General features: G+C 57.0%; 46 protein-coding genes, 1 other RNA gene and 1 pseudogene (2 of these 48 cut by a window edge). 25 read left to right on the forward strand and 23 right to left on the reverse strand.

Translation table 11 applies throughout. The features are described from left to right. From carA to grpE, 5 genes are all read right to left on the reverse strand, one after another. Positions 1-1,030, reverse strand: the 5' portion of a protein-coding gene (gene carA / locus FHL07_RS19370; RefSeq protein ID WP_016783446.1) for a glutamine-hydrolyzing carbamoyl-phosphate synthase small subunit. It extends 107 nt beyond the left edge of the window; 1,030 of the gene's 1,137 nt are visible here — the first part of the coding sequence; it begins with the start codon at positions 1,028-1,030; its stop codon lies beyond the left edge, outside the window. Positions 1,031-1,289: 259 nt separating this feature from the next. Then, positions 1,290-2,096 (reverse strand): 4-hydroxy-tetrahydrodipicolinate reductase, encoded by an 807-nt coding sequence (gene dapB / locus FHL07_RS19375; protein WP_138738794.1) that lies wholly within the window; start codon positions 2,094-2,096, stop codon positions 1,290-1,292. A gap of 10 nt (positions 2,097-2,106) precedes the next feature. Next, the gene (dnaJ, locus tag FHL07_RS19380) at positions 2,107-3,231 is read right to left on the reverse strand and encodes a molecular chaperone DnaJ (protein WP_095002547.1); all 1,125 of its coding nucleotides are present in this window, start codon (positions 3,229-3,231) and stop codon (positions 2,107-2,109) included. A 320-nt stretch (positions 3,232-3,551) separates the two neighbouring features. Next, on the reverse strand, positions 3,552-5,468 hold the full coding sequence (dnaK, locus tag FHL07_RS19385) for a molecular chaperone DnaK (RefSeq protein WP_095002546.1): 1,917 nt from the start codon (positions 5,466-5,468) through the stop codon (positions 3,552-3,554). A gap of 100 nt (positions 5,469-5,568) precedes the next feature. After that, positions 5,569-6,123, reverse strand: coding sequence for a nucleotide exchange factor GrpE (gene grpE / locus FHL07_RS19390; protein WP_095002545.1), 555 nt, complete (start codon positions 6,121-6,123; stop codon positions 5,569-5,571). A gap of 252 nt (positions 6,124-6,375) precedes the next feature. On the opposite strand from grpE, the gene recN reads away from it, so the two are divergent. Then, the gene (gene recN / locus FHL07_RS19395) at positions 6,376-8,058 is read left to right on the forward strand and encodes a DNA repair protein RecN (protein ID WP_095002544.1); all 1,683 of its coding nucleotides are present in this window, start codon (positions 6,376-6,378) and stop codon (positions 8,056-8,058) included. Between the two features lie 98 nt (positions 8,059-8,156). Here recN and fur read toward each other — a convergent pair whose 3' ends face one another. After that, entirely contained in the window at positions 8,157-8,570 is a 414-nt protein-coding gene (gene fur / locus FHL07_RS19400) for a ferric iron uptake transcriptional regulator (RefSeq protein WP_029611724.1), read from the reverse strand. Between the two features lie 98 nt (positions 8,571-8,668). On the opposite strand from fur, the gene FHL07_RS19405 reads away from it, so the two are divergent. Beyond that, complete coding sequence (locus tag FHL07_RS19405) at positions 8,669-9,196, forward strand: outer membrane protein assembly factor BamE (RefSeq protein WP_095020681.1); 528 nt, start codon at positions 8,669-8,671, stop codon at positions 9,194-9,196. A 57-nt stretch (positions 9,197-9,253) separates the two neighbouring features. On the opposite strand, the gene FHL07_RS19410 is transcribed toward FHL07_RS19405, so the two are convergent. Genes FHL07_RS19410 through FHL07_RS19420 form a run of 3 tightly spaced genes read right to left on the reverse strand, consistent with a single transcriptional unit; the run spans position 9,254 to position 11,409 of the window. Continuing rightward, on the reverse strand, positions 9,254-9,571 hold the full coding sequence (locus FHL07_RS19410; protein ID WP_138738795.1) for an RnfH family protein: 318 nt from the start codon (positions 9,569-9,571) through the stop codon (positions 9,254-9,256). Then, complete coding sequence (locus FHL07_RS19415) at positions 9,564-9,998, reverse strand: type II toxin-antitoxin system RatA family toxin (RefSeq protein WP_095002542.1); 435 nt, start codon at positions 9,996-9,998, stop codon at positions 9,564-9,566. Before FHL07_RS19415 ends, FHL07_RS19410 begins: the two co-directional genes overlap by 8 nt. Positions 9,999-10,005: 7 nt before the next feature. Further along, positions 10,006-11,409 carry a sodium-dependent transporter gene (locus FHL07_RS19420; protein WP_095002541.1) on the reverse strand — a complete coding sequence of 468 codons (1,404 nt, stop codon included), beginning with the start codon at positions 11,407-11,409 and terminating at the stop codon, positions 10,006-10,008. A gap of 117 nt (positions 11,410-11,526) precedes the next feature. Here FHL07_RS19420 and smpB point away from each other — a divergent pair, with 117 nt between their 5' ends. Beyond that, complete coding sequence (gene smpB / locus FHL07_RS19425; protein ID WP_048383611.1) at positions 11,527-12,009, forward strand: SsrA-binding protein SmpB; 483 nt, start codon at positions 11,527-11,529, stop codon at positions 12,007-12,009. A 156-nt stretch (positions 12,010-12,165) separates the two neighbouring features. Here the strand turns inward: smpB and FHL07_RS19430 are convergent, their stop codons facing one another. Further along, positions 12,166-12,933 carry a GntR family transcriptional regulator gene (locus FHL07_RS19430; RefSeq protein WP_016783458.1) on the reverse strand — a complete coding sequence of 256 codons (768 nt, stop codon included), beginning with the start codon at positions 12,931-12,933 and terminating at the stop codon, positions 12,166-12,168. 261 nt (positions 12,934-13,194) lie between these two features. Between FHL07_RS19430 and FHL07_RS19435 the strand changes: the two genes are divergently transcribed. From FHL07_RS19435 to FHL07_RS19470, 8 genes are all read left to right on the forward strand, one after another. Beyond that, on the forward strand, positions 13,195-14,889 hold the full coding sequence (locus FHL07_RS19435; RefSeq protein ID WP_095020679.1) for a lactate permease LctP family transporter: 1,695 nt from the start codon (positions 13,195-13,197) through the stop codon (positions 14,887-14,889). Positions 14,890-15,002: 113 nt separating this feature from the next. Next, positions 15,003-15,827 carry a (Fe-S)-binding protein gene (locus FHL07_RS19440; RefSeq protein ID WP_138738796.1) on the forward strand — a complete coding sequence of 275 codons (825 nt, stop codon included), beginning with the start codon at positions 15,003-15,005 and terminating at the stop codon, positions 15,825-15,827. After that, complete coding sequence (locus FHL07_RS19445) at positions 15,824-17,284, forward strand: LutB/LldF family L-lactate oxidation iron-sulfur protein (protein ID WP_095002538.1); 1,461 nt, start codon at positions 15,824-15,826, stop codon at positions 17,282-17,284. Before FHL07_RS19440 ends, FHL07_RS19445 begins: the two co-directional genes overlap by 4 nt. After that, the gene (locus FHL07_RS19450; protein ID WP_095002537.1) at positions 17,281-17,952 is read left to right on the forward strand and encodes a LutC/YkgG family protein; all 672 of its coding nucleotides are present in this window, start codon (positions 17,281-17,283) and stop codon (positions 17,950-17,952) included. Before FHL07_RS19445 ends, FHL07_RS19450 begins: the two co-directional genes overlap by 4 nt. After that, complete coding sequence (locus FHL07_RS19455) at positions 17,949-20,756, forward strand: FAD-binding and (Fe-S)-binding domain-containing protein (RefSeq protein ID WP_138738797.1); 2,808 nt, start codon at positions 17,949-17,951, stop codon at positions 20,754-20,756. Before FHL07_RS19450 ends, FHL07_RS19455 begins: the two co-directional genes overlap by 4 nt. A 262-nt stretch (positions 20,757-21,018) precedes the next feature. Then, a complete protein-coding gene (locus tag FHL07_RS19460; protein WP_095002535.1) occupies positions 21,019-21,300 on the forward strand; it encodes a hypothetical protein in 282 nt (93 codons plus the stop codon). Positions 21,301-21,373: 73 nt separating this feature from the next. After that, positions 21,374-21,765, forward strand: a transfer-messenger RNA (tmRNA) gene (gene ssrA, locus FHL07_RS19465). Positions 21,766-21,949: 184 nt separating this feature from the next. Continuing rightward, positions 21,950-23,206, forward strand: coding sequence for an integrase domain-containing protein (locus FHL07_RS19470; protein WP_138738798.1), 1,257 nt, complete (start codon positions 21,950-21,952; stop codon positions 23,204-23,206). 285 nt (positions 23,207-23,491) lie between these two features. On the opposite strand, the gene FHL07_RS19475 is transcribed toward FHL07_RS19470, so the two are convergent. Both FHL07_RS19475 and FHL07_RS19480 read right to left on the reverse strand, forming a co-directional pair. Then, positions 23,492-24,397 (reverse strand): viperin family antiviral radical SAM protein, encoded by a 906-nt coding sequence (locus tag FHL07_RS19475; RefSeq protein WP_202979104.1) that lies wholly within the window; start codon positions 24,395-24,397, stop codon positions 23,492-23,494. 54 nt (positions 24,398-24,451) lie between these two features. Next, positions 24,452-26,326 (reverse strand): formylglycine-generating enzyme family protein, encoded by a 1,875-nt coding sequence (locus FHL07_RS19480; RefSeq protein WP_138738800.1) that lies wholly within the window; start codon positions 26,324-26,326, stop codon positions 24,452-24,454. Between the two features lie 283 nt (positions 26,327-26,609). Here FHL07_RS19480 and FHL07_RS19485 point away from each other — a divergent pair, with 283 nt between their 5' ends. The 5 genes from FHL07_RS19485 to FHL07_RS19505 all read left to right on the forward strand — a co-directional run bounded on the left by FHL07_RS19485 (position 26,610) and on the right by FHL07_RS19505 (position 29,829). Beyond that, positions 26,610-26,939, forward strand: a complete 330-nt coding sequence (locus FHL07_RS19485; protein WP_075226479.1) for a hypothetical protein — start codon at positions 26,610-26,612, stop codon at positions 26,937-26,939. A gap of 92 nt (positions 26,940-27,031) precedes the next feature. After that, positions 27,032-28,000, forward strand: coding sequence for a DUF932 domain-containing protein (locus FHL07_RS19490; RefSeq protein WP_138738801.1), 969 nt, complete (start codon positions 27,032-27,034; stop codon positions 27,998-28,000). Between the two features lie 78 nt (positions 28,001-28,078). Further along, entirely contained in the window at positions 28,079-28,477 is a 399-nt protein-coding gene (locus FHL07_RS19495) for a lambda-exonuclease family protein (RefSeq protein ID WP_238705567.1), read from the forward strand. Positions 28,478-28,528: 51 nt separating this feature from the next. Further along, a complete protein-coding gene (locus FHL07_RS19500; protein ID WP_138738802.1) occupies positions 28,529-29,317 on the forward strand; it encodes a hypothetical protein in 789 nt (262 codons plus the stop codon). A gap of 209 nt (positions 29,318-29,526) precedes the next feature. Continuing rightward, on the forward strand, positions 29,527-29,829 hold the full coding sequence (locus FHL07_RS19505) for a hypothetical protein (RefSeq protein WP_138738803.1): 303 nt from the start codon (positions 29,527-29,529) through the stop codon (positions 29,827-29,829). A 53-nt stretch (positions 29,830-29,882) separates the two neighbouring features. Here the strand turns inward: FHL07_RS19505 and FHL07_RS19510 are convergent, their stop codons facing one another. From FHL07_RS19510 to FHL07_RS19550, 8 genes and pseudogenes are all read right to left on the reverse strand, one after another. Further along, the gene (locus tag FHL07_RS19510; protein WP_138738804.1) at positions 29,883-32,606 is read right to left on the reverse strand and encodes a DEAD/DEAH box helicase; all 2,724 of its coding nucleotides are present in this window, start codon (positions 32,604-32,606) and stop codon (positions 29,883-29,885) included. An 11-nt stretch (positions 32,607-32,617) separates the two neighbouring features. Further along, positions 32,618-33,124 carry a 5'-nucleotidase gene (locus tag FHL07_RS19515; RefSeq protein WP_138738805.1) on the reverse strand — a complete coding sequence of 169 codons (507 nt, stop codon included), beginning with the start codon at positions 33,122-33,124 and terminating at the stop codon, positions 32,618-32,620. Next, positions 33,121-36,384 carry a DUF1156 domain-containing protein gene (locus tag FHL07_RS19520; protein ID WP_138738806.1) on the reverse strand — a complete coding sequence of 1,088 codons (3,264 nt, stop codon included), beginning with the start codon at positions 36,382-36,384 and terminating at the stop codon, positions 33,121-33,123. The genes FHL07_RS19515 and FHL07_RS19520 overlap by 4 nt, the downstream gene beginning before the upstream one ends. Positions 36,385-36,423: 39 nt before the next feature. Continuing rightward, complete coding sequence (locus FHL07_RS19525; RefSeq protein ID WP_138738807.1) at positions 36,424-37,422, reverse strand: alkaline phosphatase; 999 nt, start codon at positions 37,420-37,422, stop codon at positions 36,424-36,426. A gap of 17 nt (positions 37,423-37,439) precedes the next feature. Continuing rightward, positions 37,440-40,115, reverse strand: a complete 2,676-nt coding sequence (locus FHL07_RS19530; protein ID WP_138738808.1) for a hypothetical protein — start codon at positions 40,113-40,115, stop codon at positions 37,440-37,442. A gap of 334 nt (positions 40,116-40,449) precedes the next feature. Then, positions 40,450-40,653: a methylation-associated defense system helix-turn-helix domain-containing protein MAD1 gene (gene mads1 / locus FHL07_RS19540; protein WP_138738809.1), complete on the reverse strand. Its 204-nt coding sequence runs from the start codon at positions 40,651-40,653 to the stop codon at positions 40,450-40,452. A gap of 130 nt (positions 40,654-40,783) precedes the next feature. Beyond that, positions 40,784-42,745, reverse strand: a complete 1,962-nt coding sequence (locus FHL07_RS19545; RefSeq protein WP_238705568.1) for an NERD domain-containing protein — start codon at positions 42,743-42,745, stop codon at positions 40,784-40,786. Positions 42,746-42,947: 202 nt separating this feature from the next. Beyond that, positions 42,948-43,601: pseudogene (locus FHL07_RS19550) on the reverse strand (NAD(P)/FAD-dependent oxidoreductase); the annotation flags it as partial. A 202-nt stretch (positions 43,602-43,803) separates the two neighbouring features. On the opposite strand from FHL07_RS19550, the gene FHL07_RS19555 reads away from it, so the two are divergent. Then, the gene (locus FHL07_RS19555; protein ID WP_095002523.1) at positions 43,804-44,367 is read left to right on the forward strand and encodes an RrF2 family transcriptional regulator; all 564 of its coding nucleotides are present in this window, start codon (positions 43,804-43,806) and stop codon (positions 44,365-44,367) included. Here the strand turns inward: FHL07_RS19555 and FHL07_RS19560 are convergent. Further along, positions 44,288-45,223, reverse strand: coding sequence for an EamA family transporter (locus FHL07_RS19560; RefSeq protein ID WP_133144003.1), 936 nt, complete (start codon positions 45,221-45,223; stop codon positions 44,288-44,290). The two genes, FHL07_RS19555 and FHL07_RS19560, sit on opposite strands and share 80 nt — an antisense overlap. 116 nt (positions 45,224-45,339) lie before the next feature. Here FHL07_RS19560 and FHL07_RS19565 point away from each other — a divergent pair, with 116 nt between their 5' ends. Then, complete coding sequence (locus FHL07_RS19565) at positions 45,340-46,122, forward strand: AraC family transcriptional regulator (protein ID WP_095027131.1); 783 nt, start codon at positions 45,340-45,342, stop codon at positions 46,120-46,122. 58 nt (positions 46,123-46,180) lie between these two features. On the opposite strand, the gene FHL07_RS19570 is transcribed toward FHL07_RS19565, so the two are convergent. Together FHL07_RS19570 and FHL07_RS19575 are read right to left on the reverse strand one after the other, a co-directional pair. Then, on the reverse strand, positions 46,181-49,090 hold the full coding sequence (locus FHL07_RS19570) for an RHS repeat domain-containing protein (protein ID WP_138738810.1): 2,910 nt from the start codon (positions 49,088-49,090) through the stop codon (positions 46,181-46,183). 177 nt (positions 49,091-49,267) lie between these two features. Next, positions 49,268-50,290, reverse strand: coding sequence for an aldo/keto reductase (locus FHL07_RS19575; protein WP_153328213.1), 1,023 nt, complete (start codon positions 50,288-50,290; stop codon positions 49,268-49,270). A gap of 281 nt (positions 50,291-50,571) precedes the next feature. Here FHL07_RS19575 and FHL07_RS19580 point away from each other — a divergent pair, with 281 nt between their 5' ends. The 7 genes in view from FHL07_RS19580 to FHL07_RS19610 are tightly spaced (at most 36 nt apart) and all read left to right on the forward strand, a layout consistent with a single transcriptional unit that may run on beyond the window. Beyond that, on the forward strand, positions 50,572-51,159 hold the full coding sequence (locus tag FHL07_RS19580) for a helix-turn-helix domain-containing protein (protein WP_095039272.1): 588 nt from the start codon (positions 50,572-50,574) through the stop codon (positions 51,157-51,159). Between the two features lie 36 nt (positions 51,160-51,195). Further along, the gene (locus tag FHL07_RS19585) at positions 51,196-52,335 is read left to right on the forward strand and encodes an LLM class flavin-dependent oxidoreductase (protein ID WP_095002518.1); all 1,140 of its coding nucleotides are present in this window, start codon (positions 51,196-51,198) and stop codon (positions 52,333-52,335) included. Between the two features lie 20 nt (positions 52,336-52,355). Continuing rightward, positions 52,356-53,984, forward strand: a complete 1,629-nt coding sequence (locus FHL07_RS19590; RefSeq protein ID WP_095002517.1) for an ABC transporter substrate-binding protein — start codon at positions 52,356-52,358, stop codon at positions 53,982-53,984. Beyond that, positions 53,977-54,963 (forward strand): ABC transporter permease, encoded by a 987-nt coding sequence (locus tag FHL07_RS19595; protein WP_138738811.1) that lies wholly within the window; start codon positions 53,977-53,979, stop codon positions 54,961-54,963. The genes FHL07_RS19590 and FHL07_RS19595 overlap by 8 nt, the downstream gene beginning before the upstream one ends. 14 nt (positions 54,964-54,977) lie before the next feature. After that, positions 54,978-55,856, forward strand: coding sequence for an ABC transporter permease (locus tag FHL07_RS19600; RefSeq protein ID WP_095018743.1), 879 nt, complete (start codon positions 54,978-54,980; stop codon positions 55,854-55,856). Beyond that, the gene (locus FHL07_RS19605; protein WP_138738812.1) at positions 55,853-57,559 is read left to right on the forward strand and encodes a dipeptide ABC transporter ATP-binding protein; all 1,707 of its coding nucleotides are present in this window, start codon (positions 55,853-55,855) and stop codon (positions 57,557-57,559) included. Before FHL07_RS19600 ends, FHL07_RS19605 begins: the two co-directional genes overlap by 4 nt. Before the next feature lie 25 nt (positions 57,560-57,584). Continuing rightward, on the forward strand, positions 57,585-57,671 hold the beginning of the coding sequence (locus FHL07_RS19610; protein WP_138738813.1) for an acyl-CoA dehydrogenase family protein. It continues 1,140 nt past the right edge of the window; 87 of the gene's 1,227 nt are visible here — the first part of the coding sequence; the start codon lies at positions 57,585-57,587; the stop codon falls past the right edge of the window.

The following is a 57,671-nucleotide window of genomic DNA, read 5'->3' on the forward strand; positions in this document are numbered from 1 at the left end:
CGGTCAGCTCGATACCTTGCAGGGTGCCGTCGAACAGCGACTTGTGGATGGCGCGCACATTGGCTGGCAAGCTCGCTTCGTCTACCGCAAAACCGTGGTTCTGGCTGGTGATCATTACAACACCGGTGTCCAGATCCTGAACCGGGTGGTTTGCACCGTGATGGCCATGACCCATTTTCACGGTCTTGGCGCCGGAGGCCAGGGCCAGCAGCTGGTGACCCAGGCAGATACCGAAAACCGGAATCTCGGTGGTCAGCACTTGCTTGATTGCTGTGATCGCGTAGTCGCAAGGCTCAGGGTCACCCGGGCCGTTGGATAGGAACACGCCATCCGGGTTGAGTGCCAGAACGTCACTGGCCGGAGTCTGTGCCGGAACCACGGTCACGCGGCAGCCGCGCTCAACCAGCATGCGCAGGATGTTCCACTTTACGCCGTAGTCATAAGCGACCACGTGGTAAGGCAGCTCGCTGGCTTCGATGGTCGGGTGACTGTCGGTAGCCAGGTTCCAGACGCTGGAGCGCCACTCGTAGGCTTTTTCGGTGCTGACGACTTTCGCCAGATCCATGCCCTTCAGGCCCGGGAAGCCGCGGGCCGCTGCGATGGCAGCTTCTTCAGAAATGTTGTCGCCCGCCATGATGCAACCGTTCTGCGCGCCTTTCTCACGCAGGATGCGCGTCAGGCGGCGAGTGTCGATACCGGCGATAGCCACAACATTGTTGGTTTTCAGGTAGTCGGCCAGCGACATGGTGTTGCGCCAGTTGCTTGCAACCAGCGGCAGATCACGAATTACCAGACCTGCGGACCAGACACGATCAGACTCGGCGTCTTCCGGGGTAGTACCGGTGTTGCCAACATGCGGGTAAGTCAGGGTCACGATTTGCTGAGCGTAGGAAGGATCCGTCAGGATCTCCTGGTAGCCAGTCATTGCGGTGTTAAACACCACCTCACCAACGGTTTGACCGTCGGCCCCAATGGCTTCGCCGCGAAAAATGCTGCCATCAGCGAGGGCGAGTATGGCTTGCTTAGTCAAGAAGACCTCCCGTAAATAAAGCCTGAAAGGGCGATCGCAGGTTGTAAAAAAGCGGAGTGACGTATGGACACGTCACCCCGCTTCTTCATCGAATTATCTGCGCGCTTTTAGTGGACACACTAAAGCTGTAGCTTACAGAAAAAGGCTTTTTTGGTCTACCGCTAAAGAGTCTAAAAGACAGGGGAATGCGACAGAACATCGCTTAGCGGTTAAAAATCGGGCTACTGGCGCGCCAACAGCCCGATTTTACAGAGGTTACTCAGCGCAGGTCGAGCACATCCTGCATGTCATACAGGCCAGGCTCGCGCCCTTGCAGCCAGAGAGCAGCACGAACAGCGCCCTTGGCAAAGGTCATGCGGCTGGATGCCTTGTGGGTAATTTCCAGGCGCTCGCCTTCAGTGGCGAACAAGACCGTGTGATCACCCACCACATCACCGCCGCGCACCGTGGCAAAACCGATGGTTTCGCGCTCACGGGCACCGGTATGGCCTTCACGACCATAGACCGCAACCTTTTGCAGGTCACGACCCAGCGCATCAGCAATCACCTCGCCCATGCGCATCGCGGTACCCGAAGGCGCGTCGACTTTGTGCCGATGATGAGCTTCGATGATTTCGATATCGGCATCCTCACCCATCACCCGCGCTGCCATATCCAGCAACTTGAACGACAGGTTGACGCCGACACTGAAGTTGGAAGCAAAGACAATCGCAATATCCAGGCCAGCCTCGACCAGCAACTGCTTCTGCTCGGCATTCAGCCCCGTCGTACCAATGACCATGGCCTTGCCCAATTTGCGACACACCGCCAGGTTGGCGAGCATCACTTCAGGCAAGGTGAAGTCGATCAGCACGTCGAAATCAGCCGCGACCGCTTGCAGGCTTTCGGACAACGGCACGCCGATGCGCCCGATAGAAGCCAGCTCACCGGCATCAGCCCCCACCAGGGAGCTGCCAGGACGCACGATGGCCGCCGTCAGCCCGCACAGCGGCGAACGCTGCTGCACCGCATCGATCAAGGTCTTGCCCATGCGCCCGGCAGCGCCCATCACAGCTATACGTCGCATCTACCGCTCCTTACAGGTCGCCGAAAAAACGCTTTACGCCTTCGAACCAGCCAGTGGCGTTCGGCGAGTGACTGCTGTCACCTTCCAGCGTGGTGCGGAACTCTTCCATCAGCTCACGCTGGCGGCGGCTCAGCTTGACCGGGGTTTCGATCACCACACGGCACATCAAGTCGCCAGCACCGCCACCCCGTACAGGGGCCACACCCTTGCCACGCAAACGGAACTGCTTGCCGCTTTGTGTGCCTTCCGGGATTTTCAGCTTGACCCGACCATCCAGTGTCGGCACTTCAATTTCAGCACCCAGCGCAGCGTCGGCAAAGTTGATTGGCACTTCACAGAACAGATGCTTGCCGTCGCGCTGGAAAATCGCGTGCTCGCGCACATCGATCACCACATACAGGTCACCCGTAGGCCCACCCTGCACGCCCGCCTCGCCTTCGCCCGACAGACGAATGCGGTCACCGGTATCAACACCAGCCGGCACTTTCACAGAAAGGGTTTTGTATTCTTCTACGCGGCCTTCACCACGGCAGCTCTCGCACGGATCAGAAATCACCTTGCCTTGACCGTGGCAGCGCGGGCAAGTCTGCTGAACCGCGAAGAAACCCTGCTGCATGCGCACCTGACCAATACCGCCACAGGTGGTACAGGTCACAGGCGAAGAACCTTTCTTGGCGCCCGAACCGTCACATGGTTTGCAATTGACCAGTGTAGGAACGCGGATATTGACCGTAGTACCGCGTACGGCTTCTTCCAGATCCAGCTCCAGCGTGTAGCGCAAATCGCTACCGCGCTGAGCGCCACCCCGGGAGCCGCCACGACCACCGCCAAAGAAGTCGCTGAACACATCACCGAAAATATCGGAGAAGTTCTGACCGCCGAAACCTGCACCGCCGCCGCCCATTTGTGGATCAACACCGGCATGACCGTATTGATCGTAAGCAGCACGTTTGCTGGAGTCCGACAGAACCTCGTAAGCCTCGTTGGCCTCTTTGAACAATTCTTCCGAAGCCTTGTCATCCGGATTACGGTCCGGGTGATGCTTCATCGCCAGGCGACGATAAGCCTTTTTCAGCTCTATCTCGGTCGAGGTGCGTTCAACACCCAAAATTTCGTAATAGTCGCGCTTTGCCATAATTCTTTGCACTCTCAAGGACGTTCGACAAAACCCTCCCGAGCCTCGCCAAACCCGCCAAGCCCGAAAAGGATCAGACCCGACTCACGTCTTTTCAACGATATAGGTTTGTGTTTAACAGCCAATGCATTGGCCGCCAGGAGCGGTTACTTCAGGCCGGAAAACAGAAAAGATCCAGACCAAACCGCCAGCATTCGACTTTGTCGCATGCTGTAAAAATTTCGGTACTCCAGACACGCCAACGCGGGAGCAAGCTCCCGCGCGGCGACATCCTACCAGTCACCGCGCAAGCGCGGTCAACCGGGCGACAAACAAGCTGATTACTTGTTGTCTTTTACTTCTTCGAACTCAGCGTCGACAACGTCGTCCGCTTTTTCAGCCGAATCAGCTGGCTTGGCCGCTGCGTCTGCCGGGTTCGCCTGCTCGGCGTACATTTTCTGTGCAACCGGAGCCGATACCTTGGACAGCTCTTCAACCTTGGCTTCGATAGCCGCCTTGTCGTCGCCTTTAACAGCGGTTTCAAGTGCAACTACAGCAGCTTCGATTGCAGCTTTCTCTTCCTCGGTCACTTTATCGCCAGCATCGACGATCATTTTGCGAGTCGAGTGAACCAGTGCATCGCCCTGGTTACGTGCAGCTGCCAGCTCTTCGAACTTGCGGTCTTCCTCAGCGTTGATCTCGGCATCGCGAACCATCTGAGCGATTTCTTCCTCGGACAGACCCGAGTTAGCCTTGATCACGATCGACTGAGACTTGCCAGTCGCCTTGTCTTTTGCACTTACGTGCAGGATGCCGTTGGCATCGATGTCGAAGGTCACTTCGATCTGAGGCACGCCACGTGGAGCAGGTGGAATGTCAGCCAGGTCGAACTTGCCCAACGACTTGTTCTGTGCAGCTTGCTTACGCTCGCCTTGCAGCACGTGAATGGTCACAGCGCCCTGGTTATCGTCTGCAGTCGAGAACACTTGCGATTTCTTGGTAGGAATCGTGGTGTTTTTCTCGATCAGGGCAGTCATTACGCCACCCATGGTTTCGATACCCAGAGTCAGCGGGCTCACGTCCAGCAACAGAACGTCTTTAACATCACCGGCCAATACCGCGCCCTGGATAGCAGCACCCATTGCAACAGCTTCGTCCGGGTTCACGTCTTTACGTGCTTCCTTGCCGAAGAACTCGGTTACCAGCTTCTGTACCAGCGGCATACGAGTCTGGCCACCGACCAGGATCACGTCGTTGATTGCGCCAACGTCGATACCGGCGTCTTTCAGCGCGATGCGGCAAGGCTCGATGGTGCGTTGAACCAAGTCTTCAACCAGCGATTCCAGCTTGGCGCGCGAAATTTTCACGTTCAAGTGTTTAGGACCGGTGGCATCTGCAGTGATGTAAGGCAGATTCACGTCAGTCGACTGGCTCGAAGACAGTTCGATCTTGGCTTTTTCCGCAGCTTCTTTCAGACGCTGCATCGCCAGCGGGTCACCTTTGAGGTTCATGCCGCTTTCTTTCTTGAACTCGTCAACCAGGTAGTCGATCAGACGGATGTCAAAGTCTTCACCACCCAGGAACGTGTCACCGTTGGTTGCCAGCACTTCAAACTGGTGCTCGCCATCCACTTCGGCAATTTCAATGACCGACACGTCGAAAGTACCGCCACCCAGGTCATAAACGATGACAGTGTGGTCGCCTTTCGCTTTATCCATACCGTAAGCCAGAGCAGCTGCGGTTGGTTCGTTGATGATGCGTTTTACGTCCAGACCCGCGATACGGCCGGCGTCTTTGGTCGCCTGACGCTGGCTGTCGTTGAAGTAGGCCGGAACGGTGATTACCGCTTCAGTCACTGGCTCGCCGAGGTAGTCTTCGGCGGTTTTCTTCATTTTCTTCAGAATTTCAGCCGAGATTTGTGGCGGAGCCATTTTCTGGCCGTTCACTTCAACCCAGGCGTCGCCGTTGTCAGCCTTGGCGATCTTGTACGGAACCATCTGAATGTCTTTCTGTACAACTTCTTCGTCAAAACGACGACCGATCAGACGCTTCACCGCGTACAGTGTGTTATGCGGATTGGTCACTGCCTGACGCTTGGCCGACTGGCCAACCAGAATTTCGCCATCATTGGCGTACGCAACGATCGACGGCGTAGTACGCGCGCCTTCTGCGTTTTCGATAACTTTTGCTTTACCGTTTTCCAGAACCGACACACACGAGTTGGTGGTCCCGAGGTCAATACCGATAATTCTGCCCATGTTTACTCTCCCTAAATTTGAATTTTGTTGCCGCAGCAGTAATGACCAACTGCGGCACTGCTTAACGCTTGACTTCTAAATGGGGGCCTTGTGGCCGATTTCAAGCCTGCTCGTCAATCGATGGCGAAACCGGCGCTGGCGCCTTGCTGACTACGACCATAGCCGGGCGCAGCAAGCGACCATTGAGCTGATAACCTTTTTGAAACACCTTGAGCACACTGTTTGGCTCCAGGTCTGCGCTTTCCTGCATTGCCATCGCCTGATGATGCTCGGCATTGAAGGGTTCGCCGTGCGGGTCGATGGCTTCCAGCTGATAGCGCTTCAGGGTGTCCTGGAACATTTTCAGGGTCAGCTCGATCCCTTCACGCATCGGACGGATGTTTTCATCGTCCGGGCTGGACAGCTCAAGACCGCGCTCCAGGCTGTCGATCACCGGCAACAGGTCGCCAGCGAATTTTTCCAGTGCAAACTTGTGAGCCTTCTCAACGTCCTGCTCGGCGCGGCGGCGAACGTTCTGCAGATCGGCAGCTACGCGCAGAGCCTGATCGTTAGCGGCTGCCAGCTGCTCTTCAAGCACCTGCACGCGGGTTGCCAGATCTTCGCCAGCTACTTCGGCTTCCTGGTTCTGCGTATCCATAGTCTGTTCGTCTGCCATAGATTTCTCCTTTCAAACTTCGTCCGCGAGCTCGACTCGCGCTTGTGCCAAGGTATATGGGGTCGCAATTCTCAGGTTCAAGAGCCAAAAACCCATAAAAGGCATGTTTGGCGAACCACCCTCCCACTGCCGAAAAAACCAAACGAGCTAAGAACCCGAATAAAACAAGCAAATCGAACTAAACACAGCCATTGTCAGCACGAAACAAAACACTGTATAAATAACCAGACATTACGTTTTGGAGCAGCTCCCATGCTGGTGCACCTGTCCGTACACAACTACGCCATCGTTGAACATCTCGATCTGGAACTGGATCGCGGGATGAGTGTAATCACTGGCGAGACCGGTGCCGGCAAATCGATCATGCTCGATGCATTGGGCCTCACCCTGGGCGACCGCGCCGACAGCGGCGTCGTGCGCCCCGGGGCCGACAAGGCCGATATCCTGGCCACGTTCGACCTGCAGGATATCCCCGAAGCCCGTGCCTGGCTGGCCGAGCGCGACCTTGAAGGCGACGGCCCGTGCATCCTGCGCCGGGTCATCACCGCCGAAGGCCGCTCGCGCAGCTATATCAACGGCACGCCCTGCCCCCAGGGCGACCTCAAGGTCCTGGGCGAGCTGCTGATCGATATCCACAGCCAGCACGAACACCAGTCGCTGCTCAAGCCCGATACCCATCGTCGCCTGCTCGACGAGTTCGCCGGTGCCACCGACCTGGCCCGCCAGGTACAACTGGCGGCACAACGCTGGCGCCAGACCAAACAAGAGCTTGAGCACCTGTCCAACTCCGGCGACGAGCAGCGCGCGCGCCATCAGTTGCTCAGCTATCAGCTTGAAGAGCTGGAGACACTCTCGCTGGGAGAAAACGAACTGGAAGAGCTGGAGCAGGAACATAAAAACCTGACCAACGCCGAAACCCTGCTGACCATCTGCCGCCAGGTAGTCGAGCAATGCAGCGAAAGCGATTCCGGCAACGTGCTCAATGCATTGACGGCCAGCCTCAATCGGCTTTCGAGCATCAACAGCAACTCCGGCTCACTGGGCGAAGCCACCGACCTGCTGGCCAGCGCACAGATTCAGGTCGAAGAGGCCGTAGGTGAGCTCAACCGCTTTATTGATCACTTCGATGCCGACCCGGGCCGCCTGCAGTATCTCGAGGAGCGCCTCGACACCATTTATACCCTGGCACGCAAACATCGGGTTCAACCCACCGAAGTGGCCGCCTTGCAGCAAAAATTGCTGGATGAGCTCGAAACACTCAACGCCAATGATGAAAATATCGAGCGTCTGGCCAATGAGCTGACCTCCTATGCCCGCCACTATCAAGAGTGCGCCCGCGAACTCAGCAACCTGCGCAACCTGGCCGCGACACGCCTGAGCAGTGCCGTCGAAGAAGAGATCCAGCGCCTGGGCATGCCTGGCGGCCGCTTTGTGATCGAACTGCGCCCGCAAGCCAGCAGCGACCCGGCGCCCTTCGGCCTCGAACACGTTGAACTGCTGGTGAGCGCCAACCCCGGCCAACCGCTCAAAGCCCTGGCCAAAGTGGCCTCGGGCGGCGAACTGTCGCGTATCAGCCTGGCCATTCAGGTCATTACTGCACAAACGTCCCGCGTACCGACCCTGGTATTCGACGAAGTGGATGTGGGCATTGGCGGCCCCACTGCCGAGATCGTCGGGCAACTGCTGCGCCGCCTGGGCGAACGCGGCCAGGTGCTGACGGTCACTCACTTGCCGCAAGTGGCAGCGCAATGCCATCAACATCTGTTTGTCCATAAGGTTCGCGAGAGCGATACCACCCGCACGGCCGTGGCCAAACTGAGCAAAAAAGAGCGCGTAGAAGAAGTCGCCCGCATGCTTGGCGGTATCGACCTGACCAAGGAATCCCTGGCCCACGCCAAAAAAATGGTGATCACTGCAAAAAATCTTGCAGCTTAACGACGAACGGTCATGAAATAACCGATATCAGAAAGCACGAAGGCGGCCCTTGGGCCGCCTTCGATCGTTTCGCGAACCGTAATTCGCGTGACATGCTCTTACTTGGCCTTCTTGCGCACGTACAGCACCAAGTTGTGATCCACCAACTCAACACCGTGCTTGGCTGCAATGGCGTGCTGCAGTTTTTCGATGTCTTCGTCGAAAAACTCGATCACTTCACCGCTGTCCACGTTGACCATATGGTCGTGGTGGCCGCCGTCAGCATCAGCCAATTCAAAGACAGCATGACCGCCATCAAAATTATGGCGAATCACCAGCCCAGCTGACTCAAACTGGGTCAGAACACGGTAAACCGTGGCCAGACCTACGTCCTCGCCTGCTTGCATAAGTGCCTTGTAAACATCCTCGGCGCTCATGTGACGCTGCTCTGCAGAGTCAAGCATCTGTAGAATTTTGACTCGTGGCAGAGTCACCTTAAGTCCGGCCTTACGTAGTTCGCTATTTTCAACCATGGTTAGCTTTCTCGCGGAAGCCGCTTCGCAGCTTCTCTTAATACGGGTATGATCGGCGTTTACGTTGTCCCAGCCAAGATAGTGGAAGTCGCCCACCGATGCAAAACACCAAGCTCTTGCTAACCAGTTTCACCTTTGTGGGACTGCTCGCACTCGCCGGTTGTTCATTCCCCGGGGTTTACAAAATCGACATCCAACAGGGCAATGTCGTCACGCAGGACATGATAAACCAGTTACGCCCGGGAATGACCCGCCGGCAAGTGCGGTTTATCATGGGTAATGCCCTGCTGACCGATACATTCCACCCTGATCGCTGGGATTATCTGTATAGCCTGCAGCCCGGCGGCGGAGAACGCCAACAGGAACGCATCAGTGTGTTCTTCAACCAGAACGACCAGCTCGTGAGCCTGTCAGGTGACTTCAAGCCTGGCGTCAGCCGCGACGAAGCCATTCTCGGCAAAACCGGCGGCACAGACGTGACCGAACCGGCTGCTCAAGCTCCAGCCGAGAAGAGCGAAGTTCCAGCCAAGCCTGGTTCATTGCTTGATCAGATCCAGAAGGACGTAGACGGTGTTGAAACCGTACCGGTTCCTACGCCAGAACCTCTGGATACCACCGAGCAATAAGCGCCCGGTACAAAAAAGCCCGGCATGCCGGGCTTTTTGTTGCCTGCAAGAAAGCTGTCAGGGCTGACTGAGGCGCTTGGCCTCGGCAGCCTTGGCCGCACGCTGACGGCGAATCTCCTTGGGGTCGGCCAGCAGCGCTCGATACATCTCGATACGATCCCCTGCCTGCAGCACCCGGGTATCAGGATCAGCCACCTGCTTGCCGAAAATCCCCACCGGGCAATTAGCCAGGTCAACCTCGGGAAACTCGCGCCCCATGCCCGACACCAATACCGCTGCCCGCAGCGTCGTGCCTTGCGGCACAACCACGGTCAGCAGGCACTGGCGATCGACCGCGGCATAAACCATCTCAACTTCAATCACCGGCTCAGCCATACAACTGCTTGGCGCGCTGGCAAAAAGCATCCACCAGCGTATTGGCCGCCTGATTGAACAAAGGCCCCAGGGTGGCCTTGACGATGGCCCCGGCGTAATCAAAGGTCATGTCCAGGCTGATTTTGCACGCTTTGTCACCCAAAGGTTTGAACACCCACAGGCCGTGCAGCTTGGTAAAAGGACCTTCTTCCAGGTTCATCTCGATGGACTGCCCGGGCACCAGGGTATTGCGGGTGACAAAGTGCTGGCTCAGGCCACCCTTGGCCACCCCCAGGCTGGCGCGCATCAGCACTTCAGTGCTTTCCAGGATTTCGGCAGACGAGCACCACGGCAAAAACTGCGGGTAGCTCGCAACATCATTCACCAGGTCATACAGCGCCTGGGCTGGATAAGGCAACAAGGCAGAGCGTTGGATATGGGTAGTCATGTCAGCGTTACTTCCACAGCTGGGCGGCAAACACAATCAGAATGCCGAGTGGCGCCACATAGCGCATCAAAAAAAGAGTCAGGGCGAACATCACCGGGCTGCGCATCGACAATTCGTCACGAACCGCGCCGCGCCCCATGATCCAGCCTGCAAAGACCACAAAACACAGGCCGCCCAAGGGCAACATGATACGCGAGGTGAAGAAATCGACGACACCAAAGAAGTCCAGACCGCTGGCCGCGCCCCATTGATAGAGATGAAAACCGGAATCTTCGTTCACGAAAAACTTCGCCTGTTTCCAGATATTGAACGAAAACACCGTGCCCAGGCCAACAAACCAGCAACTGAAAGCCAGCCAGAAAGTGACCCACAAGCGCCGCACCCTGGTGCGCTCCACCAGGTACGCCACCATTGGCTCAAGCAACGAAATGGCCGAACTCCAGGCAGCGACTGCCACCAGCACAAAAAACACCACGCCCATCAACTGACCAAAGGCCACGTTACCGAAGGCAAACGGCAAGGTCACGAACATCAGGCCCGGGCCTTCGCCAGGGTTGAGCCCCGACGCAAATACAATTGGAAACAATGCCAGCCCGGCGAGCAATGAGACAAAAGTGTCTATCAGCGCCACCCCGACTACGGTGCCCGAGATCGATGCATTCTTGGGCATGTATGCGCCATAAATCATGATCGACCCCACACCCACGCTCAGGGAAAAGAACGCATGCCCCATCGCGGCCAGCAACCCGTCGAGTACGCGATCGGGGTTGAAGTCGAACATGAAATGTACGCCCTGCATAAAGTGCCCGGTGGTCATGCTGTAACCCAGCAGTACCAGCAGCAGCACAAACAGCAGCGGCATCATGATCCGCAAACTGCGCTCAAGCCCCGCCACCACCCCCTTGGCGATCACATACGCAGACAGCAACATAAACCCGGTATGCCAAAAAGTGAGGCGCCAGGGATTGGAAATCACATCACCAAAGTACTGGCCGACCTGATCGGCCGTCGCCCCCTGAAAATCGCCCTTGCCCATATTGATGATGTAATCCAGCGACCAGCCGCCCACCACACTATAGAAAGACAAAATCAGCAGCGCAGTGATCATCCCGGCAAAAGCCCCCCACGACCAACGCCCCGAGTGCCCCGCCTCGACCGCCAACACCTTCAAGGCATTCGCCGGACTCAGCCGGGCACGCCGCCCGATCAGGGTTTCAGCCAGCATCACCGGCACACCGATCAGCGCGATACAGGCCAAAAACACCAACACAAACGCGCCGCCGCCATAGACGCCAACCATGTAAGGGAATTTCCAGATACTGCCCAAACCCACGGCAGAACCGGTCGCAGCGAAAATAAAGACCCAACGGCTTGCCCAACTGCCGTGGACAGAAACCTTGTCTGTCGACATCGTTACTACGCCCAACCACTAAAAAAAGAGGGCGCATTGTCCGGGAATCACCCTACGTGCTCAAGCACGCAGGTGCCCGTAGCCGACACGCTCGCAACTGCCTATAATGCTGCCCCTATGGCTAAACAGAAGAAACACCCAACAGGGACCATCGCGCAGAATAAAAAAGCGCGACACGATTACTTCATCGAACATCGGTTCGAGGCTGGTCTGGTCCTGGCCGGCTGGGAAGTAAAAAGTCTGCGTGCAGGCAAGGCACAGCTGGTCGACAGCTACGTGCTACTCAAGGATGGTGAAGCATGGTTGCTCGGCAGCCATATCGCGCCTCTGACGACAGCCAGCACGCACGTTATTGCCGACCCAACGCGCAGCCGCAAACTGCTGCTTAACCAGCGCGAGCTGGAAAAGCTGTTTGCCTCGGTGCAGCAGAAGGGTTACGCCTGCGTCTGCCTCTCGCTTTACTGGAGCAAGCACTTGATCAAGTGCGAAATTGCCCTGGGTAAAGGCAAGAAGGAATACGACAAGCGTCATACCGAGCGTGAGCGCGATTCCGATCGCGAGCTGCAACGTGCGGTGCGCAACAAGGGCAAGGAAGACTAGTTCTTCAGCCCTTGTACTCGTAGGAGCAACTGCCTTGATGCTGCCTCAGCTCTTGTGGGAGCGGGCTTGCTCGCGATGGAATCGACTTGGTATACCTGATATACCGAGTTGCATGAATCGCGAGCAAGCCCGCTCCCACAGGGTTTGCATCAACAATTACAAGCCATTGCGCCGCTCGGCCCGCGCCATGCGCTGAACTTCCTGACGCACTTCTTCCAGCACTTCCTGCACATACACCAGGTGACGGCTCGCCACTTCCCGGGCGTCTTCCGCCCTGCCCTCGATAATCGCCAGATACAACTCGCGATGCTGACTGATCAGCATGTCGCGCGTTTCACTGCGCTGCTTGTACATGCCACCAATATTGGTCACCACGTTGCGCTTGAGCAGGTCGAATAACCCGCGAATCGTATGCAGCAACACCGCGTTATGGCTCGCTTCGGCAATGGCCAGGTGGAAGTTGGCATCGGCCTCCCCCTCTTCTGCGCGACTGACTTCATCCACCCGTGCATAACAGTCCTGCAACCGTTCAAAAGCCAGCCGCAGCCGCTCACGGTCCATCTCGGTGGCACGCGATGCCGCGTAAAAAGCGCACGAAGCCTCAAGCGTGTGACGGAACTCAAGCAGATCGCGCTGCGCTTCAGGGTTGCTTTCCAACAGTTGCAACAAAGGATCACTAAAGGTCGAGCCCAGGGATGTTGCCACATAATTGCCGCCACCCTGGCGACTGACCAGCAGCCCCTTGGCCGACAATTTCTGGATCGCCTCCCGCAACGAAGGGCGCGACACCCCAAACTGCTCCGCCAGCGCACGTTCGGCAGGCAAGCGCTCACCTGACTTCAACGTGCCCTCGAGGATCATGCCCTCGAGCTGCTCGACAATATCGTCCGACAAACGGCGCTGCCGGATCTGATCAAACCCCATAACTGCTCTCCACCCTCCCGACCACGCGCCGGGGGCCGCTATTCTCGCCGATTGGCGCCACGCATACACCCATCAGAAACACCGCTAAAAACCCCATCAGATGCCCGGACAACGAACACCCCGACGAAAGTTTGTGAGGCGGCAAATTGACACATGCCTCATAAGGCTTTTAACCTAGCCAACAGTGATTGTAAATTGGTAATACCAATATACCAAACACAGTCTGCAGCATCGACCAATAACAATTAGGGGCCACCCCATATGCAAACCTGGCAACAGCTCTACAGCCCGCTCGGCAGCCTCGGCCTGTCCGCTCTCGCGGCCGTCGTCCCGATCGTATTCTTCTTCCTCGCCTTGGCCGTGTTCCGTCTCAAAGGTCACGTCGCCGGCAGCATCACCCTTGCCCTGTCGATTCTGGTGGCCATCTTTGCCTTCCAGATGCCTGTCGATATGGCCTTCGCAGCAGCGGGCTACGGATTTGCCTATGGCCTGTGGCCAATTGCCTGGATCATCGTTGCCGCGGTGTTCCTCTACAAACTGACCGTCAAAAGCGGCCAGTTCGAAATCATCCGCAGCTCCGTGCTGTCGATCACCGACGACCAGCGCCTGCAAGTACTGCTGATTGGCTTCTGCTTCGGTGCTTTCCTTGAGGGTGCAGCCGGTTTCGGTGCGCCGGTAGCGATTACAGCAGCACTGCTTGTAGGCCTGGGTTTTAACCCGCTGTACGCCGCTGGCCTGTGCCTGATCGCCAACACGGCCCCGGTCGCGTTTGGCGCCCTGGGCATCCCGATCATCGTGGCGGGTCAGGTCACCGGAATCGACGCGTTCAAGATCGGCGCCATGGCCGGTCGCCAGCTACCACTGCTGTCGCTGTTCGTGCCGTTCTGGCTGGTATTCATGATGGACGGCCTGCGCGGCGTGCGTGAAACCTGGCCCGCAGCCCTGGTGGCCGGTTTGAGCTTCGCCATCACCCAGTACTACACCTCCAACTACATTGGCCCGGAACTGCCGGACATCACCTCGGCCTTGGCCAGCCTGGTCAGCCTGACCCTGTTTCTGAAAGTCTGGCAGCCAAAACGTAGCGCAGGTGCACGAATTGCTGGCGTTAGCTCTGACGTAATTGTTACCGCGAGCGCAGGTGGTTTCGGTAAACCGACCAATCTGATGGCTTCGCCTTACAGCCTGATGCAGATTCTGAAAGCCTGGTCACCGTTCCTGATCCTTACCGTGCTGGTCACCATCTGGACCCTCAAACCGTTCAAGGCGATGTTCTCTGCCGGTGGCTCGATGTACGGCTGGGTGTTCAACTTCGCGATCCCGCACCTTGATCAACTGGTGATCAAGACCGCCCCTATCGTCAACGCGCCGACCGCGATTGCCGCCGTGTTCAAACTTGATCCGATTTCGGCCACCGGCACGGCGATTTTCTTCTCGGCACTGATCTCGATGCTGATCCTGAAGATCGACATCAAGACTGGTCTGACCACTTTAAAAGAAACCTTCTACGAACTGCGCTGGCCGATTCTTTCCATCGGTATGGTGCTGGCCTTTGCCTTTGTCACCAACTACTCGGGCATGTCCTCGACCATGGCCCTGGTACTGGCAGGTACTGGCGCCGCGTTCCCGTTCTTCTCGCCGTTCCTCGGTTGGCTGGGCGTGTTCCTGACCGGTTCCGACACCTCGTCCAACGCCCTGTTCAGCTCGTTGCAGGCCACCACCGCGCACCAGATCGGCGTGAGCGACACCCTGATGGTGGCTGCCAATACCAGTGGCGGCGTGACCGGCAAGATGATTTCCCCGCAATCGATCGCTGTCGCCTGTGCGGCGACCGGCCTGGTGGGCAAAGAATCGGACCTGTTCCGCTTCACCCTCAAGCACAGTCTGTTTTTCGCCACCATCGTCGGCCTGATCACCCTGGCCCAGGCCTACTGGTTCACCGGCATGCTGGTTCACTGATAAGCGCTATGGTTACTGCACGTTAATGTCGCCGGGGCACAGCCCCGGCGTCAGTAATTCACGACCCGGTCCACCTCGGTGGACACATAACCGGGACCACCCGGAGACGCCTGATGAGCGAGCTTTTTTACAACGCCGTGCCGAATGCGACCCGTGTCGCCCCGCCCTTGCCTGTACCCCGCCAATACCCCGCGCAAAAACCGCGCAAGGTCTACCTGTTCGGCACCTGCGTGGTCGATCTGTTCTTCCCCGAGGCCGGGATGGACGCCATCCACCTGATCGAGCGCGAAGGTATCGACGTCGATTATCCCCAAGGCCAGAGCTGCTGTGGTCAACCGGCCTATACCTCGGGTTACACCGAGCAAGCCCGGGAAGTGGCCCGTGCGCAACTGGCCCTGTTCGCCGAAGACTACCCGGTCGTCGTGCCTTCCGGCTCCTGCGCCGGCATGCTGCGCGAACACTATGAAGACCTGTTCAAGGACGAGCCCGACACCCTGAAAAAGGTTCACGCCCTGGCTGAACGCACCTTTGAACTCACCGAATTTTTGCTGTTTGTGTGCAAGGTCCAGTTCAAGGACCACGGCGCCCCGGTCAAGGTCGCGCTGCACACCTCCTGCTCCGCCCGCCGCGAAATGAACACCCACCTGCACGGCCGCGAAATGCTCGCGCAACTGGGCAATGTGGAGCGCATCGACCACAGCCACGAAAGTGAATGCTGCGGTTTTGGCGGGACCTTCAGCGTGCGCATGCCGGATATTTCCGGCGCCATGGTCGCTGACAAAACCCGCTCCCTGATTGATACCGGCGCCCATCAAGTGCTCACCGCCGATTGCGGCTGCCTGATGAACATCAACGGCTCCCTGGAAAAACAGAAGGAATCACTGCGCGGCCAGCATCTAGCCAGTTTCCTGTGGCAGCGCACCGGAGGTGGCCAATGAGCGCCAGCACCCTGATCCCCACCGTCGCGGTCGAAGAAGACTTCCGCGAGCGCGCCCACGAAGCCCTGGGTGACAAGCAACTGCGAAACAACTTCCGCAGTGCGATGGATTCTCTGATGACCAAGCGCGCTGTTGCCTTCAGCGACGCCCATGAGCGCGAGCACTTGCGCGCTCTGGGCAACGCCATCCGCGCCCGCGCCCTGTCCAAGTTGCCTGACCTGCTGGAACGACTGGAAGCCAACCTGACCCGTAATGGCGTGCAGGTTCATTGGGCTGAAACCGTCGACGAAGCCAATCAAATCGTCATGTCCATCGCCCGCCGGCGCGCCGCCAAACAGGTGATCAAAGGCAAGTCGATGGTCAGCGAAGAGATGGAGATGAACCACGTACTCGGCGCCCAGGGCATTGAATGCCTTGAGTCCGACATGGGCGAATATATTGTTCAACTCGACAACGAAAAACCCTCCCACATCATCATGCCCGCGATCCATAAGAACGCCGGGCAAGTGGCCGACCTGTTTCACGAAAAACTCGGCGTGGAATACACCAAGGACGTGGATCAACTGATCCAGATCGGCCGCCGCGTACTGCGTCAGAAATTCTTTGAAGCGGACATCGGCGTGTCTGGCGTCAACTTTGCCGTTGCTGAAACCGGCACCCTGCTGCTGGTGGAAAACGAAGGCAACGGGCGTATGTCGACCACGGTGCCGCCTGTGCATATTGCCGTTACCGGCATCGAGAAAGTGGTCGAGAACCTGCGCGACGTTGTACCGCTGGTGTCCCTGCTGACCCGCTCGGCCCTTGGCCAGCCGATCACCACCTACGTCAATATGATTTCCGGCCCACGCAAACCCGGCGAGCTGGACGGCCCTGAAGAAGTGCACCTGGTGCTGCTCGATAACGGTCGCAGCCAGGCGTTTGCCGACAGCGAATTGCGCCAGACACTCAACTGCATTCGCTGCGGTGCCTGCATGAACCACTGCCCGGTTTACACCCGCATTGGCGGTCATGCCTACGGTGAGGTGTATCCCGGCCCGATTGGCGCAATCATCACGCCACATATGGTGGGCTTGAACAAAGTCCCGGATCACCCGAGCGCCTCGTCGCTGTGCGGTGCCTGTGGCGAAGTGTGCCCGGTAAAAATCCCGATCCCGGCCCTGCTGCGGCGCCTGCGTGAAGAGAACGTCAAAGCCCCCGATACCGTACCGCGCATCATGCGTGGTCAGGGCAGCAAGTATTCGCGTAAAGAGCGCCTGATCTGGAATATGTGGGCCAAGCTCAACAGCTCACCCGCGCTTTACCGCACCTTCCTGAAAGCCGCTACCCGTCTGCGCGCCCTGACGCCGAGCAAGGTAGGCCCGTGGACGCAAAACCACAGCGCGCCCAAACCCGCCGCCCGTTCGCTGCACGATATGGCCCGCGAGCATCTGGCGAAAAAGTCGGGAGAAACACGATGAGCGCCAAGCAAAACATCCTCAATAAACTGCGTAAAAGCCTGACGGGCACCACACCGGTGCCTGACAATTTTGACGAAGTGCTGGTCACAGAGCCCTGGACCTACACCCCGGAGCAACGTATCCCGCAACTGCGCAAGCTGATGGAAGCGGTCCACACTGAAATCCACCTCAGTACCGAGCAAGGCTGGCCTGCATTGCTCGCGCAATTGGTCACCGACCGTCAGTTGCCAAGCCTGCTGATCGCACCGACTACAGCGCACGGGCAAAAGGTCAGCGAACACTGGGCACAAAACCCCGGGTTGCCAGCACTTAAAGCCTACGACCGGCCGGTAGAAGCGTGGAAAGCCGAACTGTTCAACGATACACCGGCCAGCCTCACCACCACCTTGGGGGCAATTGCTGCCACCGGCAGCCTGATCATGTGGCCAACCCCGGAAGAACCACGGCTGATGAGCCTGGTGCCGCCGGTGCATTTCGCCCTGCTTAAGGCCAGCGAAATCCGTGACAACTTTTATCAGGTGCAGCGTGAAATGAACTGGACCGCCGGCATGCCGACCAATGCGCTATTGGTGTCCGGCCCGTCGAAAACCGCCGATATCGAGCAAGTGCTGGCCTACGGCGCCCACGGCCCCAAAGACCTGATCGTGCTGATTCTGGAGGATGCATGAGCCTGCCCGCCGCCTTTGTGCGTGATGCCGAGCGACTGATCCCCCAGGACCGCCGTTTTACCGATGCGCTGTCGACCCTAGCGTTCGGCACCGATGCGAGCTTTTACCGACTGATCCCCAAGCTGGTGATTCGCGTCGAGTCCGAAGATGAAGTGGTGGAGCTGCTGCGCCTGGCCCGTCGCGACCAGGTATCGGTGACCTTTCGCGCAGCGGGCACCAGCCTCTCTGGCCAGGCCATCAGCGACTCGGTGCTGATCGTGCTCGGCGACAACTGGAACGGCAAGGAAATCCGCGGCCAGGGCAGGCAAATCCGCCTGCAACCGGGAGTGATCGGCGCCCAGGCCAACGCCTGGCTGGCCCCGTTCGGACGCAAGATTGGCCCAGACCCGGCATCGATCAACGCCTGCAAAATTGGCGGCATCGTCGCCAATAATGCCAGCGGCATGTGTTGCGGCACCGCGCAAAACACCTACCACACCCTGGCGGGCCTGCGCGTAGTGCTGGCCGACGGTACCCGGGTCGACACCGAAGATGCCGCCAACATCGCCGCCTTTCGCCAAAGCCACGGGCCATTGCTCGAGCAGTTGGGGACGTTGGCTCGCGAAACCCGCGCCAACGCTGAACTGGCTGCAAAAATCCGCCACAAATACCGTCTGAAAAACACCACAGGCCTGTCCCTTAATGCCCTGGTGGATTTCGACGACCCGCTGGATATCCTCAGCCACCTGCTGGTGGGCAGCGAAGGTACCCTGGGCTTTATCAGCGCGGTGACCTACGACACCGTGATCGATCACCCGAACAAGGCTTCGGCGCTGATCGTGTTCCCGGATGTCGAGACCTGCTGCAACGCCGTCACCGTGCTTAAAAGCCAGCCCGTGTCTGCCGTGGAACTGCTCGACCGTCGCAGCCTGCGTTCGGTGCAGGACAAACCCGGCATGCCGGCTTTCGTACAACAATTGTCGGCCAATGCCTGCGCGCTATTGATCGAGTCCCGCGCAGCATCCCAGACCTTGCTGCACGAACAACTGGCGCAAATCATGGCCTCGCTGGTCGACTTCCCGGTTGAAAAACAGGTCGACTTCACCGAAGACCCTAAAGAAAACGCCAAGCTGTGGGCGATCCGCAAAGACACCTTCCCGGCCGTCGGGGCGGTGCGCAAAACCGGCACCACGGTGATCATCGAAGACGTGACCTTCCCCGTTGAACAACTGGCCATCGGCGTCAACCGCCTGATCGAGCTGTTCGACAAGCACCACTACGACGAAGCGATCCTGTTTGGCCATGCGCTGGAGGGCAACCTGCACTTCGTCTTTACCCAGGGTTTCAACAACCCCGAGGAAGTGGCGCGCTACCAGGCCTTTATGGATGACGTGGCGCAACTGGTGGCCGTGGAGTTTGGCGGTTCGCTCAAGGCCGAACACGGCACCGGGCGCAATATGGCGCCCTTTGTCGAGCTGGAATGGGGCAGCGACGCCTACCAGTTGATGTGGACGCTCAAGCGTTTGCTCGACCCGCAGGGCATTCTCAACCCCGACGTGGTGCTTAGCGAAGACCCGCATATCCACCTCAAGCACCTCAAACCGATGCCGGCGGCGGACGAGATTGTGGATAAGTGCATCGAGTGCGGTTTTTGCGAACCGGTGTGCCCGTCCAAGGGACTGACCCTGAGCCCGCGGCAGCGGATTGTGATCTGGCGGGATATTCAAGCCAGAAAGCGCGCCGGTATCGACACCGCTGAGCTGGAAAAGGCCTACGCCTATCAAGGCATCGATACCTGCGCAGCTACCGGTTTGTGCGCGCAACGCTGCCCGGTAGGCATCAATACCGGCGAACTGGTGAAAAAACTCCGGGCACGCAGCGCTGACAGTGTGAAAACGGCTGACTGGCTGGCCAGTCACTTCACCACAGCACTGCAGGGGGCACGTTTTACCCTGCATGTGGCCAATGGTGCGCGCATGCTGCTGGGGGCGCCGCGACTGGCAAAACTCTCATCGGCCCTGAGCAAGGCCAGCAAAGGCCGCGTGCCCTTGTGGACCAACGCCATGCCCCAGCCGGAGCGGGCGATTCGTTTTACCCCGCCGGTCAAGGATGCCCGCCCGCGGGTGGTGTACCTGGCGGCTTGCGTGTCGCGGGTCATGGGCCCGGCGGCAGGAGACAAAGAACAAATGTCGTTGCTGGACAAAACCCGCGGCCTGCTGGAAAAAGCCGGTTACCAGGTGGTGTTCCCCGACAATATGGACAGCCTGTGCTGCGGCCAGCCGTTTGCGTCGAAAGGTTACAACGAACAAGCCGAACACAAGCGCCAGGAACTGATCGGCGCACTGCTGCATGCCAGCCGTGGCGGGCTTGACCCGATCTACTGCGACACCAGCCCCTGCACCCTGCGCCTGGTGCAGGACCTGGGGGAAAGTCGCCTCGACCTGTACGACCCGGTACGCTTTATCCGCACCCACCTTGTGGACAAGTTGACCTTTACCCCGCAAACCGCACCGATTGCCGTGCATGTCACCTGCAGCACCCAGCACCTGGGCGAAAGCCAGGCCCTGATCGATATTGCGCGGCTGTGCAGCACCGACGTGGTGATCCCCGAGGGTATCCATTGCTGCGGCTTTGCCGGTGACAAAGGCTTTACCACCCCGGAGCTGAACGCCCACTCACTGCGCACTTTGAAAGACGCGGTGCAATATTGCAGCGAAGGGATCTCCACCAGCCGAACCTGTGAGATTGGCTTGAGCCAGCATGGCGGGATCGACTATCACGGCCTGGTGTACCTGGTAGACCGCGTCACCAGCGCCCAGGCCTGAAAATGTGGGAGCGGGCTTGCTCGCGACAGGATCGCTGCGGTGTGACCCATACACCGCGTCGATCCTGTCGCGAGCAAGCCCGCTCCCACCAAATCAAATATTCGCTCTACTTTCGGGCACAAAAAAAACCAGAAATTAATGGCCTGACCCAGGCAGAACTCCCGAGCGTGGCTATAGTCAATTGGCTTAAGGCCCCAATGTTTGGGGCATAAAACCGAGCCTGGAAACACCGGGCCTACCCTGTGCACAAGGAGTTTTCCCCATGAAGCGTACCGCTCTTGCTGGTCTGTTTATATCCGCAGTGATGTTGGCCTCCCCGGTGTTTGCGGCAGACGACCTTTGCCAGATCAACCTGCAAAAGATCAACGACGCCGTAGCCAGCTCTGGCGAAATCAGCTCCGACTTACAAGACAACATCGACAGCACCGTTGCCCAGGCCAAGGAAGAACAATCCAAAGGCACCAAAGAAGGCACTCAGGCCTGCGTTTCACTGACCACCCAGGTGCTCCAGGACATTGCCAACAACAACAAAGGTGGTGAGTAACCCCTTTGGGTTGGCCTTCTGCGTCAGAAAGGCGTAGACTCCGCTAGCTTGCTGGTTATATACAGCAGGCATCGGGGCCGTTTAGGATTCGACGCCGGTTGCGAAACTCTAGGTGCATGCCGAGTTGGTAACAGAACTCGTAAATCCACTGTTGCAACTACTTATAGTTGCCAATGACGAAACCTACGAGGGTCAAGCTCTCGCAGCGTAAGCTGCCTTAGCCATCCTCCTGGTACCTTCGGGTCCAGCAATCACTAGGGGATGCCTGTAAACCTGAAGTGATTGTCATATAGAACAGGATCGCCGTGCAGTACGTTGTGGACGAATCGGCTAAAACTTACACAACTCGCCCAAAGCACCCTGCCCTTCGGGTCGCTGAGGGTTAACTTAATAGAAACGGCTAAGCATGTAGTACCGACAGCGGAGTACTGGCGGACGGGGGTTCAAATCCCCCCGGCTCCACCAAATACACATCTAAAGACGTCCACGGACGTCTTTTTTTGTGTCTGAAATCCAGCAAATACGGGGCTTTCAGCGCCATTAGTGTCCGCGAACGTCCAGCAAGATCTATGTCTTTTGGTATTCCAGATGGTATTCCAAGCCTTCAAGTGCTAATTTTTGGAATACCAAAACATCTCATGGAATACCAATGTGCGCTCAAGCTACTCGCCTTTCTGAACTCAAGATCAGAGCCGCCAAACCTTTAGAGAAGGATTACGTCCTAGTTGATGGTGACGGCCTTCAGATGCGAGTGAGAATCAATGGCTCTAAGCTCTGGAACTTTAACTACTACCACCCTGTAACCAAGAAGCGCATCAACATGGGGCTTGGCACGTACCCTGAGCTGTCTCTCGCCCAAGCACGAAAAATGACCATTGAGGCAAGGGAGCTTCTGGCTACTGGTATTGATCCGAAAGAGCAGCGAGATAATCTAAAGCAGGCCAAGAAGGCTGAAACCGAACACACATTTCAGAACGTAGCCACTGCTTGGTACGAGCTCAAAAAAGACTCGGTCACGCCTGCTTATGCCGAGGACATCTGGCGCTCGTTGACGTTGCACGTTTTTCCGGACCTGGGCACCACACCGATCTCAGCCATCAGTGCACCACAAGTCATAAACCTGCTTCGGCCACTCGAAACCAAAGGCAGTCTTGAAACAGTTAAACGGCTATCACAGCGACTCAACGAAATCATGACCTACGGGGTCAACTCGGGAGTGATTCACGCAAACCCGCTTAGTGGGATTCGATCCGTCTTCAAGAAGCCGAAAAAGAAGAATATGGCGGCACTTGCTCCCGATGAGCTGAAAGAACTCATGGTGGCAATTGCCAATGCCAGCATAAAAAGGACCACTCGCTGCCTGATCGAATGGCAGCTCAACACCATGACCCGCCCAGCAGAGGCAGCCACCACTCGCTGGGAGGACATCGACTTCGAGAAGAAAATTTGGACGATTCCTGCTGAGCGCATGAAGAAACGCCGTATACATATTGTGCCGCTCACAGATCAAGCACTGGCACTGCTGGAGGCAATCAAACCCTACAGCGGACATAGAGAGTATGTATTTCCTGCAGACCGTGACCCTCGAACCCATTGCAACAGCCAGACCGCTAACATGGCGCTAAAGCGCATGGGCTTCGAAGGTCGGTTGGTAAGCCATGGCATGCGCTCAATGGCTAGCACTATTCTCAACGAACACGGCTGGGATCCTGAGCTGATTGAGGTGGCGCTTGCCCACGTCGACAAGGACGAGGTTCGTAGCGCCTACAACCGAGCGGAATATATCGAGCGCAGACGCCCGATGATGGCTTGGTGGAGCGAGCACATTCAGGAAGCAGCCACCGGCAACATGTCGGTGTCAGCCATAACGGAAAATCGGGACAGAAAAGTCGTTTCGATTCGCTGACGAGCTTATCCCTGACCAGGAGCAAGCAGTGCCGTTCCAGGTCAGGAGCACCCAACAAGTGTTAAGTATCTGGCACGCAATGGATCGTACTTACCAGACGCCTGACAGCATGCAAGAAGTTATCAAATGCGCGGTAATCGCTTGGAGTGCAAGGCACGCTAACAAAGCCTCTTCCTTCGGGCGGACGAATGCGGCCATGAGAGCGCCCTGACTGATATGACCAACCTTCAGCGAGAAGACGCCTAATCAGCAGATTGATGTCCTTGGATGAGCTGTATCTTCTCATTATCGCCCCTCCACCAATGCGTCCCGATATCTCGCAGCATAGGCGCCGGCCGAAAAGCGCCATTCGCTGAACGCACGCTCAGCACCAATCACGTCAATAGGGTTGCTGTAGTAGTAACCCGTCTGACCGATTGTGTTCTGAAAGAAGCGGCCCAGCGGGTCGATCATAATGTACGACTCTGTCATGTCGTCATTACCCTCGACACACATCACGTCATGAAAAATGTCATGCCGTGCAACGAATGCGAGAAAATCCTCAGACGAAACCGCCAGATCACTGGTTACTACCTGCAGCATGCGCAACACTTTCCATCGATCTGGCATAAGCGCATGCATGATCGGCGACATGTCTTCTTGGTGGTTCAGCGCATTGACCACTGTATTGACCTTCAATCGCAGAGCCGAATTCTGCGACTTTGCGCGCACCAGTATTTCGGGGAGCGAGGCCACGTCCAGCAAAGAGCCACGGCTGTCGAGGCGGCCAATGCCGATGTTCCTGGTAGGATCCGCTGAGTCAATACTCAGTCCGAGCATGGAAACCAGCGGTGCGAGCCGGTCAATCAAATCGTTTGTGAGCCGGCTACCATTGGTGATAATGGACGCACCCATCCCCTTAGTTCTCGCATAATCCAGTGCGCGAAGCAGAGCATCTTGATACAGCAGCGGCTCTCCACCGGCCAGATTCAAACGAATACTGGACCACGTCATGTGCTGACTGAGCGGATTGGCATCGTTCTCCGGATGAAAGAATGCCTGCAGTTCATCGAGCAAATTACGGACGCGAGTCCAGTCATGCAGCAACTCCCTGCCGGCACCATCCCATTTCGCATAGCAGTAGCGGCACTTGTAGTTACAAGCTTCAGTGATGTGCCAGTTGATAACCAATTCGGAAACATGAGGACGCATAGCCCCCTCTCCACTTCGGAGATACACCATGATTCAGCTCCTGGTGAAAGAGGGTTAGGCGTCGAGATGAGCGACGTAGCAAAGCCGGAACCCGACTTTGACGCCCTTGTAGCTCATCGTCATATGAACAGGGCAGAGACTGCGCTCAATTGAGCCACCGACGATAGATTGGCCAGTTGCTACAGAGGCAATCGGCGCTGCTCCATGCTGGTGGTCAGACAGCCACTCGCCGAAACCCGGCACCGAGAGGAATGGGATTCCTTCGTCATTGTCGACCCATTTCAGGTTCGGTCCATAGTGCATGGAGCCGTCAGGCCGGTAGCAATGCGAAGAATTGCCACCCAGCCTGCCATCCCCACCGACAATGCCCCAGCCCAACTGTTCATAAATAGGATCGTCTGGCATCTCTCCCTTTTTGACGACAAGGCTACGCACCGATGACACATGGCTAAAGTCCATCGGCGGCGGGGCGATCTGCTGCCATTCTTCGACACTCAGCAGTCGAACAGGAAGCCCTGTCCGCCGCTCATAGTCACGACAATAGGCCAAAGCATCCAGCCAGGTCACGCTCACCGGTAGCTCAGCGGGATCCATGTTGATACTGCCCAAGTCGTCGATTTCCTTCGAACTTGTTTTGAGCGCCTTCTCTTGCCTGGCCTGCCCCCAATTCGACCGAGCACAGAAATCGAAAAAATCAACGATCGAAACGAGGGGAGAAACCATCAAGCAGCTCTCACCGAGCCGGTGCGGGATGAAGTCATCGGATGAGACCCCAGTATCAGTGCGTGGCGTTCGGTACCCCTTGCCGGCAATGAGCTCACGCTGAATCAGCTTCGCATAACCAGGCCACTTGGCTGCCGTTCCACCTTCGGCGTAATGACGCGATTCTGCATCGTGCTCCAGCTTTTCCGTCCAAGTGCCGGTTGCAAAGTACAAATGCCCGTCCAGCTTGCTCCGGTCCATAGCCTTGGGGACTTCGTCCTTATTAAAGAACGGGTAAAGCAGGTTGGAGGAAAACTCCTTGTCGCGTTGATCACGAACAACCCAGTCAAAAGCGCCGTTGGCACCTTTCAGGAATATAAGGTTGGCATTTCCTGGAACTGGTAGTACGTCCACCCAGCCTTCATCGGAGCCTTCAATTTCTTTACGGAACAGCTGGAACAGCTGCAGCTCAAACGCTAGATCTTCTTCGGACATGTTGTAACTGCGCATCACCGGCTTACCCACTGCCGGCTCCATCAGATTGTTGCCCATCATGTTGTACATGCCGCCGATGAACTCACTTACCGCGTTGAGCATCAACATCCGGCCGGTCATATCGAGGTAGTCGAGACCGCAGCCATCCTGCATGTACTCCGCACGCATGAGGATTTTTTCCTCATGCTGCTCACAAAAAGCGTATCGCTGCTGGTCTGTCCAAAATGTGCGGCCAGCTACTTGGTCAAAATCCAGACGACCGTACGCGCGCGGAGCGAACAGGCAAGAACCCACCCCGGTAAAGATCCGCTTAGGCAGTGCCAGACCGGAGTTGAACAACCGATCGGCAACCTGCTGTGCCACTAGAGCACCAGCCATTCTTGGTGAATACGACCACTTAATGAGATCAGTCGGCACCGACATGCCGTGCTCGCACAGAAAGTCGGCAACCTTCTGCTGCTCGACCTCGCGCCAGTGGGTATAGGACTGCGCACCGAGGGTGCGGGCAAGAGCGTCCTGTAGCGCAACCGATTTGACGGAGCGCGCAATCTGCTTGGGAATAGGCCGCGACCAACGACTGCGCAGCTCGTCTACAGCACCACGGATGTGGTCGTGATGAAGACCTTCGATTCGCATTGACCAGAAGCGCTCAGAACTCCCGTCTTCGGTGTTCGGCTTCTCAGTCAGGACATGGACGTCACGCGATGCACGCAACAAATCAGGCATATTCATAGCTCTCTCCAATAAAGCCACGGCAACAAAGCACCGTGATGCCTCAGGCAACAGGTCATGGTCAGCAGGGATTTGGAGAGAGAGGGCAAGGCCCTTTGAGCTGATCAACTGAGGAGGCAACTGCTCAGCCGTGGTTGCTCAGGCACCACACGCACTCAAGCGATGGTTGATCTTATTACTGACCATAGCCCGATTACAAGGCCTCGATTGTTGAGGTTTTCGATTCAAAATAATTTCAACCACACATTACTGCTATGACATCACCACCAAAGAGGTTCGTCCCATGTCATTGCAGTGTCCTCGCTGTCATTCCCCCAAAATCGCTTCTTTCCATCACGCCATGAAAGTCGGCGCGGCCATCGGCACCGTGGGTGGTGCTGCGCGCGGCGTCAGTGCTGCGCTGGCTGGGGGGCAAGCGGGCGCGCTTATTGGCGCTATCGCCGGCCCTGTCGGTATCACCCTCGGTTCTGTATCGGGTGCCATTCTCGGCGGGTTGGCCGGCGGTGTCGGCGGTTGTGCTCTCGGTGCCCAACTGGGCGAGTCGCTTGATCGCCACGTTCTGGCCCATAACCTCTGCTTGCTATGTGGACACCGCTTCAACCTCCCGACCTAACCAAGTCAACGTCACTTCTATTTATTAGGTCCGGACGGTGCTGCGCTGGGCGCGGCGCTTTATGCCGGCCTGCACCCAAAGGAATCTCAACCATGGCTCATCTCGTCGAAACTATGGCCTACGCTGGCGCTGCACCGTGGCATGGCCTAGGCAACCTGCTCACACAGAAACAATCCATCGAGGTCTGGCAACGCGAGGCCGGAATGGACTGGGCGATCCAAGAAAGCCCCGTTCACTTCAAAGCCGACACTGTCGGCCATCTCGGCAGCAACCACTCCTTCCCCGAGCAGAAGGTGCTCTTCCGTTCGGACACCAAGGCACCGCTGTCGGTGGTTTCCCAGCGCTACCACACCGTGCAGCCGCGAGAGGTGCTGGAGTTCTACCGCGATCTCACCGAGGTCTCGGGCTACGAGTTGGAGACTGCGGGGGTACTCAAGGGCGGTCGCAAGTTCTGGGCGCTGGCGCGTACCGGGCAAGGCGCAGCGCTCAAGGGTAACGATCAGGTCAACGGCTACTTGCTATTGGCTACATCCTGCGACGGCACCCTGGCCACCACAGCAACACCAACCACCGTGCGAGTGGTGTGCAACAACACCCTGACCATCGCCCTGGACGGCACCAGCCGCACGATCAAGGTGCCGCACAACACCCGCTTCGACCCGAAAGCAGTGAAGAAACAGCTCGGCATCGCCGTCTCGCAGTGGGATGAGTTTATGTACCGCATGCGGGCCTTGTCTGAGCGCAAGGTGCAGTGGCATGAGGCGCTGGGGTTCTTCATGACCGTGTTGTGTGAGACCAGTCCAACCGGCGCACTGCCGGAGGTACTGCCAAACGAACGCGCTCTGCGCAAGGTTCAGGAGCTGTACGAAGGTCGTGGTCGGGGCAGTCAGCTCGACTCGGCACGCGGCACCGCCTGGGGCCTGCTCAACTCCGTGACCGAGTTTGTCGACCACGAACGGCGGGCACGTAACAACGAGTACCGCATGGACTCGGCCTGGTTCGGCCAGGGGGCGCAGATTAAACAACGTGCCCTGGAAACCGCCCTGCAACTGATCGCTTGACTGCCCACATACTCACCCCATAACGCCCGATCAGCCTGGTAGCTGATCGGGCGTTTCTATTTCCCCAAGGTGAACGTTATGAAAGCCACTTCATTGAACCGCAGCACCGACAAGCCACGCCCAGCGCTGCGCCTAATCAGTACCATGGAGTTACCGCGTGAAGATTGGCTGGCCGTGCGTAAACAGGGCATCGGCAGTTCGGATGCAGGCGCGGCCGTTGGCCTCAATCCCTATAAATCACAGCTAGAACTGTGGCTGGAGAAAACGGGACGCGACACCACATTGCCCAAGGCCGACCCGCACGATGAAGAAAGTCCGATGTACTGGGGCAGCGTCCTCACAACACCCGCCACATTGACCATCGCGACATTAACGGCCGCAGCAGGAGTAGGTCATACGCTCGTTACCTCCAACCCCGATTACGAAATCATCAAGGACTACGTCAACAAACAGCTCAAGGTTGTTTACAAGCAATAGCAGCCTGTTCAAGACCTCTTTCTCTCTCACCTTCATAGTAAGAAACAGACCATGAAACGTATTTTTAGCATTCTCCTTCTCGCGCTCTGCGCCCAAGCCAACGCTGAAATCTCCGCGTACCAAGGTACAGCGGCTTTCTTTCCCGACGAAAAATCGACGCACAACCTCCCGGAGGCAATCCCATGCGTCACCCGTCCAGCAGCGGCGGGTCAACCTATGCTTTTTTGTACTTGGCTCACCAGCACGCGCTACGTGGATATCTGGGACGCTCAGCGCCAGCAAAACGTCCGTATCACCAACAAGGTCAATGGCATGTGTCAGCGTGGCAACTGCCGAATCCAAGGTGCAGAGGTAGGTCAATGGAAGGAAGACACCCCATTCCAGCTCTCCATCTGGTATCGCATAGGCAGTAGCACCGATGGCAAGCCAGTTGCCTACCGCACCGACGCGACTCGGCAAGTGTCGTACGTTGAAGCTGGCAGTCTATTGATGAAGTTCTACCTGGATGCAGGCGTCCCGGACAATGAGCTGGTTTCGACCTTCGACAAGCGCTACATCGGTGGCTGGGTCGCGTGGAATCAGGAGAAACACGGAACTGCATCAACAACGACGAATACCCCAGCCGCTCCCCAGTCCGAATGGCCAGAAGTCAAAACCGCCTGGTGCAACCCGCAAGCTGATGACGACTGCTATATCAACAACAACAAGATACCAGTCGCTGAGCTGGGTAAATGGTTGCCCGATATCAGCGAGTCAAATGCCGATCAGCTAGGCGGTCACTGTGAAACCATCCTCTGCTTCGACAAAGATGACCAGCCAATGGGCTATCTGTTGCAATAATGATTCTGAGTACTGCCGGACCAGTGAAAAGCACAGTCGGCTTGGTAAACCTGACAATAGGGGGCATATGCCCCTTATTGGTTTCACTTCAGTATTTTTTTGGCCAAGTGCATAGCTGAGCAGATACTCACCTTGCGCTTATGATGGGGATGCTCTTTTTTCCTCAGTCGGGCAAAATCTACGCCCCATTGAGCTTGCATCCGAAACCTATGAAACTGCTTAACACCTACGACGACCGCGACGAAGCTGAAGAGGCTGCGGAAAAGCTAACAGGCGAGAAGCGTCTGGCCAGCGAGCGTGACTCCACCGTGGTCATATACAACCTGTTCGGCATTCCCAGCTGGGGCAATTTTCACCGACTTGGCATGTACAACCTAGGCGAGCTGAAGAGCCTGCTGGAACGACGAGCGACCTGGCAGCCAGCCGACAAGGCAAGGCACGCAGAGATTCTCGCCACACTGAAAACCGCCGCGAAGAACTACAGTGTCGAAATCCCTACTCACTGGATCTAGCGGTCGACGCCCGAACTATCGATCGCTCCAGGAGTACAGCCCAATTAAGCAAATTACCCACACGCCATGCCAATAAGCCTTGCCGAATAGGACTGTTCAAGCTTGACGATATTTTTGTGATGAAGCTCGCGCTCCAAAACGGCCTCTATCTTGTGCAAATCCACTAACGATTCACCGCTGCCGGTTTGTGCTTGAAAGATGCTGTCTATTTGCTTTTCTAAATGGGGCAGCCGATTACCATCCCCATCCACGGCCAGCTTCATGATCGAATGTACGGTATGCCCTTTTTCATTGGCTGCACGTACTTGCCAAATAGAAACTGACTCACCGGGATTCAGCACACCTGAATAAAAACCTAAAACCTCAGGTTCGATATTTCTGTACTTATCGAGCTGTTCCGAAATGACCGGATGATCCAAACCTATCAGATGTAATTTTTCTGAATTGGTGGCTTCTTCGCGATCTGTGGTGAAGAGCATCTGATCAAGGCCATCTTTCACCAATGCAAATTGTTTTTCGCCACGAATTTCAATAGTTCCCCCTTCATACGGTAAGGCTTTTTGCATAAACCTTATCAGATCGTCTATAGATCCTTTGGTATCGGATAGCGGGGTGTATTCATCCAGACTGAAGCCATCCAAATCTTGAAAGAGCTCAAACACCGCATCCTTGGCATGACGGGCGTTGTCCATCGCGGCCTCAAGCTCCAACCGGGTACGTTTAAGCTCCGGGTCTTGCAAAGCCTGGGAATAGAGCTGCTGGTAATTAACCTGCTCCGACAGCTGCCCAAGGATCTGAGATCGGAGATCTTCTTCTACCTGACCTTTCTCATCTACCTTACCGAGCGCTCTGGCAATCTCTTTAAGCTTTTCATCGAGAAGCAGGAAAATTCGGCCTTCAATGGTATCCCCCAACACTAGGTTATAAACCTGAGCGGTATCGGTCTGTCCATAACGATGAATGCGCCCGATGCGCTGCTCCATATCCATCGGATTCCACGGCAAATCAAAGTTGAACAACACCCTGGCATGTTGCAGGTTGATGCCTTCTCGACCCGCAGCAGTACAAATCATTACTCTTGGGCCATTCGCTTGTTTGAAACGCCTTTCAGCCGCGAGCTTGCTGCCGTGATCGCCCCCTTTAAGAACCACCACGCCTTGTCCTGGGTAAGCCTTTTCAATCTGCACTCCCAGCATTTCTACCGTGCCAAGGTAGGTTGCGAAAATCACGATGCGTTCATTCGGGTTTTGTTGCCAAAGAACACCTAAAGCTCCAATCAGCTTTTCCAGTTTGGTTTCGCGAGCGACTGGAAACAAGCCCAGAAGTTCTTTGATACGGAATCGTTCTTCGGGCAAAGCGTACGAAACGGCGTCCATCGCGGCGTCTTCAGCTGCAGCAGTCTCCAGTTCATCGCTAAAGGTGTCGGAAGCTGCAGCTAGTTGCTCTTCATTGATTTTTTTAAGGAGGCGACGCTTGATGTCATTCAGAACTCGATCAATTTCAAGCTCTGCAATGCGGTCATGGCCTAAATCAAACTCAATGCGGATCTGCTCTTTAGCTTCATTGAACGCAACGTCTCTGGCGTCGAGATCCAGATTTTCATCGTGCATCAAGCCTTCGTGTACGGTTAACGCCAATAGCCGTCTTCTCAGGGTGCGGTGCACTGCTGCAAAACTGGATGCTGCGATTTTTTGGAAAATCGTCATTACAAAACCGAGTGCCGTTCCTTTGCCACCTTGCTTCTTCGCCAAAGCAAAACCATCACGCAAGTATTCATTTAGAGCGTTATAGAAATCGCGCTCTGTGTCTGACATGGAAAAGGCTTCGGTATGAACCCAACGTCGTGCAAACAAGGTAGAACCATCCGGTTTACAAGCATCCGCCTTTGTACGCCGGAAGATGATTGGGTTCAGGCGGTGACGCTCCTCAATCATTTCCGTTTCGCTGGAGAACAGGGTTGGATCGAGCAGATCGATCAATTTCCAAAACCGAAAGTGATCGCCCTGGTGCGGTGTAGCCGAAAGCAAAATCATATCGCGGCTATGGTCGCGTAATGCCTCTGCCAGCTTGTAGTTCTGCGTCTTGCGTGTTTTACCACCCTGCTTAGAGGCCGTGCAGTGATGGGCCTCATCAAACACAATCAAATCCCAGCGCGGCGCTTCGAGTATTTTTTTGATTCTGGCTGGTCGTTTTAAGGTATCGATACTGGCGATCAACAGATTGTGCTTTGCAAACGCATTGCTGCGCCTGTCGCTGACATCACCTTCTCGGCCAAATACTTCAAAGTTCAGGTTAAAGACTTCGTTAAGCTCACGGTGCCAGTTGTTCACCAGGCCAGCAGGCACCACCATCAACGCCCGGTTTAGTTCGCCACGGCTTGCCAGTTCTCTTAAGACCAACGCGGTTTCAATGGTTTTACCTAAACCCACTTCGTCGGCGATCAAAAAGCGACGCGGGCTTGCACAGGCAATACGATGGGTCAGTACCACCTGGTGCGGTAGTAAATCGATCTTGGCAGACGTCAGCGAGCTTGCAGAATCCTGAAGCGGCAATTCGTGAGCTTTCCAGGACAGCCATGCCTTTGTAGCGCTATCTGTGCGACTGCCAATGTTTGCCACCACGCGCTCATTATGGCTAAGCGCCGCCGCCAAAGTGCTAACAGGTACCTGTCGTTCACCTTGAGGAAAGAACACGCGGGCGTAACCGCCCGCAGAGGATATAACGACACCTTGGCCAAAATCATGATGGCTAACGCGTTCACCGGGTTGAAATTGCATGCTTACTCCTGTCAGCTGATCCGCTCCAGGTACAAACCCAGCCATTCGTTATTTTTCCCGCCAGAAGCAGATTCAATTCTGCGCACATCTTTCTGTGCGCCATTCCATATGCATTGCCCCAATGGGAACAATTGGGCGTCGTACTTTCCAGCAAGGCACCATTGATAGGTACTGGTGGTGAAATCTTCCTTCCAGCGGCCTTGATCCGGCATCCAGAAAATCAGGGCAGCATCGGCATGGTTTTGAAAGTCATAGATCATTTCGTAGATTTCTGACTCTAGCCATTCAAGTGCATCTTCCGGAGACATGGCATCAGCAGCAACATCAAGCCCTGCCACATACAAGCCATCGTCACTCACCAAGGGCATGTCGTCGGGCCAGCCCGCTTCGTAAAAGCTGATAAACTGGCGCAGGCTGATAACCTGACTGGCAGCATTGAGCTCAGCCAAAGTTTTGCCACACCACAGCACAGAGATACCTCGTCGCTTCCATTTGTCGTCGGTCAGCGCGCCGCTCATACCTCACCTTCCATATCAAACAACGAGATCTGCTGCTGCACCACTGACTGGTGCTCTGCCTCCCAGCGGGTATAGAGCTGACGAGCCGTTGTCGTAGCCGTACGCATGGCACTGTCTGCTCCATTGTGAGTGAGCCAATCCAACAAATGCCCCAACGCCGGGTGAGGTTTAAAGCTTTCGTCCAGAATTTTCTTGGTGTTGATGCCACTCTCTGGATAGCAGGCACCGACCAGCAACATGGCCTGATCAAAGTCGCGGCTCACGCTCCGATTGCTGGCCATACGTTCTTGGGCCATTTCCGGCGGCGAGCGCCAATTGAAGGCTTTTGGGCGCGTAGTTTCGGTGGCCCATCCCAGTGCGACAAAAGTTGAAGGAGCTATACCGCTGCCGCGCAGGAATTTCTGCATCTGGTCTCGCTCCACCGATGGTTGGCGGGCAAAGATACGCAAGAACTGACGGGTGTTTGGCTCACACACAACCGGCGTACCGCCAGATTCCGACTCAGACTGATCATCAAGTATCTGATTGATGCCTACCAAGGCTTCGTTAACAGTGAATTCGCGGCCTTCTTCGACATACACCTGGCCATAGTGGCGAGAGAAGTACTCCAGCGCTTTACCGCGCTTAATAACCTGAATATCCGCAACCGGCAGACCGTCTGATTGATGATGCTCCAACAGGCCTTGCAACTGGCGCACATCCGCCAAAATTTTCCGGCGCAGGCGTGCCCAGCTAATTTTGCTCGGTGCTTCGGTGCGCTTACGGCAAACGTGAATGATGTCGTATTCGATGGTCTTAGAGCCAAACTCACCCTTGCCCTTAGTTTCATCGCTGCGGATCGGATAAGTTGCTTCCAGGTAATAACCTGAATCAAACAGGCTCTCTAACACATCGACCCAAGGCTCGTCTTCGCTGTGGTGGAAGGTGAAAGCCAAAATACCGCCAGGTTTCAACAGGCGATTAGCTTCCCGCCAACACTCTGTCAGCAGACGCTTGTAAAAGGCGTCCGGGTCATCCGGGTGACGGGCTTTATTCGAAACTGCCTCAAGTGTTTTTGGCGTGTATTCTCCGGCATAAATCTCCGGGTACTTGTCTTTCAGTACCAGGCGTAGCCAAACATAAAAGAAATCCGCCAATTCTGCGTAGTGTAGCAGTCCGCCGAATGGAGGATCAGTAATGACCAAGTCGTAAGACTGATCAGAATATTGATTTAACTCGGTTGAAGAACCACATGTGACCAAGGTACCCGGCAGCACCGAATCATGTGCTAGTGCTTTGGAACTTTTCCCGCTTACAAGCTTCGCCAAATCGGGAGAAATATTCGATAGCATCTCATTCGACACTGTTTCCCAAGGGTTTTTACACCACTCTAACCCTTTCAGGGTATTAGCTCGACATGATGCCCAGTTCCCACGACCCAAATTAGCAAATACCGAATTTTCAATGACCGTAGATTTGGGGTGGTAATTGTTGTTACTAAACATCGGTTCAGGAGTATCACGCTGAGGATTCCAGAAACAGAACATATTCTGGTTGCGTAAATATTGTTGAAATGAACCTAGTAAGATTTCCTTGCTCGTCTCACTGAAGCCGTGTGAGGTACTGATCGCTTTCAAAATTTGCGTATGAATCAGAAGCTGTAACGGGTTAAACATGGTCTTCCAGTGAGTAAAACCATGGTTGGGTACGCCGCCTTGCAGATGATGCGTCATAAATCCATAAGGCAATTCAGACTCCGGCCAATACCCATGAAGGTCAGAATTTTTTCTTTCCTCCCATTCCGATACCGCCAAATTTTGTCGTTTGGCTGCGTTGATATCAGCCGGGGCGAAATAACGTCCGTTATAAGGAGCCCCTGCTGCACCTCTAGCAGGTGAGTAGCACTGCAATACATAAGCTGCCATAGGGCCCGTCTGCCCTGATGCCTTGATGCTATCGAGTACGTCCTGCTGACGGCCGCAAGTATTTTCCTGGCAAGTGAAATTAGACTTCTTAGGTATAGTGCCCTGCTGCGTGTTTATTACCAGTCCGGACTCCGGACTGGTAATCTCATTTGGCAGTTTACCCCTTACTTCAATCAGCTTGAGGGTCTTGGTTCTATGAAGATTCCAGCGCTGGGTTGCAGTCACGTTACTGATCGAAGTGCCACCAAAATCACCAAATTCATCAGCTTGAGATGCCCCCTTTAACCAATCAGACTGAACCAATAGTGTCAAATCGACGCTCTTGTTTTTGCTCATCTTTTTCAGAAGGCGCGAAGATTCGCCTTTTTGCGCTGCCGCCTCATCACGATAATGATGCTGACAGTGGGGGCACTGGTAATTACCCGCATCGTCCATAATGGCATAGGGTGCTTCCGACTCGCTGACCACCAAAGGCACATCCGGCGCCATACGAGCGTCTTGACGCTCGATGTCAAAAATTCTCTCGCAGTGCTGACACTCAATATCTAACCAGCTCTTAACCGACAGTGTTTTCACTGCAACAACGGGTGAGCTCATTAAGGGCGTGCGATGACCACAGCCCGAAGCAGCACAAGGTCCATGCTTGGCCCAGAAGGTGTAAATAACCTCTGGGCCTTCGTAGTCGTAGTCTTTACGTTCTTCCGGTGTCAGGGCAAGCGCATCAAACTCGTCGCTCATGACTTTGCCGGTGGAACGCTGTGTCCATTTGCCTTTTTCACCGTTGGGGCCTTCGCAGGCATAAAACGGCATGATCTGTGGTTTAACTTCGCGCTCGATGTGATCGAAGAGTTTGTTCACCTCATCAAGATCCACATCAGCCAGTTCATTCTTCACGACCAGCCAGGCTACTGGATTGAGGTCGTTCCCCGTCATCTGCATACCTAGGCGGGCGCCTTCCACCAAAGTGGTACCGCCACCCATGAAGATGTCAGCTACCTTGAGTTTTCTGAATGCCTCATTGTCTTGGTGATTGGCGTAGTAGTTGTCCCACACCAATTTTGCTGCTTCAGATGGCTCATCAGGTGCTTTGGTGGCGGCTGCAATTAGCATCGAACGGAACACGCTTGACCGGCGGCGCGCCCACCATTTACTCATCTGGTAGATGGGCTTGCCCGCATTACCTTCGATTTGTGCGATCTGGTTGATCGGCAGAATGGGGAAATCCACCTCAAGGCAGGTTAAGGGCCGATTAGGATCAGAAAAATCTACCGACTCAAGCTGCACTTTCTTGCCCGCACCAACGGCTTCGGCCACAAGCTCATCAGTCAGCTCTGCTTTCGTTTTCTTAGAAGCCATAAAAATTCTTACCCCAAGGCCAGCAATAGTTGCTGACCATTAATTATTCGGTTTCGACAGTTCGATAAATGGTACGGCCACTTCTAAAAGGCTCAGCCCACCATGAGCCAGGCTTGGATAGCCACCCTGGCTTCGCCACTTTTTGCGGCCAAGCACAATGTTCCAGTTGCCGTGTTGTGTCGTCAGTACCTGCGACAAGGGTGGTACCCAGTGCTGCTCGATTTTTTCGCCTTTCACTTCGTTGTTGCGCCCTGATTTGAATTGACTCTTCAAATAGGTTTTCTGGTCTTCCGGATATACATCGGGGAACAGGGCCGGGTTGGAATAACCGTGGTCGGCGGTAATCACCAAACGGCGGCCAGTGGCCAGCTTGTCTACAAATGCCCAGAATTCATTACCGGTTAAAACCTCGGCCGCTTCTTTTGCCAGAACCCGGTAGCCAGCCCCTTGCTCAGCCAGGTGATGCATGCGGTCGTCTGGCCAGTGATGCCAGAAGACAATATTAGGGTCGGCTTTTATCAGCGATGCGCAATCTACCCAAGGCAAATCTGTCGATGCGGTAAAGGCACCATTGAAGTCAATGCTTTTTCCCTGATCGTTTTGCAGTTTGGCTCGTTGACTAAAGCCTAACGCTCGGGCAAACGGTGTTGTATCGCCAGGTAGCTCTGAGGCTGTAGCTCCAGCACTATGAATGGTGTAACCCCGCTGTCGAGCTCCCTCCAAAATCCAGGGCGCTTCTCGAAGAGATAGCGCATCAAGAATCAGTATGGCTTTCGGCGTCGTTTGACGCTGCCAGAATGCTTTCAGTGCATCAGCGGTTTTGGGGGCAGCACTCTCAAATGCAGCCCACAAATCCCAGGCACTGCCAGCTAAAACGTCATCCAGAGGTTTAATAGCCCTGTCTCGCTCGGTCGTTTTTGCATCAGCCAGATCTTTACGGATCGGCGCTGCAAATAAGGGCCAGAGTGCCGAAAATATTTTCGGCCAGGCTTCCTGTGCAGGCAGTCTGTGTATATCAGCGATCAGTGACTTATCCATGTGCTTTCGCCTGTTGGTTATTGTTCTTTATCAAGATCCAAGGAGTAGGTAACACCGTCTGGAAGATTCTTCAGAAGATGTTCCAGTTGTGCTCCGGTGAGCTGCGAGGTTGATAGCTTAACCTCCTTGACCTTACTGCCCTTGTTAATGCCCCACTGCTCAAGCTTGCCCAGCAAGCTCAAGGTAGAAGTATTCAGAGCGCTGTGGTGGGCAACTGAACTACCACAGGATCCACCAAAAAGTGAGCCCGGGCTGGGCGGAGTCGGTTCTGTAGTGACGCCATGATCTGGCTGAGGCGCACTCCCACCACCAGTTGTAACACCCGTTACTGCAGGCGATGGTGGCGGCACCGGGATAGAACCTCCTGAGCCGACAGATCCCCCTGGTAAATGCAGAGTGATTTCTTCCAGATCTTTACCACTACCGAGCTTCCCACGCACCCGAAGCCAAGCGTCCTCTGTCGTTTCTGACGGCTTTTTCTCATAGAGGCTGCCTTTGGTATTGATGGCAATTTTTCCTTCAGCACAGGCTCGCCCGATGCGCTCTTTAACGGCTGTCTCACCTAACCATGGGATGCTTTCCGCGCCCTTGGGCGCTGGCTCTTTCAGCTGTTCTATCAGGTCTGCGACACTGCGGCTGTTGGTGGCGGAGTCAAGGAGCATGTTGTCAAACTCCTCTGGAATAAACAGCTCGCTGCGAATTTTCTCGTCCAGCTTGTCAAGAATCTGCAGACCCTCTGCGCCGTGCTGTGAAATCTCAAATTCACATTGCGCCGGATCTGCAAAATTCCACACAACCAGTACGGCGAAACGATCAAATCGTGATTGCAGCTGCTCCCTGAGTTCCTTTTGATATTTGAGATGTAACTGAGCGTACTCACGCTCTGATTTCTTCCAGTCACTCGCCAAATAGACGGCACGGGCCAGAACTAGTAATGACTTGTCATAGAAAATATCGCCAGTACCTACCCGGGGTAGGAGGAAGCGCAGAGTGTTTCGCGCTTTGGCTACGTGATTCTTCAACCACTCACCCAGCTCTTTGTTATCAAGCGAAGCCTTAGGCATGACAACGACTGGAATACGGTTATCCCAATGTTGTGGATGATCTTTTTCTTCTATTTCGGACCAAGGAGCGGTTTGCCATTGCTTCTTTAAAACAACCGTACGGTAGATATTTGACTGATTTCCTTCACCTACCAGGGCGTAACGAATCTCCTTGGCAAGGTGCTCTATGTCTTCGTCGTTCGTAAACAGCTTATCGTTCTTGGCATGAGCCAGCAGCTTAGCCTGAGGATTAACCTCATTTTTGAAAACCAGCCTGTTGGCCTGACGGTGAATATTAAAACTATTGTCTTCAATGACTGCGAGTTCAGCTGCAAACAGGTTGTCGTCTATCGCCTTTCTTTCGGTGATATCTAGCTGCAATTCTGACGGTTCTGCACCCGCATGATTTTCCAAAGACAGTGAACGAAGCCAAAGCGCGGAAAGAATGGCCTCAAGGTGAGGCACTTGGGCTGCTGGCACGCCGTTATTAACGGCTTCCAAATTTCGGAGCGCGTTCTCGCGCAAATCCCTGTGCAGCTGGCTCGCAACGGAATCCAGCAGAGAAGTAACGCCAGACTTTTCGCTCGTTAAACTGAAATTAGCCGGTGTCAGGATGGCGGTGTCTTCGTCGGAAGCTTTAAAAACGTCCACCAGAATTCGCAACAGGTCTCGGGTTTCCTGGGTTTCGGTCGCAATCAGTACCTGATCGTCGAGTAATTGCAGTAGGCGCGGCGAGTATGGCCACGCCTCAATAAACTGCTCTCTATGCTTTCCGTGTTCAGAGCCAGATATGTGGCTTAAGCGCAAGAACTCATCGACGTGGGTTTGAATCAGCGCTGCGATATCAGAATCAGGAATGTTCATCCGATTTTCGAAGATCCGATAAAGCAGAAGACGCTGCCTGTCGCGCTTTGCCTCTGGCCCTTTAAAATCAATTCGAGTCGGGTTAACACGGAATAGCTGCTGTGCTGCGTCGGAGTTACCCTCCCGTACAGATACTACAAGCGTTAAAAGCTCGGGATGCTTTTCAGAAATCTCTGAAAGAATTTGAATAAAGTTAAAAGCCCATGACTTACGCTTGTGCTGGTTGGAGTTGGTTAAGCCCTCGAACCAGGTTTGAAACTCATCCAGAATCAGAATGAAGGGCGTCTTCTCGGCCATTTCAAGAATCAGGTCATAACCCGGCACTTCTGTACCATGGACTTCCCATTTAGCCTTGATGATATTGCCATGCGGGTGCTGTTCGAAAAGAACATCCCAGACGTGCTTGTAGCGTTGAAGGTGCAAGCTTTCAGTGATGACATGCATTCCGTACTGCAATTTTAGGTTTGCAATAGCGGGGTTATTTAACCGCGCAGCCCAATCATTCAGCCAGTTTACTGTTGCCTCCTGATCCTGATGCATGTGCGAAAGCGCGGCCATAAGGTGCGATTTACCTTGGCCCCGTGAACCAATAATCACGACAGGCTCAGCGCGTCCCGCCTGCACTGCTTCAACGGTCTTGAGCATATCGATTGAGGGGTAAGTAATTTTCAGAAACTCACTTGCAGACTTGTCGAGCGCACCAGTGCCATTCCGATTATGCATTTCGATCATCGTCCCCTTGATACGACGACCGGAAAACTCCTCACGTAACTTCAGTCCTAGCATGGTTAGCTCTCTTTATTACTTGATATTTGGTTGTGTTGCAGCGCAACCCAGGTAGCTATCTGTTCTTCCTGAGGTGCCAAGAGCCCCTCACTTTGAAATCAAGGGTCATTTCTGACGTGGCCATGCGATACACAGGATCCTCGTTGAAGGTATCCTGGATCTCTAACCCTTCAACCAATGTCTCAATCTGGTCGACATCCAGCTGTTCTAGCCAAGAGACGAGTTCTTTACTCATGCGAGTGGCTCGCTACATGAGCACGCACTAGATCATGTGCCTTTTGCCAGTTACGCACCACGAGAAAAGCCCACCCGTGGCGAACGAAAAAAGCAAGGCTCAGACATGCGCTGGCTCCGAAGGCGCATCATCACTGGCTCCGCCAACTTTGACCCAGCCATCTACCTCGACCCTCTGAAACTTCCACAACCGCCCAACCTTGTGGGCTGGCATGCTGCGCTTGGCGATCCATGCATAAACGGTGTCCTTGCTGACGCCGAGGTGTTCGGCAATTTCATCAACGCTGAGCCAACGATCGGTCATGACAAAATTCGCAAGAAAAAAGAGCTGCTGATCTTACCCGGTTATGTCGGGTTTAATAAGGTTAATGCAGATTTTCACCATCCCTACCTAGACGATTGTCAAGATCCCCACAGGGTACTGCTGTCTTGGCCTAACAAATGTCTCGCCAAAGCTCCCCTGACTCGGTTACCTCAACGAATCGGTCAGCAGTAAACCCACCAGGGAACAATGTGAGTGGATCATCTTCATCAAGCGGGTCTAACGGGCGGAGAAGACGCTTCTCATCGCGCAGAATGACTTCAAGGACTTCACGAGATACCACTTTGAACCCGACGACTGACTGGCCATCGAGCTCAATGGATGTGTCGACGATCCACGCATGCAGATGCGCTCCAGGATACTGCCCGTGATAGCCCAATCTGGCGCGCAGCGCTTGATCAGCCATCAGCGCAGTGAGCACTGCCACCTGCTTGCGCCGTAACTGCCAGGCAGCCTTGCGCAGGGTGTTGGTGCGATGGAGCCAGACCTCATGGGTAGTCGAGCGGATATACCCTGACTTGACCTCCAGAAGCAGCACTACGCCATCCTGGTGGCAGATCAGATCCACCTCACCGGCATCGTCCTCTTCGGTAGCCAGTGGCCGATAGCCCACTTCAACAGCAAAGCCACGCTGCCTAAGGCTCTCGGCCAGCGCGAGTTCTACTCGCTGGGTTTCAGCCAGCATATCGGCCCGACGCGCATTTACGCGCCGCAGGTTATTGATGGCTGCCGTCAGGTTGTTTTGCTGCGCGCCAACCCAGGGAAACTGAAAGCTGTAGCGGCCGATTTTGTAGAAAGGCTGCTCGTATAAGCGAGGCGCAGGCGTGCGTGGCTGCTGCTTCAATTGCTGAGCAAGCGACTTTAGGTCGCTGGTCCAGAACGTGAGGATTGCCTTGGCTGAATCGGCGCTGCCTTTCGGGTATTCGTCGCAAATAGTCCAGCCTGTGATCTTGCGGATCTTTTCTTGCTCTTCGGACCAGGTCATGGGGCATCGGTTTTCACCGGAAAGCATGCCATCCATTGCCAAACGACACAGCGCTTGGTCAAGCCCACCCGACTCGCGAAAATGATCCTGGAAGGGCTGAATGAACTCACTCTGAAAGAAAACCGAGGTCAGCTCGGTCGCTAGCAGCAAGTGGTGAAGCTGAACCTGGGAGTCATCACTGAGCGAGACGCGATCACCCAAACCGTAGATATGCTCTAACTGTAGCTTGCTGCGAACCGCCTTGATATAGGCCAACTGGTTCAGCTCATGATTCTCAGGCGAGCCGATGATTTGTTCAGCCATGCCGGAGTCGATGTAGGCGTGTACGGCACGATTCATCCAGTAGTGCCAAAGCAGATCGCTCTTACGCCCGGTTCGTTGCCAGCGCTCTGTTCCCCCGTCCGACTGGTTGTAGATCACCGACTCGCCCGGTTTTAGCTGATAACGGCATTCAGGATTGAAACAGAACCAGTCGATTGAGCCTTCGTAGTCGATTCGCTCTTGGATTGCCCCAATCAGAACGGCTAACGATTCGAGATTTTGACGACATGCCACCAAGTCAGAATTGCTGGATTCAGGAAAGATAATCGGTGATAGGTGACGTTTCAGCGATTTCCCGAACCGTGACTCGCTCAGGCGGAAATCCTCTTCCGAGCAAGCGCGGAGTTTGTTCAAGATAATACGGTTGTAGACCTTCCACTGCTGACCGGAATGATCATCGGAACTATCTCCGGTAAATGCCTGGTAGGCCAGAACACTGAGGTAGGAAAACAGCTCCAGCAGGGATAAATGCTCAAGCTGTTTTTCGGCACGGGTAATCAGCTCATCAAAGGGCTTGAGCTGATCAAGCAAGCGATCACAGACACCCAAGAACACTAGCCACTCATCCCCGGCGAGCGCCGCACGCAGCGCAAGCCAGAGAGGCGACTGGGTGCGTTCAAACAGTTTCGCGTAGCGAATCGCCCATCTGAGAGTTTCTGGGTTATGGCTAGCGAGGTGTAACAGCAGCTCGACACTGACTGCATTATCGGAATGCAGCACTTGGCTGAGGGCCAGGCTGGCGAGCTCGGCCCCAGCTACCGCATCCACATCAAGCCATAACGATGCCGTTGCCAGACCTTGCGCACGATCAATGGCTTACAGGCTCTTACCTACCGGGCGCTGATCAAGGAAATGATGCAAGGAATCATCAAGAGCTCGGCCCTTGCTGAGTGCTGGCTGATTTCGTTCGTATACCGACTGATAATGCTGTCGGCAGCGCTCTCCCTTTTCTGTCATCCCACAGCGCTCACACCCCCAGCTCATCGCTGGCTTCGGCGATCGACTGGCTGATTTCGGCGCCCAGTGAAGCCCCGACTTTTTCACCCCGATCAACGATGATCACTTCCATATCTGCATGCTCGCCCAGTATGGCGCGCAGACGGGCCGGCATTTCGGTTGCCGTTTCAATGCCGGTGAAGCCTCCGCCCGCCACAACCACCGTGTTGCGACCACGGCTTGGTGGCAGTTCTGCCAGGGATTTGAGGTGGTTTTCCAGGCGTATGGCTTGCTCGATCTGGTCCACGTCGAAGGCGTATTGCGCCACACCTTGGGTGTCAGGCAGCGCAAGGCCGCTGCCAGTAGCCAGGACCAGTTTGTCGTAGGGACGAATTTGTCTGGCGCCTGCGGCATCGGTGTAAACGACCTGTTTTTGCTGCACGTCGATGGTCTCTGCAGCGCCCTTGATAAAGGTGACACCTACCGCGTCGAGCAGTTCGCCAATGGGCGCGACCAGCCGGTGCGCTTCAGGCTCGTAAAAACGCGGGCGTATGCGCAGCTCGGCCTGGGGGGCCAGCACGGTCACTTCGACTTGGTTGTGGCCGTGAATATCCAACAGCCGCGTTGCACTCAAAGCGGTCCACATGCCACCGAAGCCTGCGCCAATAATCAGAATCTGCTGTTTCATTTTTTATCCCCTGATGAGAAGCCCGAGCAAAGCAACCCCGAATGACGATCACCACCGAACCTCAATAACGGCGACTATATTAGTCGTAGTTACAGAGAGCAATCTTTATTTGTGGTCCATGCCACTGCTGTCACGCCCAAGGAGCGTTGCTCGCCTGACTGATCACTGCTAAAATATGCGACTAATTCAGTCGGAGATTTTGATGTCTCTTTACAGCGCGGGCGTTGAGTACGGCATTCACTGCCTGCTCTTTTTGGTAGGCGATGGCGGCGAAAGCCGTGAGGCGAGCGTGCGTGATCTTGCAGAGTTGCAAGGCGTACCTCAGGACTATCTGGCGAAGATCTTCACCAAGCTGGCCAAGGCCAAACTGGTCGTGGCCACCGAAGGCGTGCGCGGCGGATTCAAACTGGCCAGGCCTGCTGACGAAATCAGCATTCTCGATATCGTCAACGCTATCGACGGCCAAAAGCTTATTTTCGATTGCCGGGAAATTCGTGGCCGCTGCGCACTCTTCGAAGGCTCGCCGCCTGCCTGGGCGCTGGACGGCCACTGTTCGGTTCACGCGGCGATGATGACAGCACAAAAGCGCATGGAAGAGGCCCTGGCCCAACAAACCATTCTTGATCTTGCCCGAAAGGTCGGCCGAAAATCCCCCGCCGAGTTCCCGGCACAGGTCGGCAAATGGATCAACGATCGTCGAGAGAAGAAAAGCGCCGCGCAGACTTCTGACGACCAGGCCATCCCGGTAACTGAAATCTCGGACTAAGCCCCGGCCCTTTTACAAACCCCACCGCCAGCGCCGCCAATATCAGCACAATCGCAAGCCCTTCATTGAACCCAACCTTGTGCCCCAGCATCAGCATCGAACCTGCGATCCCGAAAACCGGAATCAGCAGGGACAGCGGCGCCACCCTGGATACCGGGTACTCGCGCAGCAACAGATTCCAGCCCCAGTAACAGAAATGCGTCGCCGCGTAGACCTGAAACAACAGGGAAAACAACGCCACCCACTCAAAGTGGGTGACCAAAGAGGTAAAAGGCGCAGATCCGTGGGCAAACCAGGTAAGTGCCAACAGCGGCAGCGGCGCAAACACACTGGCCCACACCACAAAGGCGAACATCTCCCGCACTTTCGACTGTTTGATAATGACGTTGCCGATACTCCAGCTCAGAGCACTGATCAGCAACAGGCCATAACCCAGGGTCGTGCCCCGGCCGGGGCTGGCCACAATGATGCTGATCAACCCCAACAGTGCCAGCCCCATCCCCAGTATCTGGCCGAAGCCCAGACGCTCGCGAAACAGCAATACCCCCCAGCCCAGGGTGAAAAAAGCACTGAACTGGATCAGCAACGCAGCGGTTCCTGGGGGCACGCCCCATTCAATACCCAGATTGATCAGGGCCCACATGGCCACTCCAAAAATCAAGCCATAAGCAGCCAGCCACTTGATGGCAATCGGCGGCCGTTTGACGAAAAATACCCACGGCAACGCCGCAAGGGTAAAACGCAGCGCTGTTAGCAACAGCGGATCGATAGCTGCCAGGCCCAGTTTAGTGATGGGGAAGTTCAGCCCCCAAACGGCCGTCACCAGCACGGCCAGGATCAGATGTTTCTTTTGCATAGGGGGGCTTCCAGTGGCAAGGAGGGCGGCGTCATGCGCCACCCAAAATGCCACTATGCACACTTGCCGTATCGGCCCGCTTACACTATCAGGTCAAAGATCATTAAATTCGGGCCATGGGCGAATTTGAATCCGACACCTGCGAAAATATCCCCCGCGACGCTGTGGTCACGGCCATTGACTATGCCGACGGGCAGCGCTTTGCCCTGCACAGGCATAACCGCGGGCAGTTTGCCTATGCCGCCTGCGGTGTCATCACGGTGTTTACCGACCAGGGCAACTGGGTGGTACCGCCGCAACGGGCCATCTGGGTACCGGCAGGGGTACCCCACGAAATGAGCATGAACGGCCCGGTCACGATGCTGAACACCTATATCCGCGAGCCCGCGTCTGTGCGCCTTGGCCTGCCGGCGCATTGTCAGGTTTTCGGCATATCGCCGCTGCTGCACCAGTTATTGATCCAGGCCACGGATATTCCGGCGCTCTATGACGAAACCCGCAGAGAGGGGCTGCTGATGAATTTGCTGCTCCACGAAATAGCCGAGATGCCACCCCTTTCGCTCAATGCGCCGCTACCGGGTGAGCCCAGGCTGGCGCGGGCCTGCCGCACTCTGCTGGAGCAGCCGTCGCTGGATATCGGGATTGATGATATGGCCCGGCAGGTTGGCATGAGCCGCCGTACCTTTACCCGCCTGTTTCGCCAGCAAACCGGCATCAGTTTTGTCGAATGGCGCCAGCAAGCCTGCCTGTTGGCAGCGGTGGTGCGCCTTGGCCATGGCGAGGCCGTTACGCAAGTGGCGACCGATCTGGGCTATAGCAGCCCGAGCGCTTTCACCAGCGTCTTTCGCCGGGTGCTGGGCGAGGTGCCAAGCCGGTATTGCCTGAAGGAACCGAGTTGAACCAACTGCCCAACCCGCTGCCGGCAAACACAGCACCCGGCTCAAAAGGGTATGTGCCTCAGTGCGGATTTCGTATCCCCACAACGCGGTAGGCAGCGCTCCCCGTGCGCTCGAACATCAGACGCCAGGCGCCTCGCCTGCGGCTGTTGTTATAGCCAATAAGGTCAGCGGACATTAATCGATCGCTGTGGGGGTGCCAGTTAATCGACCGCAAACGCCCCTCGCGCAAATGGCTCAAGGTCAGGGCAATACTGATACCCGCAGAGCCCGCTGGCAAAGGTGTCACCGCTGAATCATCGATCGTCAGGGCGGCAGGCGAACGGGGGGGCGGGAGCGCAGCGGCGACCGGCCTCGCGCTTTGCAGGGGCTGTTTTTTTGCGGCCGCGCTTTTACCGGGCAGTCGGGTCATGGCCGTTGCCTCGGGTGTCCCCGTGGCACTCGAGGGGCCTGCGGCCTGTGGTTCCCGGTGGGCACGAAGCAACAGACTGCGAACGCCCAGATGCCTCAGCTCACGGGTGGGTGGCCGCCCTGATGCCACTACAGCGCGCAAACGCTCCCGATACTCGACGCCCACGACATATCCGTATAGGTCACCACGCACGGTGGGGTAAACCGCCAACGCCACACCTGTGCTCTGCAGAACCTGACTGTGCTGGCTGTAAAAAAAGTTGACCAGCTTGACTGTTTCTTCAGGGCTCAGCGCCATGTCCCGGGCAAACTCCAGGGCTTTTTCCGTGACGCTTTGCGCCAGCTCATATTCCTGCGCATCCCTGAGGCCTGGTGCTGGCTGTTGCGCCTCGGCCAAATCCAGATACCGGTTCAAGGCAAAGAGTGCCGAGCCTGCCACTGCCCCCAGTCCTGCAACGGCTTGAGCAGCATTAAACAGCCAGCCCAAGGCATAGCCAAGGGCGGTAAAAATGACGATCAGGCTCAGACCGGCAACGACCCGATAGCGTTGGGGTAGATCTTCTTCCCGCCCATCAGGATCTATCCGATTTATCGGGTTGTTACCGACCATGGCATAAACATTCAAGCCGTCGATGGTCCCTGCCGGGTCTGCACTGACCCAACGCTGGAGCCAGGCCGCGTAATAACGCAAACCGTAGTAGTAAAGCCCGGACGCATCGCGTTCCTTGCCCGAGTAACGCAGGGTCTTGAATGTGGCTTCAAGCGCGCTTTTCGCCGCCCACCATGCCGTCGCCCCGAACGGGTAAAAACCCTCCTGGCTGAGCAGTGCCGCGCGCTCATCAAGCTCCAGTACGCCGCTGCCCAGGTGATCGCAAAGGCTGAAGCGCACATGCTCATTCTCGACCCCATCGGGCAACCCCTGCTCCCAGGCAAGTAAACGCACCCCGGTGCGGCCTGCTTGCAGCGTCAAGGCACTTGAGCGCTCTCCCGTGGCCCGGTTGAGGCGCAGCTCCAGCCCTGGCAAATAACGCACTTCATCCACATGGGTGAGGTTTGCGGCCCGGGTCGTTCTACGCTTGAAAACCCGCTGCCCCTGACCGTCGTAGACGTAGGCTTCTTCATCATTCTCACCGTTGGTGCGCTGCACGCTGGTGACACGGCACAGTTGATTGCGCACATTCCACTCCAGGGCCTGACCACGCACCAACACCCGTTGATTGCCACAGGCATCAAACGCCTCGCCTGAAGCCAGCAGAGAACCGGGCTCAATCATCTGGCTGCGGTTACTGGTTTGTGACACGGACATACGCCGGGTGTAGCCCTGGCCGGCAGAAGGTACATGCTGCATCTGTACCAGGTTGGCGCCGGCATCGTACTGATAGTGCCGCGTGTAGTTGCGCCACTGCTGCGTGTCCGTCGTGTCAAAGAGCACCGCCGCAGGGGTACTGGCGCCACCGGGGTGGCGCGCATTTTCTCGTCCGCTGGCTTTGACCAGTTGGTAGAGGGTGTCGTAGGTAAAAGTGCTCGAAGCCTGGATCATCGCGTTGCTGGCCCAGGTGGTCGGTTGAGCGCCATCCACCACATGGGTCACATTGCCCACCCGGTCGTAGGTGTAGGTCAGATCCTGCAAGATGCCACCCTGTGCCCCCCCGCGACTGGCCTGCAACCGTCGCAAACTGCCATCATCGTCAGCGTAAGTAGCCCGGGTGACAACACCGTTGCCTGCCCGCTCGCTGGTCACTTGTCCGGCGGCGTTGTAGACCAGCTCATCCACCAACAGTTTTGACTTGCCACCTGCCGTAAGCAGGCCAACACGTACCTGTTCCCCTGCAACGTTATATTCCAGGCGCTGCCGGTTGCCCCTGGCATCACGCAGCCCGAGCAGTTCACCCAGCGCATTGCGATGCCAGGCCGTCAGGTAATGCCGAGCCTCCAATTGTCGATCGCGCCACGCTTGCGGCTCAGGCCAGTCGAGCGCTTCAGGGGCCTGGCAGAAACGCCGCGACTGGCTGTTTGCCTCGCCGGTCAAATCGTAATGTTCGTTGATGACGCTGCCAGCCGGGTCATCATGGCGGACCAGACGGCCGCATCGGTTCCGCGCCCTGTCCGCTGAATCGGCCGGCCCGTAGGTAAAACGCTCAAGACATCGGGCGTGGGGCTCATCACTGCGCTGTTCATGAACGGCCACAAGCCTGGACTGGGCATCGTAGTCAAAACACTGCTGATGCCCGCGCCCGTTCCAGGTTTTGCGCATCTGCTGCGCGACGCCAAACAGAGTGATGTGCCATCCGCTATCGACACTGTCAGTGCGCAACGCCAGCCCTGAAAGGCTGGAAATCTGGCGTTGATTGGCCGCGACTGTGGCCCCATGACGACGCAACGCCCCCAATCGCGGGTCCCACTGCCCGAGTACAAAACCGGTGGCGCCAAAGACAGTTTCGTGAATCCGCGCCCGGGGGCTCTGCTGTGCACTCAGACGGTGGTATTGCACCCTGCGTACACTCAAGCCCCTGGGGTCAACCGCCGTCAGTGACGGCGTGTGGTGATGCACATGGGTCATGGCGCCTGGCCTGTTTAACGAAATGGAGCAAAAAGGCTATGGCTCAAGTCGAGGGCAAAGGTGGTAAATAATTAGTTTTATTTAAAATCCGCAGCCCCAAGGATCTGGGCTGAGGGCGGCTTTATCGCGCTCACAAAAAAACGCCCGAAGGCGTTTTTATATCTGACAGCCGGGGTTTCACACCCGCGACTTGCGCCCGAAAAACGGATGGCTCGGGTCGTTGTAGCCCGGTGTCGTCGAGTGCCCGGTGACCACCAGATCATTGATAAAGGCTTCGTCCTGCGCGGTGAACCTGTAGTTCAACGCTGGCACATAGTCTTCCCATTGCTGCTCAGTTCGCGGCCCGGCAATGGCCGAGGTGATCAACTGGTTATTCAGCACCCAGGCCAAAGCGAACTGGCCTGCGGTAATGCCTTGCCCTTCGGCATAGTCACGAATGCGCTGGGCCAGGTTGAGGGACTCGGGGCGCCATTCGGTCTGCTGCAGGCGCGGGTCGTTGCGCCCGGCGCGGGTGTCCTGGCCAGGGGCCTGATCGGGGTCGTATTTTCCGGTGAGCACACCGCGCGCCAGCGGACTGTAAGAGATCACGCCAATGCCGTAATGCTCCGCCGCCGGCAGGTGCTCGACTTCGATCTGACGGTTGGCCAGGTTGTACAGCGGCTGACTCACGCTCGGACGCTGGATGCCCAGCAGGTCGGCGCTGCGGCTGAATTCGGCAAGTTTCCAGCCGCGGTGGTTGGACAAACCGTAGCCACGGATCTTGCCCGCCCGGATCACGTCATCCAGCGCGCGCAGGGTTTCGTCCACCGGGGTGTCGTGGTCTTCGCGGTGCAGGTAGAACAGGTCGATATAGTCGGTGTTGAGGCGCTTGAGGCTGGCGTCCACCGAGGCAATCACGTTCTGGCGCGAGGCTCCGCTGTTGTTCGGCCCGCTGCCGCCCGGGTTGGGATTGACGAACTTGGTGGCCAGTACCCAGTGCTGACGACGATCACCGATCAAACGGCCCACCACGGCTTCCGAGGCACCGTCGTTGTAGCCGTTGGCGGTGTCGATGGAGTTGATGCCCTGCTCGAAAGCGCGGTCGGTGATGCGCCGGGCGACGTCGTCCGGGGTCTGCCCGCCGAACATCATGGTGCCCAGAGTAATGGGTGAAACCTTCACGCCGTTGCGGCCCAGGTTGCGGTATTGAATGTCGCTCATGCTGACTCCCTGCGTGGTGATCGTGAAATCAAGTGGCGCAAACAGTAGTCAGCCGTGTTCTGGCGGTCAACGCCCAACGGGGCATAACCATAGAGCGGTTTTGTCAGGGTATCTCTTATTCAAAACGGGTCTTTAAACGTCGGAATTAATTATTTATGGATCTAAAAAACCCTCGGTAATCTCATGATTTTTCGGACCGCATGAAAAGGAATCATCATGAGCCGTCGCCCCCATGGCCCTGACAATTCACCTGCATTCACCTCACTTGCAGGTTCACGCCCATGAATATCCCTACCGGTTTTCTCGACAGCAGCGGCAGCGTTCCCTTCAGCTTGCCCGAGCGTGATCCACAGGGCGACGATCCTGTCGCCAAACGTATCAGCCACAACCTGCAGCGCTTGCGCGACAAGCGCCAGTTGTCCCTGGAAGCACTGGCCCATGCCAGTGGTGTGCGCCGCGCGATGATTGCGCAGATCGAAGCAGGCCGCAGCTTTCCTTCGGTCAAGGTGCTGAGCAAAGTCGCCGCCGCACTGAAAGTGTCCATCGCCGAGTTCCTCGACCCCGACGGCGCCGGCATGGTTATACGCCGCGCCCTGCCCCCTGAGCACACCGCCCCCCTGGTGACGTTCAACGAGCTGCGCCTGGGGCCCCAGGCCGAGGAAAGAGTACCCGGCAACCCCCATGGCGTGCAAAACCACCTGCTGGTGGCCGAGGGCACTCTGGAGCTGAAAATCAATGACGAACTGGTTGTGCTGCACGCTGGCGACTCGATCCTGTATCGCGCCGAACGACCCCACCGGTACCGCAACCCGCACAACAGCGAAGCCGTCGCCTACCTGCTGACCAGCCCTGCGCAAGTGCAGGAATAGCCCGCGTTTTCCTATCCCCTGCCTGGAGCCTTCGCCTTGTCACGTCAGCCCTCCCCTCTGGATTTTCCTCAAAGCCCGCTGTCCCGTGCCTTTGAACAACCGTTGTTTCTGGGCTTGTTCCTGCCGGTGCAGTCCGGTGGCTGGAGCCCTTCGGCACTGCCACGCAGTACCACCTGGACCTTTGACTACAACCGCCAGTTGACCCTGCGCGCCGAAGAGTTGGGATTTGACCTGGTGTTTGCCCTCGCTGAATGGTTGGGCAAGGGCGGCTACGGGGGCGATATCCGCTACCACGACGAATCACTGGATGCCTTTATCACTCAGGCAGCGCTGGCGTCGGTAACCTCGCGCATCCTGCTGATCTCTACCCTGCATGTGCTCTATGGCCCCTGGCATCCACTGCACCTGGCCAAGTTCGGCGCCACCCTTGACCATATCAGCAAGGGCCGCTGGGGCCTGAACCTGGTGACCGGGCATCGTCATCGCGAACACCGGCGCTTCGGTCAGGCCCCCATCGAGCACGATCAGCGCTACCGCCAGGCCGACGAATTTATCCGCGTGGTGCAGGAACTGTGGCACAGCCCGGACAACGTCGATTTCAGCGGCGATCATTACAAGCTCGAAGAGGCCTATGTCAGCGTCAAACCGTCCTTTGGCCGTCCGGTGCTGGTCAACGCCACCGGCTCACCCGCCGGTATCGACTTCGCGGCACGGCATTCCGACATTGTGTTCACCACCAGCCCCGGCAGTGCCGAGATCGAAAACGCGCTGGAGAAACTGCCCGAGCATTTGCAGCGCATCAAACACGCCGCCCGTGGCTATGGCCGTCAGGTGCGCACCCTGATCAACCCGCTGGTGATTTGCCGCGACAGCGATGCCGAAGCCTGGGAAGTCCACGCCGCGATCACGGCCGCAGGTGACCCCGGTGCACTGGAGGGCCATGCCCGTGAAGCCAGTGATGCCCATGCCTGGCGCGGCCATCAACCGGCCGAGCGTTATGTGGGCGGCAATATCCAGCTGGTCGGCAGCCCCGAGACCGTGGTGCGCGACATCATCCGCCTCAAAGAGGCCGGTATCGACGGCTTGCAACTGAGCTTCTTCGACTTTGCCCCCGACCTTGAACAGTTTGGCGAGCGCGTGTTGCCCCTTTTGCGCCAGGCCGGCCTGCGCCGCTAACCCACCCCAGGAAGACCGCCATGCCCTTTACCCGTCGTCAATTTGTTGTTGGCCTGTCTGCCCTGTCCGCGCTCGGCGCCAGCGTGCCGTTCCTGCCCACTGCCCTGGCCGATGCCACGGGGCAGGCCGTCAGCGGACGCCGGGTGTTCAACTTGCTGATCAATCCCGAGCCGCCTTCGCTGAGCTCTTTCAACACCACCGCTGGTACCAGCGTCACCGCCAGCAGCAAGGTGCTGGAGGGGCTGCTGACTTACGATGAAGCCCTCAATGCCCGCCCTGCACTGGCCACCGCCTGGGAGGCCGCACCCGATGGCTTGAGCTACCGCTTCACCCTGCGCGAAGGGGTCAAATGGCATGACGGCGAGCCGTTCACCTCGGCCGACGTGGCGTTCTCCCTGGACCTGATCAAGCGTTTTCACCCCCGGGGTTCCAGTACCTTTGCCAACCTGGAGCGGGTCGACACCCCCGACGACCACACTGCCATCGTTCATTTGAGCAAGCCGGCGCCGTACTTGATTCGCGGTTTTGCCGGCGGTGAAACGCCGATCCTGCCCAAGCACCTGTATGCCTCGGGCGACCCGCTGAGCAATCTGCACAACAACGCCCCGGTGGGCACCGGCCCCTTCCGTTTCAAGCGCTGGGAGCGCGGCAGTTTTATCGAGTACGAACGCAACCCGAACTACTGGGACCCGGCGGCAACGGTGGTCGATACGCTGATTCTCAAAGTCATCCCCGACGGTGCCGCGCGCCTGGCCGCGTTTGAAAACGGCACGCTGGATGCAGGCGGGCAAAGCCCGGTGCCGCTAAGCGAGCTGGAGCGCCTGACCAAATCCGGCCGATTAAAAGCCACCACCCGCGGCTATCGCTACACCATTACCCCGACCATGCTCGAGTTCAACCTCGATAACCCGCTGTTGTCTCGCCTCGAGGTGCGCCAGGCAATTGCCCATGCCCTGGACCGCGAAGTGATCCGCAAGGTGGTGTACTACGGCTACGCCGAAGCCAGCTATTCACCGATCCCGAAAAGCTTCGCCAACTACGTCTACGAGGGCCCCAACCCGTATCCCTTCGACACCGAGGCAGCCAATGCATTGCTGGACAAGGCCGGGCTGGTAAAAAAAGGTCCCTGGCGTTTCAGCCTGACCCTCGACCCGCTGCCCTACGGCGACAGCTACAGCCGCACTGCCACCTATGTGCGCAGTGCCCTGGCACGCATTGGCATCGAAGTGAAACTGCGCGCCCAGGATTTTCCCACCTATATCAAACGTATCTACACCGACCGCGACTTTGACTTTGCCGTGGTCGGCATGGGCACCCTGTATGACCCCACGGTGGGTGTGCAACGCCTGTTCTGGTCGAAGAATTTTCGCCAGGGCGTGCCGTTTTCCAATGGCACCCACTACAACAATCCCGAAGTCGACCGCCTGCTGGAAAGCGCCGCAGTAGAGACCGACGAACAAAAACGCGGCGAGCTGTTCAAGGCGTTCCAGAAGATCGTGATTGAAGAAGTGCCTTCGATCACCCTGGTCATGCAGCAACAGGTCTCGGTGTACAACGCCCGGGTCAGCGGTTTCGAAGATGACGCCAACGGCCTGGACAGCAGCCTGGCCAATATCAGCCTGGCTGACACCGGAGGCGCCCATGCTTGAACGGCGCAGAATGTGGCGCCTGTCACGGCGCACCTTGTGGCAGGCCATCCCCACCGTAGTCGGCATCCTGTTGCTGAATTTTTTGCTGCTGCGGCTGATCCCCGGTGACGCCGTGGATGTGCTGGCCGGTGAGTCCGGCGGCGCCAGTGCCGAAACCCTGCTGCAGTGGCGCAGCCATTTTGGCCTGGACTTGAGCCTGCTGGAGCAATTGCAACGCTACCTCGGCCAACTGGCCCATCTGGACCTCGGCCTGTCGCCACGCTTCAACCTGCCAGTCAGCCACCTGGTACTCGATCGCCTGCCCAATACCCTGGTGCTGATGGTCGGCGCATTGGGGCTGGCGCTGGCCATCGGCATCGCCGCCGGTACGGCAATGGCCACCTGGGTCGGTCGCTGGCCTGACCGCGTGTTGTCACTGGCGGTGTTGCTGCTGTATTCCACGCCGGGGTTCTGGATCGGCTTGATGGCGGTGCTGCTATTTTCGGTCAAGCTCGGCTGGTTGCCCAGCAACGGTTTTCAGACCCTGGGCCTCGATCTGCGCGGCACGGCCTGGCTGCTCGACCGCCTGCAGCACGCCGTGCTGCCAGTGCTGGCGCTGGCCACGTTCTATATCGCCCTGTATGCCCGCCTGACCCGTGCCGCGATGCTCGAAGTGCAACGTCAGGACTACGTGCGCACCGCACGGGCCAAGGGCCTGGCGCCATGGCGAGTGGTGTCACGGCATGTGCTGCGCAATGCCCTGCTGCCGGTTTCGACCCTGGCCGGGCTGCATTTCGCCGCCCTGCTCGGCGGCGCCGCCGTCACCGAAACCCTGTTCGGCTGGCCCGGCCTGGGCCGTCTCACCCTCGAGGCGGTGATGTCCCGTGACTACAACCTGCTGCTGGGCATCCTGCTGCTGTCATCGATGCTGGTGGTGGTGATCAATATCGCCGTCGACCTGCTGCAAGCCTGGCTCGACCCGCGTATCCAGGCCGACTGAAAAGGAGCTGCCCCATGACCACTGCCGTACTGCCAAACGCTCCGACCGGCTACAGCGAAAGCGTCTGGACGGCCCTGTTGCGCAATCCCTCGGCGCTGATTGGCGCGACCATGCTGGCACTGGTGCTGACCCTGGCACTGCTGGCGGGCACGCTCTACCCCGGTGACCCGCTGGATATGGTCGCCATGCCGATGCTGTGGCCCGGCGACGATCCGGGCTACTTTCTGGGCAGCGACTCACTGGGCCGCGACGTAGCTGCCGGGATCGCCCACGGGGCCCGCGGGTCTTTACTGATTGCCGCCAGCGCCACCCTGATCAGCGTGCTGATCGGCGGGCTGGTCGGGGCTCTGGCCGGCTACCACGGCGGCAAGCTGGGGGATGTGCTGATGCGCCTCTGCGAAGTGTTCCAGACCGTGCCGTCTTTTTTGCTGGTGATCGTGATCGTGGCCATCGGCAACCCGACGCTGGGGGTTATCGCGCTGGCGATCGGTATCTCCTCATGGCCCACGGTGGCACGCCTGGTACGCGCCGAGTTCCGTACCCTGCGTGAAGCCGACTTTGTGACTGCCGCGCGCAGCCTGGGCTTCGGCAACAGCTCGATCATCCTGCGTGAAATCCTGCCCAACGCCCTCGCGCCGCTGGTGGTCACCACCTCGATCCTGATTGCCCAGGCGATTCTGGTGGAAGCCGGGCTCGCCTTCCTCGGTATGAGCGACCCGAATCAGGCCAGTTGGGGCGCCATGCTCGGCAGTGGCCGCGAGCAGATCGCCAGCGGCTGGTACCTCACCGCCCTGCCGGGGCTGGCAATCATCTTCGTGGTGCTGGCCCTCAACCTTCTGGGCGACGGTCTCAATGACGCCCTCAACCCTCGCCTGCGACGGTATATCCCATGAGCCTGCTGGACGTACGCGGTTTGCGCGTGAGCTACGACAACGCCGATGCCGTCAAAGACCTGAGTTTCACCCTGCAAGCCGGCGAGACACTGGCGCTGGTGGGTGAGTCCGGATGCGGTAAATCCACCACGGCCCTGGCCCTGATGGGCCTGTTGCCGGACAACGCCCGGCTGGGCGGTCAGGTCTTGTTCGAAGGCCGCGACCTGCTGGTCATGCCCCCGCGCCAACGGCGCCAATTGCAGGGCAGCGCACAGGGCATGATCTTTCAGGACCCGCTGTCGAGCCTCAACCCGGTACTCACCCTGGGTGAGCAAGTCAGCGAAATCCTGCTGACCCACACTGACCTGACCCGGCGCCAGGCCTGGCAGCGGGCCGAAGAACTGTTCGCCCTGGTGCAATTGCCGCGCCCGGCAGCGCATTTACGTGAGTACCCACAGCACTTGTCGGGCGGCCAGCGCCAGCGGGTAGTGATCGCCATGGCGATTGCCTGCCAGCCCCGACTGTTGATCGCCGACGAGCCGACCACGGCGCTGGATGTCAGCGTGCAGGCGCAGATCCTTGAGTTGCTGGCTCGTTTGCGGGGCGAGCTGGGCATGGGTCTGCTGCTGATTACCCATGATCTGGGCGTGGTCGGCCAGCACGCCGACCGGGTCATCGTGATGCACGATGGCCACGCCCTGGAAAGCCGGTCGACCCGCGACCTGATCGAGCACCCGCAGCACCCCTACAGTCGCGGCCTGCTGCAGGCGTCGCTGGGGGCTGAACATAAGCAGCATTACTTGAGTAACCGTCTGGCTGAAATCAATGTCGAGCGCCAGCCGGAGCAGGCCACCCGCTATGGCGTCAAGTCCACCCTCTACGCGCCGGGCCGCCAGCCTCGGGCACCCACGGGCAACCCGGCGTTGCTCAAGGTCAGCGACCTGACCACCGGCTATGGCAACAGCACCGTACTTGACCGCATCAACCTTGAAGTGGGCGAGCGCGAGAGCGTGGGCCTGGTGGGCGAGTCGGGTTGCGGCAAGTCGACCCTCAGTCGCACCCTGCTGCGTTTACTGCCCGCACGCAGTGGCACAATCGAATTCGACGGACGCGATATCGCCAGCCTCAAGAACGAGTCGCTGCTGGGCTGGCGCCGTCAGGTGCAAATGATTTTTCAGGATCCCTACGCGGCGCTTAACCCGCGCCACAGCGTGGAGAGCATTCTCGATCGTGTGCAGCGCCTGCACGGGCAGACCGACCCGGGCCAACGCCAGCAGGCCCGCTTCGCAATGCTCGATGCCGTGGGGTTGGCGCGCAGCAGCCTGGCGAGCTTGCCCCATCAGTTTTCCGGTGGCCAGCGCCAGCGCATCGGCATTGCCCGGGCGTTGATCCTCAAGCCGCGGCTGGTGATCTGCGACGAACCGGTGTCAGCGCTGGATGTTTCGACCCAGGCGCAGATCCTCAATCTGCTGGTGGAGCTGCGCGAAGAGCTGGGCCTGTCCTATCTGTTTATCTCCCACGACCTGTCGGTAGTGCGCTATTTCGCCGACCGGATTCTGGTGATGGAACAAGGGCAAATCGTCGAACAGGCCACCCCGCAAACCCTCTGGCATTCACCCCGACACCCCTACACCCGTCGCCTGCTGGCGGCGATACCCGGCGCCGCTGCGCCGGAACCGGCCCCTCAACCTGTATCCGGCCTGCGCTTTGCCGTCGGCTGGTAATCCGTTCAACGCCAAGGAGCACGACATGTCGCAAATTGACTCTGCCTGGGGCGCCGTCCCGTCGGCGCGATACGAAGCATTGGCGGCCCGTTATCGGCCGGTCTTTGCGCAG

Source organism: Pseudomonas sp. FSL W7-0098 (genome assembly GCF_005930585.1).
Taxonomy (GTDB): domain Bacteria; phylum Pseudomonadota; class Gammaproteobacteria; order Pseudomonadales; family Pseudomonadaceae; genus Aquipseudomonas; species Aquipseudomonas bubulae.

Excerpts from the sequence above, each read along its gene's own strand:
- FHL07_RS19430 (WP_016783458.1), bottom strand. The coding sequence starts at position 12,933 with ATGGGGTTTGATCAGATCCGGCAGCGCCGTTTGTCGGACGATATTGTC.
- FHL07_RS19410 (WP_138738795.1), bottom strand. The coding sequence starts at position 9,571 with ATGGCTGAGCCGGTGATTGAAGTTGAGATGGTTTATGCCGCGGTCGAT.
- FHL07_RS19590 (WP_095002517.1), top strand. The coding sequence starts at position 52,356 with ATGCCCTTTACCCGTCGTCAATTTGTTGTTGGCCTGTCTGCCCTGTCC.
- FHL07_RS19505 (WP_138738803.1), top strand. The coding sequence starts at position 29,527 with ATGAAACTGCTTAACACCTACGACGACCGCGACGAAGCTGAAGAGGCT.
- FHL07_RS19600 (WP_095018743.1), top strand. The coding sequence starts at position 54,978 with ATGACCACTGCCGTACTGCCAAACGCTCCGACCGGCTACAGCGAAAGC.
- mads1 (WP_138738809.1), bottom strand. The coding sequence starts at position 40,653 with ATGACCGATCGTTGGCTCAGCGTTGATGAAATTGCCGAACACCTCGGC.
- dnaJ (WP_095002547.1), bottom strand. The coding sequence starts at position 3,231 with ATGGCAAAGCGCGACTATTACGAAATTTTGGGTGTTGAACGCACCTCG.
- FHL07_RS19455 (WP_138738797.1), top strand. The coding sequence starts at position 17,949 with ATGAGCCTGCCCGCCGCCTTTGTGCGTGATGCCGAGCGACTGATCCCC.
- FHL07_RS19555 (WP_095002523.1), top strand. The coding sequence starts at position 43,804 with ATGTCTCTTTACAGCGCGGGCGTTGAGTACGGCATTCACTGCCTGCTC.
- grpE (WP_095002545.1), bottom strand. The coding sequence starts at position 6,123 with ATGGCAGACGAACAGACTATGGATACGCAGAACCAGGAAGCCGAAGTA.
- dnaK (WP_095002546.1), bottom strand. The coding sequence starts at position 5,468 with ATGGGCAGAATTATCGGTATTGACCTCGGGACCACCAACTCGTGTGTG.
- FHL07_RS19510 (WP_138738804.1), bottom strand. The coding sequence starts at position 32,606 with ATGCAATTTCAACCCGGTGAACGCGTTAGCCATCATGATTTTGGCCAA.
- recN (WP_095002544.1), top strand. The coding sequence starts at position 6,376 with ATGCTGGTGCACCTGTCCGTACACAACTACGCCATCGTTGAACATCTC.
- FHL07_RS19435 (WP_095020679.1), top strand. The coding sequence starts at position 13,195 with ATGCAAACCTGGCAACAGCTCTACAGCCCGCTCGGCAGCCTCGGCCTG.
- FHL07_RS19500 (WP_138738802.1), top strand. The coding sequence starts at position 28,529 with ATGAAACGTATTTTTAGCATTCTCCTTCTCGCGCTCTGCGCCCAAGCC.
- FHL07_RS19560 (WP_133144003.1), bottom strand. The coding sequence starts at position 45,223 with ATGCAAAAGAAACATCTGATCCTGGCCGTGCTGGTGACGGCCGTTTGG.
- FHL07_RS19415 (WP_095002542.1), bottom strand. The coding sequence starts at position 9,998 with ATGACTACCCATATCCAACGCTCTGCCTTGTTGCCTTATCCAGCCCAG.
- FHL07_RS19595 (WP_138738811.1), top strand. The coding sequence starts at position 53,977 with ATGCTTGAACGGCGCAGAATGTGGCGCCTGTCACGGCGCACCTTGTGG.
- FHL07_RS19460 (WP_095002535.1), top strand. The coding sequence starts at position 21,019 with ATGAAGCGTACCGCTCTTGCTGGTCTGTTTATATCCGCAGTGATGTTG.
- FHL07_RS19605 (WP_138738812.1), top strand. The coding sequence starts at position 55,853 with ATGAGCCTGCTGGACGTACGCGGTTTGCGCGTGAGCTACGACAACGCC.
- FHL07_RS19485 (WP_075226479.1), top strand. The coding sequence starts at position 26,610 with ATGTCATTGCAGTGTCCTCGCTGTCATTCCCCCAAAATCGCTTCTTTC.
- FHL07_RS19440 (WP_138738796.1), top strand. The coding sequence starts at position 15,003 with ATGAGCGAGCTTTTTTACAACGCCGTGCCGAATGCGACCCGTGTCGCC.
- FHL07_RS19575 (WP_153328213.1), bottom strand. The coding sequence starts at position 50,290 with ATGAGCGACATTCAATACCGCAACCTGGGCCGCAACGGCGTGAAGGTT.
- FHL07_RS19530 (WP_138738808.1), bottom strand. The coding sequence starts at position 40,115 with ATGCTAGGACTGAAGTTACGTGAGGAGTTTTCCGGTCGTCGTATCAAG.
- FHL07_RS19570 (WP_138738810.1), bottom strand. The coding sequence starts at position 49,090 with ATGACCCATGTGCATCACCACACGCCGTCACTGACGGCGGTTGACCCC.
- smpB (WP_048383611.1), top strand. The coding sequence starts at position 11,527 with ATGGCTAAACAGAAGAAACACCCAACAGGGACCATCGCGCAGAATAAA.
- FHL07_RS19450 (WP_095002537.1), top strand. The coding sequence starts at position 17,281 with ATGAGCGCCAAGCAAAACATCCTCAATAAACTGCGTAAAAGCCTGACG.
- FHL07_RS19520 (WP_138738806.1), bottom strand. The coding sequence starts at position 36,384 with ATGGCTTCTAAGAAAACGAAAGCAGAGCTGACTGATGAGCTTGTGGCC.
- FHL07_RS19495 (WP_238705567.1), top strand. The coding sequence starts at position 28,079 with ATGAAAGCCACTTCATTGAACCGCAGCACCGACAAGCCACGCCCAGCG.
- FHL07_RS19525 (WP_138738807.1), bottom strand. The coding sequence starts at position 37,422 with ATGGATAAGTCACTGATCGCTGATATACACAGACTGCCTGCACAGGAA.
- dapB (WP_138738794.1), bottom strand. The coding sequence starts at position 2,096 with ATGCGACGTATAGCTGTGATGGGCGCTGCCGGGCGCATGGGCAAGACC.
- FHL07_RS19515 (WP_138738805.1), bottom strand. The coding sequence starts at position 33,124 with ATGAGCGGCGCGCTGACCGACGACAAATGGAAGCGACGAGGTATCTCT.
- FHL07_RS19480 (WP_138738800.1), bottom strand. The coding sequence starts at position 26,326 with ATGAATATGCCTGATTTGTTGCGTGCATCGCGTGACGTCCATGTCCTG.
- FHL07_RS19405 (WP_095020681.1), top strand. The coding sequence starts at position 8,669 with ATGCAAAACACCAAGCTCTTGCTAACCAGTTTCACCTTTGTGGGACTG.
- FHL07_RS19470 (WP_138738798.1), top strand. The coding sequence starts at position 21,950 with ATGTGCGCTCAAGCTACTCGCCTTTCTGAACTCAAGATCAGAGCCGCC.
- FHL07_RS19565 (WP_095027131.1), top strand. The coding sequence starts at position 45,340 with ATGGGCGAATTTGAATCCGACACCTGCGAAAATATCCCCCGCGACGCT.
- FHL07_RS19580 (WP_095039272.1), top strand. The coding sequence starts at position 50,572 with ATGAATATCCCTACCGGTTTTCTCGACAGCAGCGGCAGCGTTCCCTTC.
- FHL07_RS19420 (WP_095002541.1), bottom strand. The coding sequence starts at position 11,409 with ATGTCGACAGACAAGGTTTCTGTCCACGGCAGTTGGGCAAGCCGTTGG.
- FHL07_RS19490 (WP_138738801.1), top strand. The coding sequence starts at position 27,032 with ATGGCTCATCTCGTCGAAACTATGGCCTACGCTGGCGCTGCACCGTGG.
- fur (WP_029611724.1), bottom strand. The coding sequence starts at position 8,570 with ATGGTTGAAAATAGCGAACTACGTAAGGCCGGACTTAAGGTGACTCTG.
- FHL07_RS19475 (WP_202979104.1), bottom strand. The coding sequence starts at position 24,397 with ATGCGTCCTCATGTTTCCGAATTGGTTATCAACTGGCACATCACTGAA.
- FHL07_RS19445 (WP_095002538.1), top strand. The coding sequence starts at position 15,824 with ATGAGCGCCAGCACCCTGATCCCCACCGTCGCGGTCGAAGAAGACTTC.